This is a genomic window from Actinomyces sp. 2119, assembly GCF_003591215.1.
Taxonomy (GTDB): domain Bacteria; phylum Actinomycetota; class Actinomycetes; order Actinomycetales; family Actinomycetaceae; genus Actinomyces; species Actinomyces lilanjuaniae.
Genome location: NZ_QYRR01000001.1, coordinates 115,343 through 173,013, shown reverse-complemented (window position 1 = coordinate 173,013; position 57,671 = coordinate 115,343). Strand labels below are relative to the sequence as shown.

The 57,671-nt window shown below is 69.2% G+C and carries 45 protein-coding genes (2 of these 45 running past the window's edge); 6 read left to right on the top strand and 39 right to left on the bottom strand.

The features are described 5' to 3' along the window. From gmk to pyrR, 8 genes are all read right to left on the bottom strand, one after another. Positions 1–137: the beginning of a guanylate kinase gene (gene gmk / locus D4740_RS00710; RefSeq protein WP_119835025.1), read on the bottom strand. It extends 463 nt beyond the left edge of the window; only the first 137 of its 600 coding nucleotides appear in the window; it begins with the start codon at positions 135–137; the stop codon falls past the left edge of the window. A 129-nt stretch (positions 138–266) separates the two neighbouring features. Beyond that, entirely contained in the window at positions 267–578 is a 312-nt protein-coding gene (gene mihF, locus D4740_RS00705) for an integration host factor, actinobacterial type (protein WP_119835024.1), read from the bottom strand. Between the two features lie 141 nt (positions 579–719). Then, positions 720–1,613 (bottom strand): orotidine-5'-phosphate decarboxylase, encoded by an 894-nt coding sequence (gene pyrF, locus D4740_RS00700; RefSeq protein WP_119835023.1) that lies wholly within the window; start codon positions 1,611–1,613, stop codon positions 720–722. Next, positions 1,610–4,975 carry a carbamoyl-phosphate synthase large subunit gene (carB, locus tag D4740_RS00695; RefSeq protein WP_119835022.1) on the bottom strand — a complete coding sequence of 1,122 codons (3,366 nt, stop codon included), beginning with the start codon at positions 4,973–4,975 and terminating at the stop codon, positions 1,610–1,612. Before carB ends, pyrF begins: the two co-directional genes overlap by 4 nt. Before the next feature lie 8 nt (positions 4,976–4,983). Continuing rightward, on the bottom strand, positions 4,984–6,198 hold the full coding sequence (carA, locus tag D4740_RS00690) for a glutamine-hydrolyzing carbamoyl-phosphate synthase small subunit (RefSeq protein WP_119835233.1): 1,215 nt from the start codon (positions 6,196–6,198) through the stop codon (positions 4,984–4,986). Between the two features lie 5 nt (positions 6,199–6,203). Further along, positions 6,204–7,520, bottom strand: coding sequence for a dihydroorotase (locus tag D4740_RS00685; protein WP_119835021.1), 1,317 nt, complete (start codon positions 7,518–7,520; stop codon positions 6,204–6,206). After that, complete coding sequence (locus D4740_RS00680; RefSeq protein ID WP_119835020.1) at positions 7,517–8,515, bottom strand: aspartate carbamoyltransferase catalytic subunit; 999 nt, start codon at positions 8,513–8,515, stop codon at positions 7,517–7,519. The genes D4740_RS00685 and D4740_RS00680 overlap by 4 nt, the downstream gene beginning before the upstream one ends. Further along, entirely contained in the window at positions 8,512–9,165 is a 654-nt protein-coding gene (pyrR, locus tag D4740_RS00675) for a bifunctional pyr operon transcriptional regulator/uracil phosphoribosyltransferase PyrR (RefSeq protein ID WP_119835019.1), read from the bottom strand. Before pyrR ends, D4740_RS00680 begins: the two co-directional genes overlap by 4 nt. Before the next feature lie 240 nt (positions 9,166–9,405). On the opposite strand from pyrR, the gene D4740_RS00670 reads away from it, so the two are divergent. Beyond that, entirely contained in the window at positions 9,406–10,113 is a 708-nt protein-coding gene (locus tag D4740_RS00670; RefSeq protein WP_119835018.1) for an FMN-binding negative transcriptional regulator, read from the top strand. A 55-nt stretch (positions 10,114–10,168) separates the two neighbouring features. On the opposite strand, the gene nusB is transcribed toward D4740_RS00670, so the two are convergent. From nusB to D4740_RS00610, 12 genes are all read right to left on the bottom strand, one after another. Then, positions 10,169–10,840, bottom strand: a complete 672-nt coding sequence (gene nusB / locus D4740_RS00665) for a transcription antitermination factor NusB (RefSeq protein ID WP_119835017.1) — start codon at positions 10,838–10,840, stop codon at positions 10,169–10,171. Beyond that, positions 10,840–11,403, bottom strand: coding sequence for an elongation factor P (efp, locus tag D4740_RS00660; RefSeq protein ID WP_119835016.1), 564 nt, complete (start codon positions 11,401–11,403; stop codon positions 10,840–10,842). Before efp ends, nusB begins: the two co-directional genes overlap by 1 nt. 155 nt (positions 11,404–11,558) lie before the next feature. Then, positions 11,559–12,110 (bottom strand): shikimate kinase, encoded by a 552-nt coding sequence (locus tag D4740_RS00655; RefSeq protein WP_119835015.1) that lies wholly within the window; start codon positions 12,108–12,110, stop codon positions 11,559–11,561. After that, positions 12,107–14,044 (bottom strand): 3-dehydroquinate synthase, encoded by a 1,938-nt coding sequence (gene aroB, locus D4740_RS00650; protein ID WP_259390572.1) that lies wholly within the window; start codon positions 14,042–14,044, stop codon positions 12,107–12,109. Before aroB ends, D4740_RS00655 begins: the two co-directional genes overlap by 4 nt. Positions 14,045–14,144: 100 nt before the next feature. Then, positions 14,145–15,365: a chorismate synthase gene (aroC, locus tag D4740_RS00645; protein WP_182911293.1), complete on the bottom strand. Its 1,221-nt coding sequence runs from the start codon at positions 15,363–15,365 to the stop codon at positions 14,145–14,147. 79 nt (positions 15,366–15,444) lie between these two features. Beyond that, on the bottom strand, positions 15,445–16,401 hold the full coding sequence (locus tag D4740_RS00640) for a shikimate dehydrogenase (RefSeq protein WP_396027213.1): 957 nt from the start codon (positions 16,399–16,401) through the stop codon (positions 15,445–15,447). 82 nt (positions 16,402–16,483) lie between these two features. Next, on the bottom strand, positions 16,484–17,737 hold the full coding sequence (gene mltG, locus D4740_RS00635) for an endolytic transglycosylase MltG (protein ID WP_119835012.1): 1,254 nt from the start codon (positions 17,735–17,737) through the stop codon (positions 16,484–16,486). Beyond that, complete coding sequence (ruvX, locus tag D4740_RS00630; RefSeq protein WP_119835231.1) at positions 17,734–18,210, bottom strand: Holliday junction resolvase RuvX; 477 nt, start codon at positions 18,208–18,210, stop codon at positions 17,734–17,736. Before ruvX ends, mltG begins: the two co-directional genes overlap by 4 nt. Before the next feature lie 19 nt (positions 18,211–18,229). Continuing rightward, entirely contained in the window at positions 18,230–20,944 is a 2,715-nt protein-coding gene (gene alaS / locus D4740_RS00625) for an alanine--tRNA ligase (RefSeq protein WP_119835011.1), read from the bottom strand. A gap of 127 nt (positions 20,945–21,071) precedes the next feature. Further along, positions 21,072–21,695, bottom strand: a complete 624-nt coding sequence (gene rpsD, locus D4740_RS00620; RefSeq protein ID WP_119835010.1) for a 30S ribosomal protein S4 — start codon at positions 21,693–21,695, stop codon at positions 21,072–21,074. 293 nt (positions 21,696–21,988) lie between these two features. Beyond that, complete coding sequence (locus tag D4740_RS00615; protein WP_119835230.1) at positions 21,989–22,819, bottom strand: sulfite exporter TauE/SafE family protein; 831 nt, start codon at positions 22,817–22,819, stop codon at positions 21,989–21,991. 18 nt (positions 22,820–22,837) lie between these two features. Then, positions 22,838–24,340 carry a replication-associated recombination protein A gene (locus D4740_RS00610; RefSeq protein ID WP_119835009.1) on the bottom strand — a complete coding sequence of 501 codons (1,503 nt, stop codon included), beginning with the start codon at positions 24,338–24,340 and terminating at the stop codon, positions 22,838–22,840. A gap of 78 nt (positions 24,341–24,418) precedes the next feature. Between D4740_RS00610 and D4740_RS00605 the strand changes: the two genes are divergently transcribed. Then, entirely contained in the window at positions 24,419–27,148 is a 2,730-nt protein-coding gene (locus tag D4740_RS00605; RefSeq protein ID WP_119835008.1) for an MMPL family transporter, read from the top strand. Here D4740_RS00605 and D4740_RS00600 read toward each other — a convergent pair. From D4740_RS00600 to D4740_RS00585, 4 genes are all read right to left on the bottom strand, one after another. After that, a complete protein-coding gene (locus D4740_RS00600) occupies positions 27,135–27,752 on the bottom strand; it encodes an L-threonylcarbamoyladenylate synthase (protein WP_119835007.1) in 618 nt (205 codons plus the stop codon). The genes D4740_RS00605 and D4740_RS00600 overlap by 14 nt on opposite strands. Positions 27,753–27,782: 30 nt before the next feature. Then, entirely contained in the window at positions 27,783–29,582 is a 1,800-nt protein-coding gene (gene aspS / locus D4740_RS00595; RefSeq protein ID WP_119835006.1) for an aspartate--tRNA ligase, read from the bottom strand. Between the two features lie 162 nt (positions 29,583–29,744). After that, complete coding sequence (locus tag D4740_RS00590) at positions 29,745–30,581, bottom strand: DNA-directed RNA polymerase II (protein WP_259390570.1); 837 nt, start codon at positions 30,579–30,581, stop codon at positions 29,745–29,747. Between the two features lie 66 nt (positions 30,582–30,647). Then, the gene (locus D4740_RS00585) at positions 30,648–31,898 is read right to left on the bottom strand and encodes a hypothetical protein (RefSeq protein ID WP_119835005.1); all 1,251 of its coding nucleotides are present in this window, start codon (positions 31,896–31,898) and stop codon (positions 30,648–30,650) included. Positions 31,899–32,735: 837 nt separating this feature from the next. Here D4740_RS00585 and D4740_RS00580 point away from each other — a divergent pair. Further along, positions 32,736–35,192: a DEAD/DEAH box helicase gene (locus D4740_RS00580; RefSeq protein ID WP_119835004.1), complete on the top strand. Its 2,457-nt coding sequence runs from the start codon at positions 32,736–32,738 to the stop codon at positions 35,190–35,192. 182 nt (positions 35,193–35,374) lie between these two features. Beyond that, the gene (locus D4740_RS00575) at positions 35,375–36,988 is read left to right on the top strand and encodes a cation:proton antiporter family protein (RefSeq protein ID WP_243106995.1); all 1,614 of its coding nucleotides are present in this window, start codon (positions 35,375–35,377) and stop codon (positions 36,986–36,988) included. Positions 36,989–37,092: 104 nt separating this feature from the next. Here D4740_RS00575 and D4740_RS00570 read toward each other — a convergent pair whose 3' ends face one another. The 5 genes from D4740_RS00570 to D4740_RS00550 all read right to left on the bottom strand — a co-directional run bounded on the left by D4740_RS00570 (position 37,093) and on the right by D4740_RS00550 (position 44,094). After that, the gene (locus tag D4740_RS00570; protein ID WP_119835003.1) at positions 37,093–38,856 is read right to left on the bottom strand and encodes a GTPase; all 1,764 of its coding nucleotides are present in this window, start codon (positions 38,854–38,856) and stop codon (positions 37,093–37,095) included. Continuing rightward, a complete protein-coding gene (locus tag D4740_RS00565) occupies positions 38,853–40,610 on the bottom strand; it encodes a dynamin family protein (RefSeq protein WP_182911292.1) in 1,758 nt (585 codons plus the stop codon). Before D4740_RS00565 ends, D4740_RS00570 begins: the two co-directional genes overlap by 4 nt. 6 nt (positions 40,611–40,616) lie before the next feature. Then, positions 40,617–42,107, bottom strand: a complete 1,491-nt coding sequence (hisS, locus tag D4740_RS00560; RefSeq protein ID WP_119835002.1) for a histidine--tRNA ligase — start codon at positions 42,105–42,107, stop codon at positions 40,617–40,619. 75 nt (positions 42,108–42,182) lie between these two features. Continuing rightward, complete coding sequence (locus tag D4740_RS00555) at positions 42,183–43,007, bottom strand: MBL fold metallo-hydrolase (protein ID WP_119835001.1); 825 nt, start codon at positions 43,005–43,007, stop codon at positions 42,183–42,185. 82 nt (positions 43,008–43,089) lie between these two features. After that, entirely contained in the window at positions 43,090–44,094 is a 1,005-nt protein-coding gene (locus tag D4740_RS00550) for an aldo/keto reductase (protein WP_119835000.1), read from the bottom strand. A 311-nt stretch (positions 44,095–44,405) separates the two neighbouring features. Here D4740_RS00550 and D4740_RS00545 point away from each other — a divergent pair, with 311 nt between their 5' ends. After that, the gene (locus D4740_RS00545) at positions 44,406–46,124 is read left to right on the top strand and encodes a DUF349 domain-containing protein (protein ID WP_119834999.1); all 1,719 of its coding nucleotides are present in this window, start codon (positions 44,406–44,408) and stop codon (positions 46,122–46,124) included. Positions 46,125–46,135: 11 nt separating this feature from the next. On the opposite strand, the gene D4740_RS00540 is transcribed toward D4740_RS00545, so the two are convergent. Beyond that, entirely contained in the window at positions 46,136–47,053 is a 918-nt protein-coding gene (locus tag D4740_RS00540) for a MerR family transcriptional regulator (RefSeq protein ID WP_259390569.1), read from the bottom strand. A gap of 118 nt (positions 47,054–47,171) precedes the next feature. Between D4740_RS00540 and D4740_RS00535 the strand changes: the two genes are divergently transcribed. Further along, positions 47,172–47,798 carry a hypothetical protein gene (locus tag D4740_RS00535; RefSeq protein ID WP_119834998.1) on the top strand — a complete coding sequence of 209 codons (627 nt, stop codon included), beginning with the start codon at positions 47,172–47,174 and terminating at the stop codon, positions 47,796–47,798. Between the two features lie 57 nt (positions 47,799–47,855). Here D4740_RS00535 and D4740_RS00530 read toward each other — a convergent pair whose 3' ends face one another. From D4740_RS00530 to D4740_RS00490, 9 genes are all read right to left on the bottom strand, one after another. Beyond that, on the bottom strand, positions 47,856–50,201 hold the full coding sequence (locus D4740_RS00530; RefSeq protein ID WP_119834997.1) for a bifunctional (p)ppGpp synthetase/guanosine-3',5'-bis(diphosphate) 3'-pyrophosphohydrolase: 2,346 nt from the start codon (positions 50,199–50,201) through the stop codon (positions 47,856–47,858). A 145-nt stretch (positions 50,202–50,346) separates the two neighbouring features. Continuing rightward, the gene (locus D4740_RS00525) at positions 50,347–50,904 is read right to left on the bottom strand and encodes an adenine phosphoribosyltransferase (protein WP_182911291.1); all 558 of its coding nucleotides are present in this window, start codon (positions 50,902–50,904) and stop codon (positions 50,347–50,349) included. Next, positions 50,901–52,004, bottom strand: coding sequence for a protein translocase subunit SecF (gene secF / locus D4740_RS00520; RefSeq protein ID WP_119834996.1), 1,104 nt, complete (start codon positions 52,002–52,004; stop codon positions 50,901–50,903). Before secF ends, D4740_RS00525 begins: the two co-directional genes overlap by 4 nt. After that, positions 52,001–53,917, bottom strand: a complete 1,917-nt coding sequence (gene secD, locus D4740_RS00515; RefSeq protein ID WP_119834995.1) for a protein translocase subunit SecD — start codon at positions 53,915–53,917, stop codon at positions 52,001–52,003. The genes secF and secD overlap by 4 nt, the downstream gene beginning before the upstream one ends. A 73-nt stretch (positions 53,918–53,990) precedes the next feature. Next, positions 53,991–54,452, bottom strand: a complete 462-nt coding sequence (gene yajC / locus D4740_RS13485; RefSeq protein ID WP_243106993.1) for a preprotein translocase subunit YajC — start codon at positions 54,450–54,452, stop codon at positions 53,991–53,993. 216 nt (positions 54,453–54,668) lie between these two features. After that, positions 54,669–55,712: a Holliday junction branch migration DNA helicase RuvB gene (gene ruvB, locus D4740_RS00505; RefSeq protein WP_119835223.1), complete on the bottom strand. Its 1,044-nt coding sequence runs from the start codon at positions 55,710–55,712 to the stop codon at positions 54,669–54,671. Then, a complete protein-coding gene (gene ruvA / locus D4740_RS00500; protein WP_119834994.1) occupies positions 55,705–56,355 on the bottom strand; it encodes a Holliday junction branch migration protein RuvA in 651 nt (216 codons plus the stop codon). The genes ruvB and ruvA overlap by 8 nt, the downstream gene beginning before the upstream one ends. A gap of 78 nt (positions 56,356–56,433) precedes the next feature. Further along, positions 56,434–57,090: a crossover junction endodeoxyribonuclease RuvC gene (ruvC, locus tag D4740_RS00495; RefSeq protein WP_259390568.1), complete on the bottom strand. Its 657-nt coding sequence runs from the start codon at positions 57,088–57,090 to the stop codon at positions 56,434–56,436. Positions 57,091–57,140: 50 nt separating this feature from the next. Continuing rightward, a protein-coding gene (locus D4740_RS00490; protein WP_119834993.1) for a YebC/PmpR family DNA-binding transcriptional regulator crosses the window boundary here: on the bottom strand, positions 57,141–57,671 show its 3' portion. It continues 234 nt past the right edge of the window; 531 of the gene's 765 nt are visible here — the last part of the coding sequence; its start codon lies off the right edge, out of view; its stop codon occupies positions 57,141–57,143.

Here is a 57,671-nt window from a genome sequence, read left to right as displayed (position 1 = left end):
ACGAACAGGTCGGGATGACGGCGACGCAGCTCAGCCACGACGGTGCCCTTGCCGACTGCTGTCGGCCCCGCCAGGACTGTCAGACGAGCCGGCCTCGGTACGGTGGCAGCGGGTGCCGGGGCGGCAGCATCACTCATGGGCACATCATGGCTCACCGGAGCGGCTCGTACCAGCCTGCACACAGCAGGGGGCTGCCGCACCACCCGGCGGGAGCCGGAGTGGGGCGGCAGACCGTGAGACAGCCCCGGGCGCTCGTCCCTGTCGCCTCAGCCGAAGCGTCTGATCAGCTCGGCACGCTGCTGAGAGCCCAGACCACGCACCCGCCTCGACGATGCGATACCGACCTCCTCCAGAACGGTGTCGGCCGTCGTGTCTCCCACGCGTGGCAGGGACAGCAGCAGCGCCCTGACCTTCATCCGTCCCAGGACCTTGTCGTCCTGGGCCTCCTCCAGGAAGCGTGACAGGCTCAGCCTGCCGCTCTTGAGCACTGACTTGACCTCAGCCCGTCGTGCCCGCGCCGCTGCCGCCTTCTCCAGGGCAGCAGCCCGCTGCTGCGGTGTCAGCTCCGGAAGCACCATAGTCCCCTCCCTCCCCTTTCAGTGACCTGAAACACAAGGATACGATGGACGTGACGTCGGCGCACACGGAACGACCTCATGGGCACGACATCGTGCCTCAGCCGGGGTTACAGGCAGCCACGGGCGCAGGCGCCCAGTGGCTTACCAGGCCAGCGCGGCGGCCACCGCCTCGCGGGTCTGCCCCGCCGCTCGCCGCAGCCCGGACACCTGAGGCCCCGCTTCCAAAACTGCACGGGAGGTCGAGGCCAGGACCCGGTGCCGCACCCCGCTGAAGACGCTCCTCAGCTCTGCGGCCCCCGCTCCTTGAGCCCCCACCCCGGGGGCCAGCAGCGCAGCATTGGCCGAAGCCAGGTCAATTCCCAGGTCCCTCACGGCGCCACCGGTCGTGGCCCCCACCACCAGGCCGACACTGCCCAGGTAGCCCGCCTTGTCAGCGGCAGCGTTCGACCGGGCCACAGCCTCGACGACACCTGCCGCCACTGAGCGCGCGTCACTGCTGCGCGCGTGCTGGACCTCAGCTCCCTCCGGGTTAGAGGTCAGTGCCAGCACAAACACTCCCCTGCCCGTGGCGCAGGCGAGCTCCAGCGCCGGAGCGAGCGACCCGTAGCCCAGATAGGGCGAGACTGTGATCGCGTCAGCCGCAGCAGGAGCGTCCTCACCCAGGTAGGCCTGGGCGTAGGCCCCCATCGTGGAGCCGATGTCGCCCCGCTTGACGTCAAGGATAGACAAGGTCCCGGCGTCCCTCAGCGCTTGCAGGACCTCCTCCAGCACCGCCACCCCCGCGGAGCCGTGCCGCTCAAAGAAGGCAGCCTGCGGCTTGACGGCAGCCACTCGGCCGGAGACGGCCTCCACCACCCGCAGGGAGAAGTCGCGCAGGCCGACAGGGGAGTCCGCCAGTCCCCAGGCCTCCAGGAGGCCTGGGTGCGGGTCGATACCCACGCACACGGGACCGCGCTCTGCCATGGCCTGGGCCAGCCTGGCTCCGAAGGGCGGACGTGCGGTACGGCGACGCGGATCACGAGCTGCTGCGCTCATAGCACCGGGTTCTCCATGGTTGTCACGCTGTCTGTCCCGCTCTGGCAGAAGCCTGCACCACGTCGGCGGAGACGGGCACTCATATGCTCCTGCAGGCTGCGAACTGTGAACGGTCCCCGCAGCTGGGCCTCCAGCGCCTGGACCACGGCCTGAAGCTGCTGGACAGTGGTGATGATAGGACGGTCGGCAGCGGTTGTCGCGGCACGGATAGAGTAGCCGTCAGCACGGGCGCCCTGCCCCCTGGGGGTGTTGACCACCATGTCGACCGCGCCGGACTCGATAAGCCCCACCACTGTCTGCTCCCCGTGCGCCCCCACGCCCTCGCTGACCTTGCGCACAACCGTGGCGCTCACACCGTTACGCCGCAGCACCTGGGCAGTACCTGTCGTGGCCAGCACGGTGAAGCCGAGCTCAGCCAGGCGTGCTACCGGGAGGATGACGGCCCTCTTGTCCCGGTCGGCCACGGAGACAAAGAGAGTCCCCTCGCGAGGCAGGCCGCCGTAGGCACCCGCCTGCGACTTGGCAAAGGCACGAGGAAAGTCCAGGTCATAGCCCATGACCTCTCCGGTGGAACGCATCTCGGGGCCCAGCAGCGAGTCCACCACGTGCCCCTCAGCCGTACGGAAGCGCCGGAAGGGAAGCACCGCCTCCTTGACCGCCACGGAGTCCTCCGGGTCCCAGAAGGCCGCGTCCTGCGCAGGCAGGTCCCCACGGCGCCTGAGCGAGGCGATGCTGGCCCCGGCCATCACCAGGGCGGCAGCCTTGGCCAGAGGCACACCTGAGGCCTTCGAGGCAAAGGGCACCGTCCGAGAGGCACGGGGATTCGCCTCGATGACGTAGAGGACGTCAGAGGCCAGGGCGAACTGAATGTTGAGCAGGCCTCGTACGCCCAGTCCTGACGCGATGGCCTGCGTCGAGCGGCGGATGCGAGAGATCTCGGCATCGGACAGCGTCATAGGGGGGAGCACGCAGGCGGAGTCACCGGAGTGGATACCGGCCTCCTCGATGTGCTCCATGACGCCGCCCAGAAACAGCTCGGTGCCGTCATAGATCGCGTCCACGTCGATCTCGACGGCGTCGTCCAGGAAGCGGTCGACGAGGAGCGGGCCACCGCCGTAGGCACCGCCGGGCTCCTGGCCCGCACGCTCAAGGTAGTCGACCAGACCGTCGGCGTCGTAGACAATCTCCATGCCGCGCCCCCCCAGCACGTAGCTGGGACGTACCAGCACCGGGTAGCCCACGTCGGCCGCCACGGCCCGCGCCTGCTCGTCGCTCAGCGCAGTCCCGTGAGCGGGCACCTCCAGCCCGGCCGCCTCCAGCACCAGCCCGAATACCTCACGGTCCTCTGCGGCGTCAATGGCCTCGGGAGTGGTCCCCAGGACCGGGACCCCGGCGTCGTGGAGGCGCTGCGCCAGGGACAGAGGCGTCTGTCCTCCCAGCTGGACGACCACCCCAGCCACGGGGCCGGCACGGCGCTCGGCCTCGTAGACCTCCATGACGTCCTCGAAGGTCAGCGGCTCGAAGTAGAGCCGGTCGGAGATGTCGTAGTCGGTGGAGACAGTCTCCGGGTTGCAGTTGACCATGACTGTCTCATAGCGCTGCGCCAGCGCCATCGAGGCGTGGACGCAGGAGTAGTCGAACTCGATCCCCTGACCGATCCGGTTGGGGCCGCTTCCCAGGATGATGACGGCCTCACGCTGGCGGGGTGCCACCTCGGTCTCGACCTCGTAGGTGGAGTAGAGGTAGGGGGTACGGGCCGCGAACTCGGCAGCGCAGGTGTCCACCGTCTTGTAGACCGGTCGTAGTCCAAAGGCGTGGCGCACCTCCCGGACTGCTTCCCGGCTGATCCCACGCAGGCTCGCCACCTGGGCGTCGGAGAAGCCGTGCCGCTTGGCCCGCGCCAGGACCTCAGGTGTCAGTGCCGCAGCGTCCTTGACCTCCTGGGCCACCTCCTCCACAAGGAGCACCTGGTCCACGAACCAGGGGTCGATCGCCGTGGCCTCGCTCAGCCGCTCGGGGCTGGCGCCTCCCCGGAGCGCCTGCTGGAGGTCGACCAGACGGTGCTCGCTGGGGGTGCGCACGGACTCCATCAGCCCGGCCACCTCCTGGTCGCCGGGTGCCTGACCCTCCCAGTGAAAGACCGTCCCCGGCTTGTCCAGGGACCGCATGGCCTTCTGGAGGGCCTCGGTGAAGCAGCGGCCGATGGCCATGGCCTCCCCCACTGACTTCATGGTGGTCGTCAGGGTCGGGTCCGCACCCCGGAACTTCTCAAAGGCGAAGCGCGGGACCTTGACCACGACGTAGTCCAGGGTCGGCTCGAAGGACGCCGGGGTGGAGCCGGTGATGTCGTTGGGGATCTCCTCCAGGGTGTAGCCCACCGCCAGGCGGGCGGCGATCTTGGCGATGGGAAAGCCCGTGGCCTTGGAGGCCAGGGCAGAGGAGCGTGACACACGGGGGTTCATCTCGATGACGATGACACGTCCCGTGGCGGGGTCGACCGCAAACTGGATGTTGCAGCCCCCGGTATCGACTCCCACCTCCCGGATGACCGCGATGCCGATGTCACGCAGCCGCTGGAGCTCGCGGTCGGTCAGCGTCAGAGCCGGGGCCACGGTCACGGAGTCTCCCGTGTGGACCCCGACCGGGTCGATATTCTCGATGGAGCACACGACGACGACGTTGTCCGCCGAGTCGCGCATGAGCTCGAGCTCATACTCCTTCCACCCCAGGACGGACTCCTCCAGGAGTACCTCCGTGGTCCGCGACGCCGACAGTCCCTGGCCGCAGATACGCTCCAGGTCCTCAGGCCCGTAGGCCACCCCGGAGCCCAGGCCGCCCATGGTGAAGGAGGGCCGTACCACCACCGGGTAGCCGCCCAGCTCCTCCACGCCGGCACGGCACTCCTCCATAGAGTGGGCGACGAGGCTCCGGGCTACCTGTGCCCCGCACCGCTCGACGACGGCCTTGAACTCGTCGCGGTCCTCCCCCGCCCTGATCGCGGCCGCCGAGGCGCCGACGAGCTCGACGCCGTAACGCTCCAGCACCCCGGACTCAGCCAGGCTCACAGCGGCGTTGAGCGCCGTCTGCCCTCCCAGGGTTGGCAGGAGCGCGTCAGGTCGCTCACGCTCGATGACTGTGGTGAGCACCTCAGGCGTGATCGGCTCGACATAGGTGGCGTCGGCCAGGTCCGGGTCGGTCATGATGGTGGCCGGGTTGGAGTTGACCAGGATGACACGTAGGCCTTCGGAGCGCAGCACCCTGCAGGCCTGGGTACCGGAGTAGTCGAACTCGCAGGCCTGGCCGATGACGATGGGTCCCGAGCCGATGACCAGCACGGAGGAGATGTCAGGACGCAGCGGCACTGGGACCCTTACCTTCCCTGGTTGTCCCGCATGAGACGCATGAAACGGTCAAAGAGGTGCTCGCCGTCATGGGGCCCGGCGGCGGCCTCCGGGTGGTACTGCACAGAGAAGGCAGGCAGGTCCAGGGCGCGCAGCCCCTCAACCACACCGTCGTTGAGTCCCAGGTGTGACACCTCTACCCGTCCGTACCTACCGTTGTCGAAGGGAGCCAGCGAGGCCTCGTCCACGGGCGCGTCGACCGCGAACCCGTGGTTGTGGGCGGTGATCTCCACCTTCCCGGTGGAACGGTCCACGACTGGCTGGTTGGTACCCCGGTGCCCGTAGCCGAGCTTGTAGGTGCCGTAGCCCAGCGCCCGCCCCAGCAGCTGGTTGCCCAGGCAGATCCCGAAGAAGGGGATCCGGGCGTCCAGGACTCCGCGCAGCAGCTCCACCTCGGTGTCCGAGGCACCGGGGTCGCCGGGCCCGTTGGAGAAGAAGACCCCGTCGGGACGGAGTGCGAGCACCTCCGCCAGGGTCGTCGACTGGGGCAGGACGTGGACGCGAGCGCCTCGCTCAGCCAGCTGCCAGGGAGTCCGGGCCTTAATACCCAGGTCCACGGCGGCCACGACAGCCCGTGGCTGGCGGCCCTCGAACTCGCCCGAGGGCTCCACCACGTAGCCACGGCTGGTCGTGACCTCGGCGGCCAGTGCCTGCCCGGTCATGCCGGGCTCGGAGCGCACCGCCTCCAGGCATATCTCCACCGCAGCCGGGCTCGGACCCCCGGCGTCCTCAGCACCTGCAGGAAGAGCCTGCCCGGAGAACACCCCCGCACGCATGGCCCCGGCCTCACGCAGGTGGCGGGTCAGTGCCCGGGTGTCCACCTCGCACAGGCCCACGACCCCGGCCGAGCACAGCTCGTCCTCCAGCTCGCGGCGCGAGCGCCAGCTTGACGCCCGCCGGGCGGGATCACGCACGACGTACCCGGCCACCCAGATGCGTGCGGACTCTGGGTCCTCGTCGTTGACCCCCGTGTTGCCGATGTGGGGAGCCGTCTGGACCACGATCTGACGATGGTAGGACGGGTCCGTCAGCGTCTCCTGGTAGCCGGTCATCGCTGTGCTGAAGACGATCTCCCCCACCGTACGTCCCACCGCCCCGTAGCTGCGGCCGCGCAGAACGTAGCCGTCCTCCAGCACGAGCAGGGCGGTCTGCCGCCCGCGGCCTCCCGTGACCACGGTAGCCACCGTGGTCACGCCCTGCTGCCCGCGGCCACCACCGGTACGCCGTCCAGGACGGTAGGCCGCCCGTGCAGGAAGGTCGCCCGCACCTGGCCAGGCAGCTCCGTGCCCGCGTAGGGGGTGTTGTCCGAGCTGGTCCACTGCGCCGCACCGTCCACGGTACGCCGTACGTCGGGGTCCACCACCGTGACGTTGGCCGCGGCACCAGGCTCCAGGTCCTGGCCCTGGTCACTCAGACGACCGATACGCGCCGGGGTGGCGGACATGACGCGGGCAAGGTCGCGCCAGCCCATGCGACCGGTGGAGACCATGGTCTCGATGAGGACGCTGAGTGCCGTCTCCAGACCTGTCATGCCAAAGGCCCCTGCCGCCCACTCGCAGTCCTTGTCCTCCAGGGGGTGGGGCGCGTGGTCAGTACCGACCACGTCGATGGTGCCGTCGGCCAGGGCCTGGCGCAGTGCCTCGACGTCAGCCGAGGTGCGCAGGGGCGGGTTGACCTTGTACAGCGGAGAGTAGGTACGTGCCATCTCGTCAGTCAGGAGGAGGTGGTGCGGAGTCACCTCTGCGGTGACGCGGATACCACGGGCCTTGGCCCAACGGATGATGTCGACGCTGCCCGCCGTGGACAGGTGGCACACGTGCAGGCGGCTACCCACGTGCTCGGCCAGGAGGACGTCACGGGCGATGACAGACTCCTCCGCCACCGCGGGCCAGCCCTGCAGGCCCAGCTCGGCGGACACGGCGCCCTCGTGCATCTGGGCGCCCTCGGTCAGGCGAGGGTCCTGGGCGTGCTGGGCGATGACGCCGTCGAAGGACTTGACGTACTCCAGGGCACGACGCATGAGGACAGGGTCGGACACGCACCTGCCGTCGTCGGAGAAGACACGGACACGGGCGGCCGAACGGGCCATCGCCCCCATGTCGGACAGGCGGTCACCCTTGAGGCCGGCAGACACCGCCCCCACCGGGTGGACGTCCACCCACCCTGCCTCCCTGCCCAGGCGCAGGACCTGCTCGACCACCCCGGCGCTGTCCTGGACGGGAGTGGTATTGGCCATGGCGAACACAGCGGTGTAGCCGCCGACGGCAGCCGCACGAGTGCCGGTAAAGACCGTCTCCGCCGACTCGCCCCCGGGCTCGCGCAGGTGGGTGTGGATGTCAACGAGGCCAGGCAGGGCCACCAGCCCCTCTAGGTCGTGGCGCACGGTGTCCTGAGACGCCTGGGCCGAGGCCTCAGGGCCGACCGCCGCGATCGCGCCGTCGACCAGGAGGATGTCGGTCGGGTCCTCGCCGTAGGGTCGGACTCCGGTCAGAAGGTGGGAGGTCACAGCTGGTTCCCTTCGTCAGCCAGGAGGAGGTAGAGAGCGGCCATGCGCACGGACACGCCGTTGCCGACCTGCTCGATAATGCGTGAGCGCGGGTCGTCGGCGGCCTCAGCGGTGATCTCCAGACCGCGGTTCATAGGTCCGGGGTGCATGACGATGGCGTGGTCGGGCATGGCCGCGCGTCGGGCCTGGTCCAGGCCGAAGGCGCTGGAGTACTCGGCGGGGCTGGGGAAGAACCCGCCACCCGCGGCGCTCATGCGCTCACGCTGCACCCGCAGCATCATGACGGCGTCGGGCCTGATACGGGCAATAGCCTCGTCCAGGTCGTAGGAGACCTGGCAGGGCCAGTCCTCCATACCAACCGGCAGCAGCGTGGAGGGAGCCACAAGCGTCACCTGTGCCCCCAGCGTGCTCAGCAGGTCCACGTTGGAGCGGGCTACCCGGGAGTGGAGGACGTCCCCGACGATGATGACCCGCGCCCCGTCCAGGTCGCGGCCCTGGGGCGACGGGGAGCCGTCCGCGCCCGTACCCCGCCCCTGAGGACCGGGGGCGTACCAGCGCCGCAGCGTCATGGCGTCCAGGAGCGCCTGGGTCGGGTGCTGGTGGGTGCCGTCCCCGGCGTTGAGCACCGGGACGTTGATCCACCCCGCGTGCGCCAGCAGGTGCGCGGCACCACTGGCCGAGTGGCGCACGACGACCGCGTCGGCGCCCATGGCCATGATGGTCTGGGCGGTGTCCTTGAGGGACTCCCCCTTGGAGAGGCTGGAGCCCTTGGCGGAGAAGTTGATGACGTCGGCGCTGAGCCGCTTGGCAGCGGCCTCGAAGGACAGCCGGGTGCGGGTGGAGTCCTCGAAGAAGAGGTTGACCACTGTCTTGCCCCGCAGGGTCGGCAGCTTCTTGACGGCGTGACGCTGAGTGGCTGCCATGGTCTCGGCCGTGTCGAGGAAGGACACGGCCTCGTCGTGGCTGAGGTCCTTGGCGCTAAGCAGGTGCTTCATCGGCCGTCCCCCTCCCGGGCCTGCACAGTGTCCGGGTCCAGGGAGCCGGAGGAGGGCGCGCGCACGATAGCGACGGAGTCGGAGGGGGCGCCCAGCTCGGTGAGGCTGACCACCACCGTCTCGCTGCGAGAGGTAGGCAGGTTCTTTCCCACGTAGTCCGCCCTGATGGGCAGCTCACGGTGGCCCCGGTCCACCAGGACAGCCAGCTGGACGGCCCGTGGGCGGCCCAGGGCGCCGATCGCGTCCAGGGCGGCACGGATAGTGCGGCCCGAGTAGAGGACGTCGTCAACCAGGACGACAGTCCTGCCGTCGATACCACCCTGGGGGACAGAGGTGGGCTGAGGCACCCGGATAGGGTGGCGGCCCAGGTCGTCACGGTACATGGTGATGTCCAGGGTTCCCACAGGGACCTCCGTGGACACGCCTACCTGGTCCTCTCCCCGGCTGGCCGCCTCCAGCGCGGCCGCCAGTCTCTGCGCCAGCGGCACCCCGCCGCTGGGGATCCCGAGGACGACAATGTCACCCGTTCCGCTGTTGCGCTCCAGCACCTCGTGGGCGATCCGGAACAAGGACCGGGCCACCTCCGCAGGGCCAAGGATCTCCTTGCCCTGTGACGGTGCGCCTGTGGCGCCTGACAAACGTTCGGCCACTGCTGGCCTCCTTCCCCGCCTCGCTGGACGGACTTAAAGGATGTCGGTCGGCCCTACCCTAGGGCACGACTCCTGTCGCTGCACGCGCCTGGACTCCTGTGCACCAGTGAAGAGACCAGCATCACCTCTGAAGTATCACCTCACCACTGCCTGCCGACAGCGGGGCCAACCGTGCCCGCCCGCGCCGTTGCCACCCGGGCGGCAGTGGTGCTCCCACGGCAGCCCCGCTAGCATCTCGGCATGTACGTCCCCCGCCACTTCGAGCTTCCTGAGGGGTACGCCGCCAGCCTGCTCACCCAGGTGCGTGTTGGCAACCTCGTGACCGTCCACGCGGACGGACCTGCTGCCACGCTGGTGCCCTTCTACCTTGATCAGGACCGCGACACGCTAGTGACACACCTGGTACGTAACAACCCCCAGGCCCGCTTACCGGCCCTGGGACCCGCGCTGGTCATCCTGGATGAGGCTGACGCCTACGTCGCTCCTAGGTGGTACGCCACCAACGAGGTCAAGGCGAACGTACCTACCTGGGACTACATCACCGTCCACGTCACCGGGAGGGTCCGGGTCGACCCCAGCCCTGCGGCTGCCCTGAGGGCGGCCCGCGAGCTGACCCTGCGCACGGAGCCTCAGGAGGTCCTGGACCGGGTCGGTGAGGACAGTCTGGAGAGGATGGCCCGCGCGATCGTTGCCGTGGAGGTCCAGGTCGAGCAGGTGACGGGCAAGGCCAAGATGAGCCAGAACCGGCACCCTGACGACATCCGCAGCCTGATCGCCGCCCTGGAGGAGCAGGGGCAGACGAGGCTGGTGAACTTTCTGCGGGAGGTCAGCCTGCCCTACGCTAAGGAGCGCTTTGCCACCATCAGCAGCCTGCGCAGCCGCACCCGCAGCGCGCAGGAGAGGTCCCAACGTCCTGCAGCCCCTCAGGAGCTCCCTGAGCACCCCTGACGAGCCCTACCCTGTCCCGATACGCCCCTTGCGGCGCATCTCTCGGTGCACCCGGTCAGCGCAGCGTGTCCGCCAGGTCACCGATACGGCCTAGCAGGCCGCTCAGGAACCTTGGGGACTCCTCGGTCGACAGCAGGCGCGCCAGAGTCACCGCCTCGTCCACCGCTACGGGGACGTCGACGTCGTCGTTGTAGACAATCTCCCAGGTAGCTGCACGGGCAATTGCCCGGTCCACGGCAGGCATGCGCATGAGCACCCACCCTTGGGCATAGGTCTGAATGGCCTCGTCAATGTCTGCCAGGTGGTCGCAGACCCCCTCGACCACCTGTCGGGCGTAGGCAGGGGCCTCAGTGTGGTTCGCGGAGTGGACCGCCCGCTGCGCGGCAAAGCTCCTCAACCTGCGCGAGGCCTCGCGGTAGGAGGCGTCGTGGTAAGAGGCGTTATGGACGCCCAGATCGGGAGTGTCACCCTCGGTCTCCTGCGCCCCTCTGCTGGTGGGTACCAGCAGCCCACGCTGGTCGGCCTCGAAGAGAATCTCCACGGCGCGACGCCGGGCCTTGGTCCGCGCAGTGACCGTGTGCCTAGCCCGCCTGCCGCGGCGGGAGGACGACGCCGCGGCCCGAGCCCCGCCGCCCGGATCCTCCCCCTGGACGCCAGCACCAGGCCGGTCACTACCTGCCACGGCTTCCGCTGGCGGTGAGGAGCCCTGGACAGCAGGATCTGTCATCAGTCAGTGACGCGGGAGATGTAGGAGCCGGTACGGGTGTCAACCTTGACCCTGTCACCGGTGTTGAGGAACAGGGGCACCTGGATCTCTGCACCGGTCTCAACAGTGGCAGGCTTGGTACCGGCGGAGGAGCGGTCGCCCTGCAGGCCCGGCTCCGTGTGCGAGATCGTGAGGACCACGGAGGGGGGAAGCTCGACGAACAGGACGGCGTCCTCGTGGAAGGCGACCGTGACGTCCTGGCCCTCAAGCATAAAGGTTGCGGCCTCTCCCACGGTCGCCGCAGAGACGTAGACCTGGTCGAAGGTCTTGACGTCCATGAAAACGAAGTCGTCACCGTCCTTGTAGGAGTACTGCATGTCACGGCGGTCGACGGTCGCCGTCTCCACCTTAAGACCGGCGTTGAAGGTCCTGTCCACAGTCTTACCCGACAGCACGTTCTTGATCTTGGTACGTACGAAGGCGGGCCCCTTGCCCGGCTTGACGTGCTGGAACTCCACCACCTGCCACAGCTGCCCCTCCAGGTTGAGCACCATGCCGTTCTTCAAGTCGTTTGTCGTGGCCACGAGCACATCCTCACTGTCTGTTCAAGGTCTGTCTGTTCAGGGTCTGTCTCAGGATCTATGGCGTCTTGGGTGCGGGGACTGCGGAAGGTCCGGGAACGGCGAAAGTGTATCGTGCCCCCGGTCCTCCTGCCCCAGACGGGCTCCTGTCAAGCCGGTCACGAGCCCGCTGCGGCTGCGCAGCGCTGCACCACCTGCTCAGCAGCCTGGCAAGGAGTGGTACCCGTCGTGTCGACGACGACGTCGGCCAGCTCGCGGCAGGCCTGTTCGCGCTGCCGCAGCATGCGCGTGAACTGCCGGTGGACGTCTCCCAGCGCGATGGAGCGTGGTGCGTCCAGGCCGTTGCGAGCTGCCAGGGCCCGCGCGCGAGCCAGCAGTGCCACCACGCAGCCACCCGCGCCCCGTATTCTGCCGACCGCGGCACGGACCTCATCTCGGTCCAGGCAGCCCGAGCCCAGGGCCAGCACGGCTGCCGGGAACTGGTCCTCGGCCTCGCGCAGCGCGGCGCACGCGCAGCGGGCCTCAGCCTCCCGGTACCGCTCCTCCGGCACCTCGACCAGCGCGGTTGACGGGTGGACGCCCAGCTCGCGGGCCACTGTGGTCCGCAGGTCCGTGAGCACCCGGCCCGTGGTCTGGGCCAGGGCGTGACCGACGCTGGAGCACCCGGCTCCCGGCGGTCCCAGGAGCACGACGGGACCACTGGCCCTCACCGTGCCGCCCCGTGCCCACCAGCGGTGACAGCCTCGTGGGCCAGGCGCAGGACAGGCTCCCCGGGAGCGGTCGTGCGCACCGGGGCTGCGACCCGCTCCAGGAGCACCATCCTCAGCACCCCGCCGCGCACCTTCTTGTCACTCAGCATGATCTCGTGAAGCTCCTCCCAGCGTCCGTGTCCCTGCGGGAAAGAGGTCGGCAGGCCGACAGCAGACAGGACACGGTAGTGCACGGCCAGGGTCTCGGCGTCGAGCCTGCCTGCCAGATGAGCCGTGTGGGCAGCGAACAGGCAGCCTACCGCTACCGCCTCTCCGTGCCGCCAGGTGTACCCGGTGGCCCTCTCTACCGCGTGGGCGTAGGTGTGCCCGTAGTTGAGCACCTCCCGCTGCCCGGACTCGGTCAGGTCCTCGCTAACGACGGCGGCCTTGACCGATACCGAACGGGCTACCAGCTCGGCCAGGACCGGGGAGTCCCAGCGGGTGCAGGCCTGCGGGTCCTCCAGGAGCCTCTCCAGGATGACAGGGTCTGCGATGAGCCCGCACTTGACGACCTCACCCAGGCCGGCCCGCAGCTCGGCACCCGGCAGGCTCGCCAGCGTCTGCGTGTCCGCCAGGACCACAGAGGGAGGATGGAACGCCCCCACAAGGTTCTTTCCCGCTGCCGTGTTGATCCCGGTCTTGCCACCCACTGCGGCGTCAACCATGGCAAGCAGGGAGGTGGGGACCTGGACCACGGGCACTCCTCGCAGCCAGCTGGCGGCAGCGAAGCCCGCGAGGTCAGTGACAGCCCCGCCGCCCAGGCCGATCACCACCCCGTCACGCCCCATGCGGAAGACTCCCAGGTCGTGCCACACCTTCTCCAGGACCTTCGCGGTCTTGGCCTCCTCTCCGGCAGGAACCCTGATTCGGGTGGTACGCAGGCCGGCACGACCCAGCTCGGCCTCGTAGGTGGCGGCGACGGCACCAAGGTGCTCGTCATGGACCACCGCCACCCCGCCCCTGCCGCCGCCCGCCACCTGGCGCACCGCTGCCTGCAGCTGGTCCTGAAGCCCTCGGCCCACAAGGACCTCGTAGGCATGCGGCCCTCTCACGCCGATGCGACGCAGCCCGACTGCCTCTGGGACGGGCGGCTCCTCGTACTGCGCCCCGGCACGGGCAGAGCCGGTCACGTCGCCGGAGCCGGGCGCGACGGGGGCCAGCGCCCCGGCGACCCGGTGGGGCCTGGCTCCCAGGGCCACCAGGACCAGGGCCGCGACCTGCTCGGCGCTCAGCCCGTCGGTAGGGACGGTGATCGAGGCGACCTCCTCGTACAGTGCTGCCCTCTGCGCGTACAGGGCCTCCATCCGTTCCAGGACCGGGTCATGGCTGCCGCCTCCCCCGTCCTGCTTCGCGTCCTGCGGGTCCTGGCCCACAGCCGTGTCAGCCGCACCGGGTGAGGACGTGCCCTGCTCCGGCACGGCACCGATCCGCGCAGGGAGGGTGCCAGCACCACCGGGTGCCTCGTCCCCGGTCGTCATGAGTGGTCGGCCGGACCCGTCCCCGACGTGGACGGCAGCGGTGAGGGGGGTGGCTTCGAGGTAGACCACAACGCGACCCTTGAGGAGCTCGCGGTTCTCCTTGCGCACCACCGCGCCACCGCCCAGCGCCACGACGCCGTGCGCCGCCGCCGGGGAGTCAAGGACGGCCCGCACCGCCCGGTGCTCACGGTCGCGGAAGCGCTCCTCCCCCTCGGAGGCGAAGATCTCCGGGATGGTCATCCGGGACCTACGACGTACCTCGGCATCAGTGTCGGTGACCTGAACGCCCAGGGCGTGGGCAAGCAGCCGTGCCACCGTGGTCTTGCCCGCACCAGGAAGCCCGACAAGGACCAGCGGCAGGACCTCGGCGTCAACAGCAGGAGGCAGCCTGTCGTTGTAGCGGCCTGTCGTGCTCACGGGCGGCTCCTCTCTACGTGTCCTTTGTGTCCTTTCCGGGTGTTCTCCTGGCTCACGCTCCCGCGCGTCTGGCTCTGTCTGGCGCTGCCCGCCCTCCCGGTCACCATCGTGTCCGCTCAGCCACGCGGTCCAGGTAGGAGACGAGGCTGCTACGGGCCTGCACCACGGAGTCCCCTCCGGTCTTGTCAGTCAGGGCGTCTGCCAGAACCAGCGCCGTCATGGCCTGGGCGATCACGGCACCCGGGACGACGGCGCAGGTGTCGGAGCGCTGGTGCAGTCCGGTCGCCTCCTCTCCCGTGGCCATGTCCACGGTGCGAAGCGCTCGCGGCACCGTGGAGATCGGCTTGAAGGCGGCACGGACCCGCACCGGGGAACCGTTGGAGATACCGCCCTCCACCCCGCCGGCGCGGTTGGAGGCACGGCTGACACCACCCGAGCGGACCGAGAGGATCTCGTCGTGGGCTGCGGAGCCCCTGAGCTGAGCCTGGGCGAAGCCGTCACCCACCTCCACTCCCTTGACCGCCTGGATGCTCATGAGCGCACCAGCCAGCCGGGCATCTAGGCGCCGGTCGGCCTGAACGTGGGAACCCAGCCCCACCGGGACCCCGGTGGCGACCACCTCAACTACTCCCCCCAGGGTGTCGCCCGCCTTCCTGGCCTCGTCGATGAGCGAGACCATCGCGGCGCTGGTCGCGGGGTCGGTGCAGCGCACCGGGTCGGCGTCCAGGCGTGCGGTGTCCTGCGGCTGCGGCACAGCGACGTCCTCAGGCAGAGCCACTGTCCCGACACGTACGACATGGCTGACCAGCCTGATCCCGGCAACCTGCGCCAGGAGCGCCTCCGCCACCGCACCCAGGGCGACCCGGGCCGCGGTCTCACGTGCCGAGGCGCGTTCCAGGACCGGCCGCGCCTCCGGCAGATCGTACTTGAGCATTCCCGGCAGGTCCGCATGACCAGGACGGGGCCTGGTCAGGGGCCTGTTGCGAGCCAGCTCCCGCTCGTCCCCGGTTCCTGCGTCCACCAGGAGCGCCTCGGCCTCCACCGGGTCGGCGCTCATGACCGTGGACCACCGGGGCCACTCGGAGTTGCCGATCTGCAGGGACACGGGGCTACCGATCGTACGGCCGTGCCTGATCCCTCCTAGGATCCTCAGCTCGTCGCGCTCGAAGGACTGCCGGGCGCCACGGCCGTGACCCAGGCGACGACGTGCCAGGGCCTCCCGGATGTCCTCGCTGGTGATCTCCACGCCCGCCGGGACGCCGTCGACCACGGCGGTCAGGGCCTCGCCGTGGGACTCCCCGGCCGTCATCCAATGAAGCATGGCACCGATCATCCCACACCGTGGCCCATAGCCGGGCACCCGACCTCTCCGGCCCGGGCGTGCGCCCTACAGGGCACGCCTACAGGGCACGCAGCAGTGCGTCTCGCATGGGTGCGACATCAGGGCCGCGGCCCGTCATCAGCCTGACCTGGGGCACCGCCTGGTGCAGCAGCATGAGCCAGCCGGGTGCCACCGCCCCGCCACCGCGCTCCCAGGCGCTGGCCAGAGGTGTCGGCCAGGGCGCGTAGACGACGTCAAGCAGGACCGCTCCTGCCGTAAGTCTCCCCTGGCCCAGGACTCCGGGCAGGGCCTCAGCCAGCGTGTCCGCACCACCTGCGGGCAGGGTGGAGACCGCTAGGTCCGCCTGGGCCAGAACCTCGGCCACGGCAGAGTCAGAACGTACCTCGCCCGGGGTCCAGGTGAGGGCCTCCACCTCCAGACCCATACGATGTGCTGCACTCAGGGCGCGGCCAGGGCCGGCATGGCGGCGGGCGGCTACGACGATCCGTGTCGCGCCCAGCTCGGTGAGCGCGGCCAGGGCTGAGCACGCCGTGGCCCCAGAGCCCAGGACGACGGCTGTTGCCCCAGAGACTCCCCACCCGTCGGCCCTGCCCGGTGCACAGGTCGGCAAGGCTGGCAGCGCCTGGGCGGACCACGCCGCAGCAGTCTCCCGTACCGCCTCGACGATCCCAGTCACGTCGGTGTTGAACCCCGCCAGCAGGGCCGGTCCCGTGCCCGAGCGCTGGGCCACCACGGTGTTGACCGAGCCCACCGCCTGGGCCAGAGGGTCGACCACGTCCAGCATGGGCACCAGGGCCTGCTTGTGCGGCATCGTCACGCTCAGCCCCGACCAGGCCCAGCCATCGCTGACCGGCGCGGCCAGCTGGGACACCAGGCCCGGCAGCCGCGTGACAGGCAGGTCGATCCTGGTGTAGTGCCATGTGCCCAGGCCGAGCTGGGCGTAGGCGGCACGGTGCAGGACCGGTGACAGGGAGTGGGAGACCGGGTGCCCGACGACCGCGGCCCGGTGGCCCAGTACCTCCCCCTGCTGACTGGCGCTACCCTCCCCGGCAGCACCAGTCCCGGAACCTGCCACAGGCCTCACCGGGCTGGCAGGCCTACGACCCGCCATCAGGGGTAGCCGTGGCCGGATCAGGCGCAGCCGTGGCGGTCGCAGTGGCGCCCTGGCAGACCTCCTGGTTCTCACGGCAGTAGGCGTTGAGCTTCTCCGTGTTGGCCTCCTGCTCCTCCAGCGTCGCGGCAAAGAGCGTCTCACCCGTGGTCAGGTCAACTGTCACGAAGTACAGCCAGTCGCCCTCGGGCGGGTCCAGCACGGCCGCGATAACCTCCTGACCGGGGCTCCCGATCGGGGTTGGCGGCAGGCCGGGGTGCTGGTAGGTGTTGTAGGCGTTGGATGCGTCGGCCGTGTCCTCCGGGGAGGGGATGCCCCCCACTCGGCCCAGGCCGTACAGGACGGTGGAGTCCATCTGGAGCATGCCCTGGGTCTCACCCTCGGTATCCGCGATGCGGTTGTCGATGACCCGGGCCACCTGACCGTAGTACTGGGCCTGGGAGACCTCGCGCTCCACGATAGAGGCCTTGGTCAGGACCTCCTGGTAGTCCTCCTCCTCTACGCCGGCGGAGCGTAGGTTGGCGACTGTGGTGGAGACCATCTGCGCCACCACGTCCGTGGCGGTGTCGTCCTCGCCGATGTCGTAGGTAGACGGTGCCAGCCAGCCCTCGACGTCACCACCTGCCTGCTCAGGTAGGCCGATGGCTTCAGTATCCGCGTAGGCCTCGTCAACCTCCTTCGCGGTGAAGTCTCCCACGCTCATAAGCCGTTCCTTGACCTGGTTCTTGGTGAAGCCCTCGGCGACGGTCAGGCTGTGCTCGGCCTTGGACGCCGGATCCAGGAGCGTGGCTACGGCGTTGGCCGCGGACATGTGCGTCTTGAGCGTATAGGTCCCCGGCTGGATGGTGCCCGACTTCTCGTTGGCCTTGTAGGCCTCGACGAAGGCGGCGGCGGAGGCGACCACGTCGGCCTCCTCCAGGAGCGCGCCGATATCACGTCCGGAGGCTCCCTCAGGAACCGTGATGACCACCTCCTCCTCACCGGCTCCCTCGTAGTCCTGGGCCGCCGAGGTCGCGGAGGGGGTGTCGCGCATGACGCCTAACGCCCGGTAGGCCACCACGCCTACGGCGATCAGGACCACAACAAGGACCACGGAGGTCAGCCAGCGACGACGGCGCCTGCGCCGACGACGCTCCTTCTTCTCCGCACGCCGTGCCCGGCGGCCCCTGGGCCCGTGGTCGGCATCCGCCCCGTCCTGACGCTGGATACCAAGCTCAGCAAAGAAGTCGTCCTGACTCACGCGCTGCCTCTCTTGCTCGGGGGGACTCGCTCGCCGGGCGGCTGCCCGGTGAGCCGCTCGGTCTCAAGAGCCTGCTCCAGTATGACGACCGCCGCCGCCTCGTCGACGACGCCGCGAAAGGTCCTCTCCCGCAGGCCTGCCTCGTGCAGGCGGCGGTGGGCCGTCACCGTCGTGAGGCGCTCGTCGACCAGCCGTACGGGCACCGGCGCGACGGTACCGGCGAGACTGCGGGCCCAGCGGCGAGAGTCCTGCGCTGAGGAGGAGCTGCCGCCCGCCATGCTCCGAGGAAGACCGACAAGAACCTCGACAGCAGCGTACTCCCCGACAAGGTCGGCTGCCTCGTCAAGATCGCTACCGTAGCGGTCACGTCTGAGAGTGAGTGCCGGGACGGCAAGAATTCCCTCCTGGTCGCAGCGGGCGACACCAATACGCGAGGTGCCTACGTCAAAGGCCAGACGTACCCCGGGGCGCACAGCAGACACGGAGCCTGCCTCAGGACCGAAGAGCCGCCACGATGGCCCGCAGGGCCTCGGGAAGCGCCTCGGCGCTACGTCCACCGCCCTGGGCCAGGTCGTCCTTGCCCCCGCCCCCGCCGCCCAGCACCTGGGCGGCGACCCGGACAAGGGCGCCAGCCCTGACCCTGTGCTGGCGGGCCGGGGCATTGGTCGCCACGACGACGACAGGCCGTCCGGAGACGACACCGCCCACGACGACCACTGTCGGCTCGCTGTCACCCAGCCGCTGCCGTACGTCCAGGACCAGGGGCCGCAGGACATCGGCTGAGGACACCTCCCCCAGGCTCAGGGCTGCCAGCCGCACCTGGCCGACTCTGCGCGTCCCCGCGACAATATCTGCGGCCCGCGCTGCCGTAGCCAGCTGCTCGGCTGCTGCCAGCTTCTTCTCCGCCTCCTTGAGCCGCCTCATGAGGGAGTCCACGCGCTCAGGCAGGTCCTCAGGACGACCGCCGACCATTCCTGACAGCTGGGAGACCAGCGCGTGCTCCCTGGCCTGGAAGTCGTAGGCCCCCTCGCCGACAAGCGCGTCGATACGACGCACTCCCGACCCGATGGAGGCCTCTCCCAGCACAGCCACCCGGCCGATCGTGCCGGTGGTGGGAACGTGTGTGCCAGCGCACAGCTCGCGGGACCAGTCCCCCCCGATGGAGACCACGCGGACGTTGCGGCCGTACTTCTCCCCGAACAGCGCGATGGCGCCACTGGCCCGGGCGGCCTCGATATCCATGACCTCGTCGGTCACGGCCAGGTCCTCAGCGAGCTTGGTGTTGACCAGCTCCTCGATACCCGCAACCTGCTCCTCGGCCAGGGCGGAGCCGTGGCGGAAGTCAAAGCGCAGCCGCGAGGGAGAGTTCTCGCTTCCCGCCTGGGTGGCACTGGCGGAGACGACCTCGTGAAGGGCGCGGTGGACCATGTGCGTCGAGGTGTGCGCCCGCGCGATGGCCAGGCGACGGTCCGTGTCGATCTGGGCGAAGGCCTTCTCCCCGACCCGGACCGTCCCCTCGGTGAGGGTGCCGTGGTGCACGGACAGGCCCGTGACCGGGGCTTGGACGTCGTTGACCTCAACCACACCGCCGTCAGCAAGACGGATCACGCCCTGGTCCGCCAGCTGGCCGCCCATCTCCGCCCAGAAGGGGGTCCGGTCCAAGATCAGCTCGACCTCGGCGGGAGCAGCCACAGCCGTCTGAGGGGTCCCGTGAACCAGGAGCCCGGTGACGGTGCCCTCGGCCGCGCTGTCCGTGTACCCCAGGAAGGTGGAGCCGCCCCCCATCTCCTTCTCCAGCGCCTGGAGGACGCGCAGGTCGGCGTGGCCGGTCTTCTTGGCCCGGGCGTCGGCGCGAGCCCGCTGCTTCTGCTGCTCCATGAGGCTGCGGAAGGAGGCCTCGTCGACGGCCACTCCCTGCTCGGCCGCCATCTCCAGGGTCAGGTCGATGGGGAAGCCGTAGGTGTCGTGGAGCTCAAACGCACTGTCCCCGGTGACGGTGGGGCGCCCTGAGGTCCCGGCACGCTTTCTCGCGGCCACGACGGCGGTATCCAGGATCGTGGTCCCAGCAGCCAGGGTGCGGCGGAAGGCCTCCTCCTCGCCGCAGGCGACGTCGCGGATGGTGTCCCAGTTCTCCTCCAGCTCAGGGTAGGAGGCCCTCATGACGTCCTTCGAGGTGGTCAGCAGCGTCGGCATCGTCGCCTCCTCCACCCCCAGCAGGCGCATCGAGCGCACGGCCCGGCGGATCAGACGGCGCAGGACGTAGCCCCGGCCGTCGTTGCCGGGCCTCACCCCGTCCCCGATCAGCATGAGCGCGCTGCGCACGTGGTCGGCGACGACCCGCATGTTGACGTCGTCGGAGTAGGTGGCTCGCGTCGAGGAGGTCGCGGAGGCTGAGGAGCCGTAAGTCTTCCCGCTCATCTCCTCCACCGCAGTGATGACGGGAAGGACCTCGTCGATCTCGTACATGTTGGGCTTGTCCTGCAGCAGGAAGGCCAGCCGCTCCATCCCGAGCCCGGTGTCGATCGCAGTGCGGTCAAGCTCGCCCACCAGCTCGAAGTCGTGGCCCTCGCCCTCACCGCGCACGAACTCGTCGAACACCAGGTTCCACACCTCCAGGAACCGGTCCCCACGGGCGTCCCCGGCCGGCCCTCCATCAGGGCCGAAGGCAGGACCGCGGTCGTAGTGGATCTCGCAGCACGACCCAGCAGGTCCCGGCTGGCCCGTGGACCAGGAGATCTCCTCGAAGGGAAGGGTCTGGATCCGGTCGGCGGACACGCCGACAGCTCTGGTCCAGTGGTCGTAGGAGACCTTGTCCTCCTCCCAGATGGTCATCCACAGGCGGTCCCCGTCCAGGCCGTAGCCGCCCTCCTGCCGGGACCCGGTCAGCAGCCCCCAGGCAAGGTCGATGGCCCCCTCCTTGAAGTAGTCCCCAAAAGAGAAGTTGCCGCCCATCTGGAAGAACGTCCCGTGACGAGTGGTCCTGCCGACGTTGTCGATGTCGTTGGTACGGATGCACTTCTGCACCGAGGCAGCCCTGGGCCACGGCGGCTCCTCGGTACCCAGGATATAGGGGATGAAGGGAACCACGCCGGCGATGGTGAACAGGATCGAGGGCTCGGGGGACACCAGCGGCACCGAGGGTCGGATCTCGTGGCCGTTGGCAGCAAAGTAGTCCAGCCAGCGTCGGCGGATCTCGGAGGTTCTCATGAGCTCCTCATCTGGTTGTCGGTGTCACGCTCGGCACGGGCCCGGTGCCCACGCAGACGCTGGGAGCCGACCGGTAACCAGCGCGGGCGCTGCCGCCCGGCAGACTGGTCCACCGGCCACCCTCAGGTCATCGTGAGTAGTACTCAACCACCATCTGCACGTCGCAGGTGACCGGGACCTCGTCACGCTTGGGGCGACGCACCAGCGTCGCAGACAGCTTCTCCAGGTCCACCGTCAGGTAGTCGGGGACAGCAGGCAGCACGTCACGGTGCGTGCCAGCAGCAGCGACCTGGAAGGGGACCATGACCTGGGAGCGGGGGCGTACCTGGATCGTCTGGCCGGGCCTGACCCGGAAGGAGGGGCGGTCGACCACCCTTCCGTCCACGAGGATGTGGCGGTGCACGACGTTCTGGCGGGCCTGGGCGATGGTGCGGGCGATGCCGGAGCGCAGGACCAGGGCGTCCAGCCGCATCTCCAGCAGCTCGACAAGCGACTCACCCGTGAGTCCCCTCTCACGACGGGCCTCCTCGAAGACGCGCTGGAGCTGGGCCTCACGGATGCCGTACTGGGCGCGCAGCCGCTGCTTCTCCTTCAGGCGCACGGCGTAGTCGGACTCGGTGCGCCGACGCGCGCGACCGTGCTCGCCAGGACCGTAGGGGCGCTTCTCGAAGTAGCGCACCGCCTTGGGCGTCAGCGGGATGCCCAGCGCACGGGACAGACGGACCTGGCGGCGGGAACGTGATGAGCTCATGCTTGCTTCTTCCTGTCGGAGTAGTGTTCGCACGTCACAGGCAGCGCCCTGCGACGCGGGGCCAGCCGCGGTACGGGCCAGGACCCCAGGAGGCCTGCATTTCGGGAGCGGGGCTCGCCCCAGTCGTGCGGCTGCTGAACTCTAGCGCGAACCAGTTGGCGCACGCACCTTCCCGGTCCGGCTGTGAGCCGATCCTCACACCTGCGCGTACCCAGTCCCTGCAGGTGAGCCGTCTGCGGGCCGTCGGACGGGAGCCGGGGCAGCCGAGGGACACTGCGCCAGTCCAGCGGGCGTCAGCGGGAAGCGGTACTGCGACCCGGCGAGCGCCGCAGCACCAGGACCGCCACCACCACGAGAAAGGCGCTGAACATCCAGGAGGTCGGCCCGGGAGGGACATGGGCCGCCAGGAGCGCCCCCACGGGAGAGGCCGCGGAGGAGGCCAGGCCGGTCACCACTGCGGTGGCCAGGTCCGCGTGCCCGCGCCGCAGGTGGGCTACTGCCCCGGACACGGCAGTGGGGACCATGACGGCCAGAGAGGTACCACGGGCCAGCAGGTCCCCCAGCCCGACGACCGCCTCCAGGCCCGGCACCACCACGACGCCCCCTCCAACCCCCACCAGGCCGGACAGGACACCCGCCGCCAGTCCCACCACGACCAGCGCCACCACCCTCACCGGGTCCAGGGTCAGGTCCGCGTGCCGCACCGGGGGCACGACCTGCTGGGACACCAGAACGAGCACGACAAAGGAGGCAAAGGTCCACGGGAGCACCCTTGCGGGCAGCCGGTGGAGCAGCCAGGCGCCTACCTGGGCACCCACCAGGGTCCCGGCCAGGAGGATGACGGCCGCTACCAGGGAGACCTGACCCCGCAGGCCGTAGGTCAGCGCACCGACGACAGAGGTAGGCAGGATCGCCACCAGGGAGGTCGCCGCAGCCCGCCTGTGGTCCAGGCCCAGGACTGCCACCAGGGCGGGCACCAGCAGCACTCCCCCGCCCACGCCGAAGAGCCCGGAGAGCAGGCCCGCCGCCAGGCCGACAAGTACCATTGGCAGCCTTCCTGGCACGGCTACGCCTCCCCTGCCTTCGTTGCGCCCTGTCTCCGTCGTCCCCGTCCCGCCCCGCATGCTGCTCACCGAGACAGCCTACGACTGTCCAGTGCCCGGGGAGTCCTTCCGGGAGCGCGCGGGCGCGGGAGCCTGGGGCCAGGTAGCCCCTGGCGCGCCACCAGGACCGTCACCGGGGCTCTCACCGGAGCTCAGGATGGACCGTACCCGGGCCAGTCTCTGGGAGACGCGGTCCTCGTGCCCGTTGGTGGTCGGCTGGTAGTACTGGGTGCCGTCCAGGTCCTCAGGCAGGTAGGTCTGGGCTACTACCGAGTGCGCGAAGTCGTGGGGGTAGAGGTAGCCCCGCCCGTGCCCCAGCGCCTGGGCACCGGCGTAGTGGGCGTCCCGCAGGTGGGAGGGCACTGTGCCGCCGCGTCCTGCCCTCACGTCCTCCAGAGCCCGGCTCAGGGCCGTGGCTACCGCGTTGGACTTCGGTGCCGTCGCCACGGCCAGCGCGGCCTGGGCCAGCACGAGACCGGACTCAGGCATCCCGATCGCCGCCACCGCCTGCTGGGCAGCAACCGCGGTTGACAGCACCCAGGGGTCCGCCAGCCCCACGTCCTCGGAGGCGTGGACGACGATCCTCCTGGCGATGTAGCGGGGGTCCTCGCCTGCGGCGATCATCCGTGCCAGGTAGTGGATCGTGGCATCAGGGTCGGAGCCCCGCATCGACTTGATGAAGGCGCTGACGACGTCGTAGTGCTGGTCTCCCTGGCGGTCGTAGCGCACCGCCGAGGTGTCGGCAGCGCGCTCCACGTCCTTGACCGTGATGCTGGGGACGATTCTGGGAGTGGCAGGGACACCGTCGTGCCCGCTACCGCGCGCACCCTCCGCCAGGACGGCTCCCGCGGCCGCCTCCAGGACGGTCAGCGCCCTGCGCGCGTCGGAGCCTGCCATACGCACCACCTGGTCACGAGCCTCCTCCTCAAGAGCGACCGCCCCGGCCAGCCCGCGCTCGTCGGTGAGGGCACGCTCCAGCAGGAGCCTCAGGTCCTGAGGGCCCAGGGAGCGCAGGGTCAGCAGGAGGGAACGTGACAGCAGAGGTGAGACCACGGAGAAGGAGGGGTTCTCCGTGGTCGCCGCTACCAGGGTCACCCACCGGTTCTCCACGCTGGGCAGCAGGGCGTCCTGCTGCGAGCGTGAGAAGCGGTGGACCTCGTCCACGAAGAGCACCGTCTCCTGCCCCGACGCCGCCAGCTGACGGCGGGCGTCGCTGACGACGGAGCGTACATCCCTGACCCCGGCGGTCACTGCGGACAGCTCGACAAAACGGCGCCCGCTAGCCCGGGCTACCAGGTAGGCCAGCGTCGTCTTGCCGGTCCCCGGCGGCCCCCACAGGATGACCGAGGACACCCCCGCACCCCGGTCGTCACCTGCCCCTGACGGCTCCACAAGGCGTCGCAGCGGCGCCCCCGGCCCCAGAAGGTGGTCCTGCCCCTGGACCTCCTCCAGGGTGCGCGGACGCATGCGCACCGCCAGCGGCGCGTGGCGGTGGGTCGGCAACCCGGCGTCGTCGGTACCCACAGATTCGAACAGGTCCATGGGTCCTGACCATAGCCTTCTCAGCCTCGGTGCCGCCGGTTGGCTCGCAGGGGACGCGGCGCATCCCTCGTCCTGCCCATGAGCGTCGGCACATGGTGCGACAATGCCGTCATGCTCGGCTGGCTCTCCTACCGTGTCTTCAAGGACGCCTGGCTCGTCGTCGCGACCTGGCTCGTCCTGTCGGCGGTCCTGGTAGTCGCGGCGCTGACCGGCCTGGGAGGACAGAACCTGTTCTCCCGCCTCCACAGCGTGACAGCTGACACGCCAGGGACCCAGAGCGCTGAGGGCGGCTATGTCCTGGACTCCTTGTCCGGTGACGCCGTCACCGTGACCCTCCTGGTCTCGGACGTGGACCTGACCACGACCCAGCAGCAGGAGGAGGTGGCCCAGGCCCTGTCCACCACCCACGCCGACCTGGGGCAGCTCGTGGGCACACACAACGTCCTGGACCCCTTTGTGGTCCCGGGGATGCTGACCTCGGACGCGGCCCGGTCGATGGCGGCCGACAGCATGGACGGCTTCGTCGTCGTCGTCACGGTCAACCCCAACGGCTCCGCGGTCGCCGACCCTGAGGACACCCGCTACGCCCAGGAGGTAGCCGCCCTGGTGGACCAGGTGAGTAACCGCCTGGAAGAGGTGCCTGCAGAGCTCGCCGCAACCGCTCCGGGCGCCCGAGGCACCGTCTCCCACGACGGCTCCGTCGAGGAGGCGATCAGCAGTGAGGCAGGCCGGGACCTGCTGCGATCCGGACTCCTGCTCCTTCCTGTGGCCCTGCTGGTGACGGCGCTGGCCGTCAGCAGGCTCCTGCAGGTCGGCGCCTGCCTCCTGGCTACCGTGGTCTCAGCAGCCAGCACCCTGGGCGCCGTCTACGGGCTGTCCCTCGTCGTCGAGGTCCCCTACGTGGCAGCTGTTGTCTTCTGGGTCCTGGGAGCATCCCTGACTCTGGGCTACGCGCTGCTGCTCACCTCCCGCTACCAGGAGACGCTCGGCTCGGGCACACCGAGCGCGAGCGCGACAGAGCCAGAAGGACCGCCGGAGGACGGCCCAGCAGGCAGCGCGCCAGGTGACACGCACACGCAGGACCCTGGCTCGGGTACCACCCCGGACAGGCCTGCTCCCGTGCGGGGTACGCACCGGTACCGACGCGACGCCGAGGCCCCTCCCGCTGCCCGCCTGCTGTCAGCGACGATGCGGACAGCAGGCCGCACAGTCGTCTTCTCAGCCCTGGCGGTAGCGGTCAGCCTCTGCGGTCTCTACCTGGCAGCCGAGGGTACGCTGAGAGCCTCAGCACTGACAGGGGCTGTTGTCCTCCTCGTGTCCGTCAGCGTCTCCTTGACGCTGGTCCCAGCACTCCTGGCGCTGACGGGACAGGAGGTGCTGCGCCCCTCGTCCCGGCCTGTCTCCCCGGTCCTCCTCCCCATCCGCCCCACGCTCTCGTCCGCGCTGAGACGCCTGTCAGGCATAAGGAGGGACGGCCGGGGGACGACACCAGCAGGTGCCCGCATTCGTCGTAGCAGCGTCTACCCCTGGGCTGTCCTGGCAGGATGCCTGCTGGTGCTGACCGGTCTGGCTGTCCCGCTGGGCAGCCTGCACACGCTCACCTCGACTGCCTCGGACCAGCTCCCGGTCGGCTCCGACCAGAGGGCCTACGCAGCGGTGCTGGAGCAGGAGTACCCCTCAACGGTGGACCAGGACGCCACGCTCATCCTCGCCGGGACCGGGGAGAGCGTCACCGAGTTCATCAACGACCACGTCGCCTCAGTCCCCGGGGTTGAGGCAGTTGTGAGCCCCTCGACCGCTGGCGACTACACGGTGGTCTACCTGGACCTGACCGGAGAGCGCTGGTCAGGCACCGCCGAGGAGGCCGTCACCGCCCTTCGCGCCCTCGATCCCCCGGTAGAGACGTGGGTGACGGGGCAGGCGGCAAGCCAGGTCGACATGCGCGGCTCGCTGCTCGGAAGCGCCCCGGTGGTGGCGGCGGCAGTAGTCCTGGCAACTGTCGTCCTCCTGCTTCTCCTGACGGACTCCCTGCTCCTGCCGCTCGTAGCGGTTCCCGTCACCGGCCTGTCACTGTCCGCCTCCCTGGGAGTGCTGACCTGGGTGGTCCAGGAGGGCCACGGCCGCAGCCTGCTGGGACTGGCCCCGGCCGGAGGTGTCGGTGTGGACACCACCGCTGTCGTCACGGCAGTGCTCCTCGGGCTGGGCCTGGCGATGAGCCACGAGGTCGTCCTGATGAGCCGTGTCGCCCGGCACCGCAGCGCTGGCACGGACCACCGGACCGCGCTGCACCTGGGACTGCGCCAGTCACGAGGCCCCGTTCTCGCAGCAGCCGTCGTCACGGTGGCTGCCTGTACGAGCCTTCTGGTCAGCAGGCTTCCGCTCGTCCAGGAGACCGGGCTGGCGCTCGCCCTCGTCGTCGCAGTGGACCTCCTGCTGGTCCGGCTGCTGCTGCTGCCCTCCGTCATGAGGATCCTGGGACGCTGGAGCTGGTGGGCACCACGCTGGCTCCGACCCTCCGGAGCGTCCGCGGCACAGGGCCGTGCTGACCGCCAGGAGGTGGACCAGGAGACGGAGCAGGACCCGAACGGAGAGGCTAGAGAGCCTGCCGAGACCTCCGAGGTCCCCGAGACACTGGAGACTGCCAGGTCCGCTGCGCCCGATGAGGAGGTCATGGCGGCCGGTGGCATGCCGACTGGTAGACAACCGGCTGGTGAGGAGGAGGCCCTTCCCGACAGGACGGCATCCTCCGTGGAGTCAGCGGAGTCAGCACAGTCAGCGGTGGAGTCGGCGTCGCCTACAGCAGGCTGACGTCCCCGGCCCCTTCCCGCACGACCTCGGGGTAGTCATCAGTCAGGTCCACCACCGTCGTCGGCTCTCCACGGCCAACCGGTCCCTCTATGACGATGTCAATAAGGTGGCCCAGGGACTCCTCAACCTCCCACCCGCTGGTCTCCGGCTCGTCCTGGCCGGGGCGGATAAACGTGGAGGACAGCAGGGGCTCCCCGAACTCGGCCACCAGGGCCTGCGTCAGGGCGTGCTGCGGGATACGGACCCCCAGGGTGTGCTTCCTGGGGTTGAGCGTCATCCTCGGGACCTCCTTAGTTCCCTTGAGGATGAAGGTCCACGGCCCCGGAGTCAGCCGCTTGACCAGGCGGAAGGCGTTGTTGCCCAGGATCGCCATCGGACCGACCTGCGCAAAGCTGGCACACACGAAGGTGAAGTTGTGCCTGCTGTCCAGCTGCCGGATAGAGCGGATACGGTCCAGTCCCTCCTTGTTACCCGGGGCGCAGGCCAGGGCGTACCCGGAGTCGGTAGGGTAGGCGACCAGCCCCCCTTCCCGCACGGTGTCCACGACTTTTCTGACCAGACGGGTCTGTGGGTTGACGGGGTGGATCTCGGTGTAGCGCGCCATGGGCCTATTGTGCCTCAGGCTCGCACGTACCTACTGGCTGGCAGGGGGCCGGGGTGAGTCCCGGCGGGCGGGTACGGCGTCCACCCCCGCCTCCTTGCGCTGCTGGGCCGTGATGGGCGCCGGCGCCTCCGTCAGCGGGTCGTAGCCACCTCCCGACTTCGGGAAGGCAATAACGTCACGGATCGAGTCCGCGCGCGTCAGCAGCGCGATGATCCGGTCCCACCCGAAGGCGATACCCCCGTGTGGCGGCGCCCCGTAGGAGAAGGCCTCCAGGAGGAAGCCAAACTTCTCCTGGGCCTCCTGCGGCTCGATTCCCATGACCTTGAAGACGCGCTCCTGCACGTCACGGCGGTGGATGCGGATCGATCCGCCACCGATCTCGTTGCCGTTGCACACGATGTCATAGGCGTAGGCCAAGGCAGAGCCTGGGTCGGTGTCAAAGGTCCCCAGGCACTCCGGCCTGGGGGCGGTGAAGGCGTGGTGGACCGCAGTCCACGCGGAGGCACCCAGGGTGACGTCCCCGTCTGCCCGAGCCTCAGCGGCGGCCTTGAACAGGGGGGCGTCCACCACCCACACGAAGCTCCAGTCCTCCTCGTCCACCAGTCCGCAACGGCGCGCCACCTCCACACGAGCGGCCCCGAGCAGGGCGCGCGCCTGCTCGACCTGCCCGGCAGCAAAGAATATGCAGTCACCTGCGGCAGCACCACAGGCCTGCGCCAGGCCCGCACGCTCCGCCTCAGTGATGTTCTTGGCCACAGGCCCGCCGAGCGTCCCGTCCTGGGCCACAGTGACGTAGGCCAGGCCCTTGGCGCCACGTTGCCTGGCCCACTCCTGCCAGGCGTCGAAGGTCCTCCTCGACTGCGAGGCGCCCCCAGGCATTACGACCGCACCGACATAGGGCTGACGAAATACCCGGAACGTTGTGGCCGCAAAGTACTCGGTGAGGTCCACCAGCTCGCACCCGAAACGCAGGTCCGGCTTGTCCGTTCCGTAGCGCCTCATCGCCTCGGCATAGGTCACCCGCGGGATCGGTGTGGTCACCTCGTGGCCGACCAGCGCCCAGACCTCACGGATCACCTCCTCCGCCACCTTGATGACGTCCTCCTGGTCCACAAAGCTCATTTCTACGTCAAGCTGGGTGAACTCCGGCTGCCGGTCCGCCCGGAAGTCCTCGTCGCGGTAGCAGCGAGCGATCTGGTAGTAGCGCTCCATGCCAGCCACCATGAGCAGCTGCTTGAACAGCTGGGGGCTCTGCGGCAAGGCATACCACGACCCGGGAGCCAGGCGGGCGGGCACAAGGAAGTCGCGGGCGCCCTCGGGTGTCGACCGGGTCAGGGTGGGGGTCTCGACCTCAACGAAGTCGTGGGAGTCCAGCACCCGACGGGCGGCGCGGGAGGCTTGCGAGCGCAGCCGGATGGCACGCTGCATCGGTGAGCGGCGAAGGTCCAGGTAGCGGTACCTCAGGCGGGCCTCCTCACCTGCCTGACCAGAGTCCTCGGCGTGGTCGGAGACCTGGAAGGGCAGAGCGGCAGAGGGGTTAAGGATCTCGAGGTCACGGACCACCACCTCGACGTCCCCGGTCGGCAGGCTCGGGTTCTCGTTGCCCTCGGGACGAGCGCTGACCTCGCCGACTACCCTCAGCACGTACTCCGAGCGCAGGTCGTGGGCAACCTCCTCGCGAATGACGACCTGGGCGACCCCCGAGGCATCACGCAGGTCGACAAAAGCCACCCCGCCGTGGTCACGCCGACGGTCCACCCACCCGGCCAGCGTAACGGTCTGTCCGATGTCGCCGGTGCGCAGGGAGCCTGCTGCTCGCGTTCTCAGCACGGTGCCGAGTCCTTCCATCAGGGAGACGATTCAGGTACCTGCCGCGACGCCGGCAGCGGGCACCGGGTGAAGTCTACGGCCTGGCCGGGACCGGTGGTGCACGCACCACCGGCTGGCTGGTGCGGTCCAGGCGCCCGACGATGTGGCACGGCCCGGTGCTGATCAGGACCGGCGACCCTCCAGGCCAGCAAGTCGCCGCCGGTTGACGATGACGATGCCAGCAAGGATGAAGACCACCAGCGAGACGGCCAGGACCGCTGTCCCGACAAGGAGGAAGTCCTTGGACGGCCCCCGCTCAGCTTCCGCAAGGGCCACTGCAGGGGTGGGTCTGTGGCTGGCACTGACAGACTCCGTGGCCGTGTCCGAGGATGACGCGAGCGCACCGTCATCCTCCGTGGGCACCGGAGAGGCCTGATCGGCGCCCCCGATCACAGTAACTCCCGCAACGGTGAAGTAGGGGCTCTTGTTGGTGTACTCCGTCGTCCGCAGGTCCGAGGTGGCCACATCCGGTCCCGCGACAGCACGGAAACGCAGCCAGTGCTCCCCCAGGCCGACGTAGGCAGGCAGCTCGAATGCCCCGGAGGCGGTGCCGTCCTCGTCGATGTGGAGCGTGGTGACCACTCCTGCGTCCGGGCCGGTCGACGCTGCCAGCGCCCCGTCGTCTACGAGCACCTGAACTGTCGCCCCGCGGGGAAACCCTGAGACCGTGTAGACCACCGTACCTCCTACCGCGACAGTAGAGGGACTGACGGTAGAGGCTGTTCCGGTGGTAGAGGACCCCGTCGTCGTGTCTGCGCTGGCCTGGACGGGCATCACAAGTGAGGCCAGAAGCAGGAGCAGGAGCACAGCCACGGCGGTGGTGCAAGGCATGAGCACAGCCGCCCGGAGCCGCCGCACAGTACTCGCAGCCACGTCACCAGCGGCGTTGCCACCGGCCACGGTACAGGCGGCAGCCGAGGCGGCTGGCAGGACCCCAGGTACCGTGTGTACTGGCGACACGTCTCCTCCTCTGCCTTGCCTTTCCTGACTCTGCCTGGCTCCGCCTGCGACGACCACATAGCCTCCCTAGCGCCTGCGGCCGAGTTCCGAGGCGGCACGCGCCACTGACCTAAGGACACCCGGGCGTGCGACCACGAGGAATCCTGCCGTCCCCAGGACGAGCAGCATCCCGGCTCCCAGGAGCATCCAGTCCTCGGGCCCAACACGTAACGTCTGGCCAACGGCGGCCTCCCCCGGGATGACGTAGGCGACTTCGCTGCCGTCACTGCCGGAGGAGCCCGCCTGTATCTCCAGCTGCGCCCATCCAAGCAGATTGTTGCCGCTGTCAGCGACAACCAGCCTGTAGGTACCAGTCCTCAGGCCGGATATATCGACAGTGACGCTGTTGGACGAGTCGATCTGGATCCAGCCTGACGACGTGTTGTCGGAAACGCTTAGGGACCGCGTGCTGTCGGAGAGGACAAAGACGGACACCCATTCTCCGGCCGAGGCCCGGTCTCTGGGAATCATCAGCACCACGGCATCTCCCCGACGGGTTCCTGACAGTGCTCCTGCGTTGTCCGCACTGAGCTGGGAGGTGTCCGAGACGGGTGGGACAGGGTCAAAGGACGGACGCTCACGGGCATCGACGGAGGCCTCAGGCGAGTCCGAGGAGGGACCGGAGCCGTCCCGCACCTGCGAGCTGTCCTCACCACCGCCGCGGCCTGACTGGTCAAGGTCGCTTTCGCTCCCGCTGTCTGGCAGCCCTGTCGCCGTCGGAGGGGCTGTCAGGACAGGTGTGCCTGACTCCGCACCCGTACCCGCATCCTCTGCTACACCTCTGCTGACCTCGTCCACGCCATCGTCCGCGCCATCACCTTGACTCTCGTCGCTCCTGGTGCGTTCCTCAGCAGCCGGGGCTGGTACAGAAGGGTCAGAGGACTCAGGCTGCGCGCCAGCCCCCACCTCCTCGGAGGCCGAAGGCTGCCCGGGGCCTGCGGCCTCAGGCTCTTCGGGACCGGGCGGATCGGTCGGCCCCGCCTGCGCCGTGTCGGCGGCCTCAGCGAGAGCGGCGGGCTCCCTCGGCGTGGCGGAGTCCGCGGGGTCATCGGGGCCGAGCGAGCCAGCCGGAGAGTCAGCAGGCAGGGGGGACTGCGGGGACTGCACCTCCTGGTCGGGCTGAGCAGGTTCGGCAGCCTCCTCGTCCTCAGTAGGCGGCACAGGCTCGGCAGGCTCTCCGGTGGGTGTCGGCTCCGCGGCCCGCTCCATGGTGCCCTCAATGGAAAAGGACCTGGCGTCGGTGTTCCCGTCACCATCGGCTTCTTCCTGCAGCCGCACACAGGCTCCTAGGGCAGCGTCAGCACATGACCAGGACACCTCTGGGGCATCAGATGGGCCCTGCTCCTGCCCTCCCGCCGGAGACGCCAAAAGCATGACGAGCGTCACCGGCAGCACGACTCCCGCGTGCCACGACAGCCCTGACGCGTGGCTCGCCGCAGGCGGCTGCAACGGGTGTCGCATGAGATGGCCTCGTTCACTGTGGGGGACCTGTAGGGACGTTGGGACGGCAGGCCGCAGGCACGTGCCCCGCAAGGAAAGGGGTTGAGAACACCTGCGCGCCCCACCGGCATCAAAGTGATGATATATCCCACGAATCTTGTGGCGTCACCAGCCTAGGCCACAGTGAGGTCACGAGACGACGACCAGAAATGCCCGGAGCCCAGCAGAAATAAGAGAAGTCACCTACCAGGATCTGGACACGCAAGTAGAATCAAGGAGACGAAAGCACTGCAAAATAGGATATTACTTTTGCGTCACCAACATCTCTCTTGCATTACCTCTCACACGAACCCGGACGAACCGCCCTGGCCCGAGACCCACCTCACCTGTGACATGGCTCCAGGTGGTGGAACCCCCTCCCTGGGCTGCCGTAACCTCATCACTGGAGCGATCCGCGCTGGTGCCCCGTCCGGAGGACCACGGCGCCGCCTGGTGGCGTCGGTGACCCCGAGAGCCTGTGCGTAGAACCGTCAGCCGTCCTGGACCCGCTTGCGGGCAGGCAGCGGCGGCGGGAGCAGTGGGTCAGGTGCGGCAAGAGCGGAGGACACACGGTCCTCCCCCACTCTCCACAGAGCAGTCCCCGTCTCACTCACGGGGACAGAACGGGATAACTTCATGACAACCAGCAACGGGCCACTGAGCCTCGACGCTATGTTCGCCGCCGAGGCCTCCGGCCACGGCATCGCCACTCCTCAGGGCCATGACCCCCATGCCACCTCGCCGGACGACTTCGCCACCCCCGCCTCCTCCGACTCGCCTGAGGACCCTGTCGACGTAGAGCACGAGGACGAGGAGGACGACATCGAGCGAGACGTCCCCGAGCGCGACCCCGAGAACCCCGAGGACAGGGATTCCCATGACGACGACCTTCACGACGACCGGCCCGATGACCAGGAGGATGGTCAGCACAGAGGTCCCAGGGACTCCGAGGAGCCGGGAACCGGGAGAAGCACTGCTCCTGCTCCTCAGGAGCACCGTGGGGACCGCGGGGAGGGCTCCGAGAGCACCGAGGCCGCAGACCCAGGGGAGCTCACCTTCGCTGACCTAGGACTTCCGGGCGACCTGCTCAAGGCTGTCACCGACATGGGCTATACCACTCCTACCGCCATCCAGAGGGAGGCGATCCCGGTGCTGCTGGGCGGCCGCGACGTCGTCGGCGTGGCTCAGACCGGTACCGGGAAGACGGCAGCCTTCGGGCTGCCCCTGCTGGACACCGTCGAGGCCCGTGACGCCAGGGTCCAGGCCCTGGTGCTGGCTCCCACCCGGGAACTGGCCCTGCAAAGTGCCGAAGCCCTCACCGACATGGCCGCCCGCTCCCGGGGCCTGGACGTTGTCGCGGTCTACGGGGGCGCGCCCTACGGCCCCCAGATCGGCGCGCTCAAGGACGGTGCCCAGGTCGTGGTCGGCACCCCGGGACGGGTGATCGACCTCATTGAAAAGGGAGCGCTGCTCCTGGAGGACGTACGCTACTTCGTCCTGGACGAGGCCGACGAGATGCTGCGCATGGGCTTTGCTGAGGACGTGGAGACCATCGCCTCCTCCCTGCCCTCGCAGCGCCGTACCGCCCTGTTCTCCGCGACGATGCCGCCCGCCATTCAGGAGGTGGCTCGTCAGCACCTTCACGAGCCCGTCCAGGTGGAGGTCTCACGCCCCGCCTCCACCGTCGCCACCGTCCGCCAGACCTACGCCGTCGTCCCCTTCCGTCACAAGATCGGTGCCGTCTCCCGTGTCCTGGCGGTCACGGAGGCCCAGGCGGCGATCGTCTTCGTACGTACCAAGTCCACTGCAGAGGACGTCGCCATCGAGCTGGCGGGCCGAGGTATCCAGGCTGCCGCCATCTCCGGGGACGTACCCCAGCGGGAGCGGGAGCGCCTAGTCGAGCGGCTGCGCTCAGGCACCCTGGACGTGCTTGTCGCCACTGACGTCGCCGCTCGAGGCCTTGACGTGGACCGCATCGGGCTCGTAGTCAACTTTGACGTCCCCCGAGAGGCCGAGGCCTACGTGCACCGCATCGGTCGTACCGGCAGGGCGGGACGCCACGGAGAGGCGGTCACCTTCCTGACGCCGAAGGAGAAGCGCAAGCTGCGTCAGATCGAGCGGCTGACCGGGACGCGTCTAGAGGAGATCACCCTGCCCTCCCCGGCCGACGTCTCCGAGCACCGTGCCCGCACCCTGCTGGAGCGGGCACGCTCCCGTCACCAGCGAGGACGTCTGGACGCCTACCTGCCCCTGGTAGCCTCCACGGCCGAGGACCTGGGCACCACCACCCAGGAGCTGGCAGCCACCCTGGTCGCGCTGGCCGTCGGTGACGAGGGACCCGCTCGCCGTGACGACGGGGACCGCGGCTCCCCCAGCCACCGTGCGACACGGGGCTCCCGGGAGGAGAGCCTCGACTCCGACGGCGCCTTCGTGTCAGCCTCCTTCGAGGGCGGACGCGACGACCGCCACCGCAGGGACCGGTCCGATACCAGGCGTGGCGCGACCAGAGGCGGGCGTCGCGAGCCTGAGGGACCGGGCACGGTCTACCGTCTCGAGGTCGGTCACCGTGACCGCGTCATGCCAGGCGCCATTGTGGGGGCACTAGCCAACGAGGGCGGCATTGACGGATCCGCCATCGGCAAGATCGACATCCTCCAGTCCTTCTCCCTGGTTACGGTCCACACCGAGCTGACACCTGACCAGCTTGACGTCATCGGCCGGGCGACCGTGAGCGGACGCGAGCTGAGGATCCGCCCTGACGAGGGTCCGGGGCACGGGTGGTCAGGACCCGGCAGCCGTGAGGGGCGCCGGGGCTTTGGCCGCGACGGCCAGTCAGGTAGAGGCTCACGAGGCTGGGACCGCGACGAGCGACCCCGCCGCCGCTGGGAGGACCGCGACCGTGAGGGACGCCGGGGCTTTGGCCGCGACGGCCAGTCAGGTAGAGGCTCACGAGGCTGGGACCGCGACGAGCGACCCCGCCGCCGCTGGGAGGACCGCGACAGGGGGTACCGCTCCGGACGCGACGACCGCGGCTCCAGTCGCTTCGGCGGCAACCGGGGTGGAGGCTACCGGGGAAACCGCGACGCGCGCTGAGCCCTGCTGCGCTGCCGCCCCGGGGCCGCTCAGGGCAGACGGCCTGCGAGCACCTCCGAGCCCGGTACTAGTCACTTCCGTACCCGGGGTAGACTGGCTCCAGCTTGTCTTCCTTGTCTTCACTGCTTCCCCAACCGGGATGCACCGGAGGAGACACCGGTACGGAACCGGGAAAGGTGATCGTGACCCCAGACACTGCGCTGTCCATTGTTCCTGCCATCTACCTGCTCGCCGTCGTCCTCCTGGGATTCACGGCGACGCTCCTGCGCCTGCCGCCCCTGGTCGGCTTCCTGGCCGCCGGATTCGTGCTGGGTGCCTCGGGTACGCCCCACCTGGAGGCCATCGAGGTGCTCGGAGACGTCGGGGTGGCGGTGCTGCTGTTCATGATCGGCCTGAAGGTAGACCTGCGCGCTCTGGCTAGGCGGGAGGTGGTGGGCACTGCCGTAGCCACGATCCTGATCCTGTCTCTCCTGGGAACCGCGCTCGTCTACAGCCTGGTCCTCCTGGGGCTGCAGATCGGGGTAGTCACGCCCGGTGGTGTCGTGGCCCTGGGCTTCGCCCTGTCCTTCTCTTCCACGGTCGTCGTCGTCAAGCTTCTTGAGGACCGCGACGACCTGGGCGCACTGTACGGCCGCATCGCCATCGGTGTGCTTGTCGTCCAGGACATCGCCGCAGTCCTGTACATGACGGTGGCCTCGGGCCAGCGGCCCTCGCCCTGGGCACTGTGCCTGGTGCTGCTGTGGCCGGGAGCCAGGATCCTGGGCAGCGTGCTCGACCACATCGACCACCGGGAGATGCGCACGCTCTTCGGCATCTCCACGGCCCTTCTTCCCGGGTACCTGCTCTTCTCCATCCTGGGTGTCGACGGCGACCTGGGGGCACTCATCATGGGAGTGCTTCTTGCCTCCCACCCTGCGGCCAAGGAGCTCTCCAGCGCCCTGTTCACCATCAAGGAGCTCCTCCTGGTGGGATTCTTCCTATCCATCGGCATGGAGGGCCTGCCCGGCCCGGGCGCCGTCGTCCTGGCCGTTGCCCTCCTGCTGCTCATGCCGGTCAGAGCCATGGTCTACACCGTGGTCGTGCGGCTGGAACGGATGCGCCGACGCACCGCCGTGGTCACCGGCCTGGCCATGACCGCCTACTCCGAGTTCGCTCTCATCGTCGTGGCTGTCGCCGTTGACCACTCGCTCCTGGGCGAGGAGTGGACGGCTGCAGTCAGCCTGACACTGGCCCTGTCCTTTGTCGTCTCGGGAGTCGTCAACCACAACCCGGCCAGGCTGGTGCGCTGGATGACCCAGGCCCTGCCCCACCGGCCGCCCTCCTTCCTCCACCCCTCAGAGCGCCCGCTGGACCTTACCGGCGTGCGTACGGTTATCTTCGGAATGGGCCGTGTGGGACGAGCCACCTACGCGCGTCTGACCCAGGACGGCCAGGTCGGCGTGCTCGGCATCGACAACGACGCCGCCAAGGTCGCCGGGCTGGCCGCCCAGGGCCTCAACGTCCTGGAGGCCGACGCGACGGACCAGGACTTCTGGGACAAGCTCGACGCGGTCCATGCCTCCACGGCGGTCCTGGCCATGCCGGAGCCGGGCGCCAACCTCCACGTCCTGGACTGGCTGGAGCGGTCCAGCTTCGAGGGCCAGGTACTGGCGGTCGCCGGGTACGACGACGAGGCCGAGGCCATGCGCCAACGTGGCGTGAACACCGTCGTCAACATCTACGACGGCCTGGGCACGGCCCTGGCCGAGGCAGTCGAGTCCACAGAGACGGTCGCCCCGGAGGAACAGCCTGCATGACCGTCGCTATCTCCCTTGGGCGCCAGGAGTAACTTCAGGGCACGTCCCTGGGCACTCACGCTGTCCTTCGACGTCGCCTAGCCGGTCATGGCCCCGAGGCCACGTCAGGACAGGTCCTCAAGCAGTGCCCTCAGCTCTTCCCAGCGGGCACGCTCCTGGCGCAGGGGCAGAACCAGTCGCTGCCGTACCACGGAGCTAGTAGCCCGGTGCAGCCGTGCGAGGACTCTGCGACCACGCCGTCGGGCCTGCCACGAGGCTGCGAACCCAGCCAGCAGGGCCAGCAGCACCCCCAGTCCTAGACCACCCAGCAGCAGGACGACGGGCCAGGGCACCTGCCCCCAGCGGGGCGGGTCAAGAACCACGGGCAGGTTGGTCTCAACAAGGTGGCCAACCACCAGCCACAGACCCCCGACCAGAGCAGCAGACCCCAGCAACCACTGAAGCATCCTAGCCAGGGACCACCAGAAGGGCAGGTGGCGCTGCTCCAGGTCGGTGGAAGCTACCGCCTGGTCCAGGGCGGGGGCAAGCGCTGCCGCCCTCTGGTCGCTGCGCTCGACGATGTCAGCCTTCACCTCCCCGGGAAGAGCGGCGCAGGACGCCAGGCACCAGGAGTGCGCGGCGGTCTGCAGGGCGGCCAGTGCGGCTGGTCCTGCCTGAGGCAGGGACGTACGTGGCACAGGTAGGGCGGTCTGTCCTACCCGAGGACTACCGGTGGTGCTGGCAGTAGTGACAGACCCGGAGGAGGTACCAGAACGGACAGCGACCCTCCCAGCGACCCTCCCTAGGTGCAGCGCTGTCAGTGGGTCATGACGTAGCCGCTCCAACCAGCCCAGGGGCGGCCACCCCACCCTGGCGCGAGCCTGGTGCACATAGGAGCCCCGGACCGCCTCAGCCACGGCGTCCACGCCAGCAGCCACGGCTGCAGCCTGGCGCAGGTCGGCCTCGGCTCTTATCTGCCGCTCCCTCACGTTATCCCCGGAACCGGCTGCACCACCAGTACTGTCCGCCCCGGTACCTCCGCTGCCGAACAGCCGCTCACGGAGCCCGGCTGCCAGGGCCCGTGTGTCAGCAGCCAGGCGCAGGGTCGCCGCAGTGTGCCCAGCCGCCGCCTGCCGCACCCAGCTGCCCAGCGCCTCGACACCCGCACCGGTGAGCGCGCTGAGTGGCAGCACCTCAGCACTGTCCAGGCCCTCCTGGTCAAGCAGACGGCGCAGGTCGGCCAGGACCGGCTCGACAGACTGGGCGTCCAGCCGATCCACCTGGTTGAGAGCGACCAGCGTGACCTCGGCGTGGGCCGCCATCGGAGCCAGGAACTCGTGGTGGATGACCCCGTCGGCGTACTTCTGCGGGTCCAGGACCCACACCAGCACGTCTACCATGCCCGCCAGGTGCTCGGCGACACGGCGGTGGGCCGGCTCGTCAGAATCGATATCGGGCAGGTCCAGCAGCACGGTGTGCGGACCCAGCCTGTCAACTGCCTCCCTGGACGCCTGGACACGCTGACCCACGCTCAGCCAGTCCATGAGCTCTGTGATCTCCTCCACCCGTACCCCTCCGGTCTCCTGGGCGGGCAGGAGGGCAAGAGGCTCAGTGGTTGTGGGCCTGGTCACCGCCGTAGAGGCGACCGCGGCTCCTGCCAGGGCGTTGAGGACGCAGGACTTGCCTGAGCCGGTGGGACCCATGAGGGCGACGACAGTGGTCTCGGCTGCCAGACGGCGGCGCTGGTCTACGCGCTCCAGCAGTGCGCGGACCTCAGCCGTCTCTGCCTCCAGCCCCAGTTCCTGGCTCAGGACAGCCACGCGTTCCAGTCCTGCCAGCGCAGTATCCAGACTGGCGCCCAGGCTGCCTGCCGTCACGGAGGTGCTCATGCCTGCTCCAGAAGGGCGGCGCTAGCGCGGCAGGTCTCGACACTACCGTGCAGCAGGGCGCTTCCCGGGCTGGGAGGCGCCAGCGTCCCGGTAAAGACCTGCTCCTGGGCACCGAGCAGCTCCTCGCAGCGCCGAGCCAGGTCAGCACGAGCCCGCACCGTCATAGTCCGCAGAGCCTGGTCGCCGAAGACGGCCTCCAGGAGCCGCTGTGCCACCAGGGCCGTTCCTCCGGCAATACCCACCTCCGCCCCGGTGAGCCCGCCAGTGTGGGCCAGGACCACGATCATGAGCGCCACGCCGACGCCGTTGACCCCCAGGGAGACCAGCCGAGCCGTGACACGGCGGTCGGAGCCCTCCGAGCGAACAAGCGCCAAGACGTCACCCTGCCACTGGCGGACCACCTCTGCGGCACGCAGCGCCAGATCCTCCTCGGCCTCCAGCTGCTCCAGGGCACGGACACGCTGGCGACAGGCGCAGTCCTGCCTGAGCCAGTCCTGCTCGACCTCCAAGGCAGCACGTCGGCTCTCAGCGATGAGAAGGGCCGTCAGGGAGGACTCAACGGCCTCCTCGACCCGGTCTGCCGACACAGGCCGCCCGCGTAGCAGGGCGGAGACTCGGTCCCGCAGGCGCCCCACCCTCCCCTCCAGGGACCGCAGGAGGTCACCGGTGCCGACAAGGTCCTGCCAGCGGGCCAGGACCTCCCCGCGCAGCATCGACCCGTCCGCGGTAACCCGCTCCACCCGCTCCAGGGCCTCACGGTGGCGCGAGACAGCCACGTGGACGAGGGCGTCGTGCTGGCGCTCCTGGACCTCCAGGTGCGCGCACAGCCGGTCGCACTCCCCCAGGGCGTGGCCCAGCGCGCCCACGACGGTCCTGCGGGCCAGGTTCCTCCTGATCTGCTCGTCGGCTGCGAGTGCCTCCAGCCAGCGGCGCACCGGCAGCACTACCTCACCGGGCAGGAGGCCCTCGGCATCCCTGGCAGTCTCGGGGAGGGTAAAGACGGGAGCGCCTCCTAGCCCTGCCGCCTCCAGCCGGTGCCGCAGGTCCGTCTCCACCTGCTCACCGGCCCCGGGCGGGACCCGGTCGAGCACGACGGCAGCCGTGATCTGCCGTAGGGCCGCCTCGCGCAGGTGCTCCCAGGGGACGGCGTCAGCATAGCGGGAGGCCGTGGTGACAAAGACCCATAGGTCGGCGGCGGACAGGAGCGTGGCGGCAAGGTCCCGGTTGTCCTCGACCAGGGAGTCCACGTCCGGCGCGTCCACCAGCGCCAGGCCCTCGGGCAGGGCCTCGCAGGAGCGCAGCTCCAGCTCGCGGGGCGTGTGCCCGCCGGGCGGAGTGGCAGGAGCGTGTGGATCGACCCGCAGTCGGGCCAGGGACCCCAGGACGCGTCCGCCCTCGAACCACGCGGCGTCGTCGGGGGCGTGCAGGAGCATGGGGCGGCGCGTCGTGGGACGGATCGGCGAGGAGGCGGCGACGGGCTGACGCACCAGGGAGGACACTAGCGTGGACTTGCCCGCACCTGTCGACCCGCCGACGACGGCCAGGAGCGGGGCGTCGGCACTGGCCAGGCGGGGCAGGACGTAGTCACCGAGCTGGTCGCGGACCCGGTCGCGACACCTGAGTGCCCCGGCCGTGCCAGCCAGGTCGTAGGGAAGGTACAGACCACCCAGCTCCTCCCGCAGGACGCGGACTGCCTCCCTGGCCTGCTGGACCACGCCCTCCGAGGACGGCCCCGGGGCGGCAGCGGCGGACACCGGGCCTCACCGTCCAGAGCCCGTGCACCCGTCCTGGTACCTGTCCCGGTACCCGGCCTGGAGTACCGTGGCACGCACCTGGGGGCGCAGGTCATCCTCAGGGGGAGTCCAGGTGCGCGCGTCAGCCTGGACCTGCTCCCCGCTGCGGATGTCCTTGACCGAGTCGGAGCCGCCCGGGTCGTCAGCACCGTCCGCCCGGGGGGCGTCGTCGGCACTGTCGGCTCCGGTGGCCGGGAACCAGACGAAGGGGATGCCGCGCCTGTCGGCAAAACGGATCTGCTTGCCGAACCGCGCCGCCGAGGGCGACACGTCGGCACTGATACCGCGCGCGCGCAGGGTGTCGGCGATCTCCTCGGAGCGGGAGCGGTGCTCCTCGTCAGTAACAGCCACCAGGACGCAGGTGGGTACGGGGCGGCTGACTTCCAGCAGGCCTGCCGAGACGACCCGGGACAGCAGGCGGGACAGGCCGATCGATATGCCGACCCCGGGGTAGGTCCGTCCTGAGCCTGCGGCCAGGGAGTCGTAGCGCCCGCCGGAGCACACCGACCCGAGGTCCTCGTGCCCCTCCATGAAGGACTCGTAGACGGTGCCGGTGTAGTAGTCCAGGCCACGGGCGATCCGCAGGTCAGCCAGGAGCGCTCCCGGACGTCGGCGCCCGGCCGAGTCCAGGACGGCCGCAAGCTCGCCCAGCCCCTCCTGGAGGAGCTCGGTGGGCTGAGCACCGTCCAGGGCACGGTGGACCTGGTCGGAGACGTCGCGGGGATCGGTACCGCTGACGCGGGCCAGCGCCAGCGCGCGCTGGGCCTGCTGTGGCGTGGTGCCGACGGCGTCCACGAGCTCGGCAGCCACCGCCTGCTCCCCGATCTTGTCCAGCTTGTCGACCACGCGCAGGACCTCGATCACCTGGTCCTGGCTGATGCCCACAGCCTGGTAGAAGCCCTGGGCCACCTTCCGGTTAGACACGTGGATGGTCACCCTGGGTACCGGTAGGGCGGTGAGGGCCTCGTGCATGACCAGCGGCAGCTCGGCGTCGTAGTGCAGCGGCAGGGTGCCGTCGGCCACGACGTCGATGTCGGCCTGGACAAACTCCCTGAAGCGTCCCTCCTGGGGCCGCTCGCCACGCCAGACCTTCTGCACCTGGTAGCGCTTGAAAGGGAAGGACAGCGCCCCCGCGTTGTCCACCACGTAGCGGGCAAAGGGGACAGTGAGGTCGAAGTGGAGCCCAAGCTGGTGGCGGGGGTCGAGGTCCCCACCGGGCTGGGGGTACCCGGCCTGGAGACGGGAGAGCAGGTAGACCTCCTTGGAGGTCTCCCCCTTCATCGTCAGTGCCGACAGGGGCTCAACGGCCCGGGTCTCGATACCGGTGAAGCCGTGGAGCTCGAAGACGGTGCGCAACGTGTCCAGGAAGGACTGCTCCACAAGGCGGCCCGTAGGGAGCCACTCGGGAAAGCCGGAGAGGGAGGATACTGCCTGTTGCACCTGAGCCATAGGGCACATTGTGTCATGGCGGTCCGTCAGGAGTCCGTCAGGGGCGCCTCTTAGGAGGACAGGGGTCATACCGGTTCATACCGGTCATCGTCCGGTCTCGCCGCCGCGGACCCTGGCCTCGGCCAGGTAGGGGTTGGCACGCAGCTCGTGGGCCATGGTGGTGGCCGCACCGTGCCCGGGCAGGATGAGCGTGCCCGGGGACACCGCAGTGGCCAGCAGGCGCAGGGTGGCCAGCATCTGGTACTGGTCCCCGCCCGGGAGGTCCGTGCGCCCCACGGAGCCCTTGAAGATGACGTCACCGCCCAGGGCGACCAGGTAGCCGCGGAGCTGGTCGGCCTGCGCGGGGTCTGCGTTGACGACCTCAGGAACTTCCGCCTCGTGCAGCAGCGGGTGGTCACCCAGGGCGGCGTTGAGGAAGAACATCGCCGAGCCCTCGGTGTGGCCCGGCGCGGGCACGGCCTGGACGGCGATGCCAGGGACGGGCTCGACAGCCCGGGAGTAGCCCTCCTCGGGAAAGGCACGCAGGTCCGTGGGCCGCACCCAGGGAGTGCCAGCCATGTCGGCGAAGCCCGCGGCCCGGGAGCGGATACCGGTGGTGGCGTCAGGGTCCTCCATACGGTACAGGTCCGGTTGGGGGAGGTAGGCGGGGACGTCCACGGCGTCGTCGCGGGCGAGCAGGCCCTGGGCGTGGGCGGTGGCGACCAGGGCGCTGGTGTCCCACACGTGGTCGGCGTGGCCGTGGGTGAGCAGCACCGCACCCAAGGTGAGCCGGTGGGCGCGTAGGAGGGCGAGTGCCCCGGCAGCCGCCCCCGCACCGGGGTCCACGACCAGGGCGGGCGCACCTGGGGCGGGGGCCAGGACGTAGCAGTTGGCGGCGAAGACGGGGGCGACGGTGCGCTCGATGATCATACGATCAGACTACGCGTGTTCCGTCCTGCCCCGGCCAGGGCCGGGGCAGGACGGAACACGCGGGAGACGGGGCCGTAGCGGGTCAGCCGGCGGTGTTGAGGGCCGTCAGCGCTTCCTCGGGCAGGCTCAGGCGCGCGGCCTCCACGGCGTCACGCACCTGGGCGACGCTGCTGACCCCCACGATGGGCCTGATGGAGGGCTCCTGCGCTATCAGCAGCGCGATGACGAGCTGGCTGGGCCTGACGCCCAGCTCACGGGACCAGGTGCGCAGCGCCTCCAGCCTGGCGTAGGTCCCGGGGTGGTCGTAGGCGGTGGGCAGGGGGCGGTCAGGGTGCTCGTAGAGACCGGTGAGCAGCGGTGTGTAGGCCCACAGGTCGACCCCGTTCCTGGCGGCGAAGTCCTTGCTCCCGATAGTCATCATGCCGTGCGGGTGGTTCTCACCCTCGACCTCGACGTCGGGCCTGTGGTGGAGGTAGGACTCCCGCAGCTGGAGGGCGGTGAACGCGGCAGCACCCTTGGACTCGGCGTGGACCTTGGCCGCCGCCGCGAACCACGTGGGGTGGTTGGACAGCCCGATGCGGGAGGTCAGGCCCTGCGCGACGAGGTCGGCGAAGGTGTCGGCCACCTCGGGGACGGGGCGGCTGCGGTCCTCCATGTGTGCCCAGTACAGGTCCACGCGGTCGGTGCGTAGCCGTTGGAGGCTGCTCCGGAGACGGTCGCGCACGACCTCGGGCGCCAGCCCCTCGGCGTGGGCGGGGAACCCTCCCGGGCGGGTCGGCTCCGCCCCGACCTTCGTGCTGAGCAGGACCTTGTCGCGCGCGCCACGACGGGCGAGCCAGTCGCCGATCACGGTCTCGCTCTGACCTCCCAGGCCGGTGTCTGACAACCAGAAGGCGTAGCAGTTGGCCGTGTCCAGCCACTGCCCGCCCAGGTCCAGGTAGGCGTCAAGAATGTCGTAGGCCCGATCAGCCGGGACCCGCGTCCCCAACTGCATCGTCCCCAGCGCGATACCCACAGGTGGGCTCGGTTCACGGCTCGCATCCAGGGCACCCGCAGCCGCGAGCTCGGCAGGTACAGACGCGCTCATGGGTATCCCTCCGTACTCCCGTTCCGGTAACAAAACACACAGGCCGGGACACCCGCGTCTGCCGGGCTCCGGCCGGGGCTGCCTCCCGGACCTGGCTCCGTCAGGTTACCAGGGACACCTCCGCCTAGGTCCGGCCAGTCCAGGCTCCCGATGCTTGCTCCAAGCCCTGGCCCCCCACAGGACAACGACGTAGACTTCCTGGCACTGCCGCCTTCCGGTGGCTGGGTCACCAGCCGACCCTGCCTCCGGTCGCGTACGGAAGCGAGGCCCGCCCGGGCCTCCACCCCGTCAACTGATGAAGGAGCACCCCCGTGTCCGAGCAGACACAGCCCATCACCGGGCTCCAGCCCGATACCGCACCGAGCGAGGCACCACAGGAGCCGACCTCCGAGGCCGCCCAGGTCGCCGACTCCACCGAGAGCACCGAACACACTGAGAGCACTGAGACAGTCGGCACCCGCACAGGAACGGACAGCCTCGCTGCCCCCGACACAACAGCACAGGCGGCGCAGGACGGCAGTGATCAGGACAGCGACGAGGCGTCCCAGACGCAGGAGGCGAGCGCCCCCGGCGCTTCTGAGACTCCGGAGCCCTCCAGCTCCCTGTCGCCCAGGTCCCCTGAGCCTGCCGAGGCGTCCCCAGCACCTCCGGCACAGCCCGAGGGGCCGGACGGCGCCAAGGGCGAGGAGAGCAAGGGTGAGGAGAGTCTGACCCCGCCTGCTGCCCAGGCCACCCAGGCTCAGTCGGCCCCAGCGGCCCCCTCAGAGCCGACAGTGGACCCGCAGGAGGCGATGGACGCCGCCAAGTGGGGCCGGGTGGACGGAGAGGGACGGGTCTATGTCCAGGACGGCGGTACCGAGCGCGAGGTCGGCCAGTTCCCCGATGTCCCCGTCGCCGAGGCGATGGCCTTCTACGTGCGCCGGTTCCTGGACCTGAAGTCGACGGTAGACCTGTTCGCCACCCGCCTGCCCCAGCTCAGCGTCCGGGAGATCGACTCCACCTTGAAGTCTGTGGAGGACTCCCTCAAGGAGCCTGCGGCTGTCGGCGACCTCGACGGGCTGCGCTCCCGCTTCGCCGCGCTCAAGACTGTCGCCACTGAGCGCCGTGAGGCGGTAGCCGCGGAACGGGCTGCCGCCAAGGAGCAGGCGCTCAAGGAGCGTACGGCCATCGTGGAGCGGGCCGAGGCCATCGCGGCCCAGGACCCTGCTCGTACCCAGTGGAAGAGCTCCGGCACCGAGCTGCGCGAGCTTCTGGAGTCCTGGAAGCAGGCACAGCGCCGCGGCCCCCGGCTGGACCGTCCCACTGAGGACGGCTTGTGGAAGCGCTTCTCCCACGCCCGCACGACCTTTGACCGCCACCGCCGCCAGTTCTTCAGCGAGCTGGACGCCAGGCAGGCCAAGGTCCGTGCGGCCAAGGAGGCCCTCATCAAGAAGGCGGAGGAGCTCCAGAACTCCACGGACTGGGCCGGGACCTCAGCCAAGTACCGAGACCTCCTGGAGGAGTGGAAGAAGGCTGGACGCGCCTCCCGCAAGGAGGACGACGCCCTGTGGGCACGTTTCCGCGCCGCCCAGCAGGTCTTCTTCGACGCCCGTCGAGCCAAGGACGCGGCTGCCGACGCCGAGCTCGCCGAAAACCTCAAGGTCAAGGAGGCGCTCCTGGCCAAGGCGGAGGCGCTGGTGCCGGTTACCGACGTCAAGGCAGCCAGAAGGGCGCTGCGCCCCATCCAGGATGCCTGGGATGAAGCCGGCAAGGTCCCACGCGGTGCCGTTCGCCGGGTCGAGGGACGGATGCGTGCTGTCGAGGACGCCGTGCGTGAGGCGGAGAACGCCGAGTGGCGTCGTAGCGACCCTGAGACCAAGGCGCGCGCCGAAGGCCTGGCTGGCCAGCTCCAGGACGCCATTGCCGCCCTGGAGACGGACCTCGCTGCTGCCCGGACTGCGGGCGACTCCAAGAAGGTGGCCGAGGCGGAGGCAGCCCTGACCGCGCGGCGCGCCTGGCTGGAGCAGGTGCGCCGCTCAGCCCGAGCCTAGCGGCCACACCCCTACGACCACCGTGCCGTCTGCGGGTCGAGGCCCTGGATCCTGGCGCAGGCCTCAACAACCTCCCGGAGCCAGGCCGCCAGCCCTGGGGCACGGTGGTCGTAGTGACGGCGAAGACGCTCGTCCTTCTCGTAGAGGCGCGTGATGAGCACCTGCTGGGACACCGAGACGTCGAACCAGCGGCTGAGGTCGCTGCGGTGGCGCTCGGCCAAGATGCAGGCCTGCGGGCTCCCCGGGACCACGCCACGACGCATCGCCTCGACCAGCTCGCTCTCCAGCGCCTCAGACTCCTGGCAGGCCTGCTCCCAGTCTCCCCAGGTCATGGAAGCCTGTCGATGGCCAGCCTGCGCCCACTGCTCGGTACGTCCCCACCGCTGCTCAGCCTCCTGCGCGTAGGCAGGGTCCCAGGTGGCTCCCCAGAAGTGTCCCCAGAGCCCGGCCAAGGCGGTTCTGGTGTCTTCCGGTAGCTGTTGCGGTCCCTCCTCTGTCTTCCTCTCCTTCTTCATCGCTTCCTTCATCGCTTCTGTCCTTTCCACCATGGAGTCGATAACACCTAGGGCCCGCGTCAGTTGGCAGACACGTTCCTCCAGCAGCTCACGCTGGCGCACCAGGTGGGTCAGCACCTCCATGTGCGGGGCATCCAGGAGTCGACCGATGAGCGCCAGCGGTACTCCTGCCTCGCGGTAGGCAAGGACCTGCTCCAGGCGCTGACAGTCTCCTGAGGAGTACAGCCGGTACCCCACCCGACTGCGCCGAGAGGGCCGAACCACGCCGACGTCGTCCCAGTGGTGCAACGTACGGACACTGACTCCCAGCAGTGCAGCGACCTCCCCCACCGTCATCATGACAGGCCCGGGTGCCGACCCAGACCCGTCCCCGTCCGCTCTCCCGACATGGTCGGCCTCATAACGCTGTGCCATAGTCCTATGCTCCTGCCTCACCCTGCGTCAGGGTCAAGCCAGGCACAGGCGACACGGCTGTCCACAGGTGCCTTTCTGCGAGCTGGCCCAGGCTCCGGGACGGACCCATCATGGGACCATGGCACGTCCCATCCCCGTCCGCGGCCACGCCGCCCTGGCCTACCTTGCCGCCTCCCCCCAGCGGCCGGCCCTGGACGCGCTAGAGGAGGAGGAACTGGGCGTACTGCGCTGCCACCACCTGGACAGCCAGGTCCTGGTCCGGACCCTGGGCCACTACTACCCGGTGGACACCCTGGCTTCGCCCGAGGGGAGGATGCGTGCCGTCAGCTCGCAGGTCCCCAAGGGCGCGACTGTGATCGGAGCCACCGCTCTGTGGGTACACACCGGTGGCGAGTGTCCTCGACGGCTCACGGTTGCCGCCACGGGTCACGCCAGGGGCAGGTGGCGTACCCTCGACATCAGCCGCACCCGTCTACCTCCAGCAGACACGCAGACGGTCGCCGGACTGCGGTGTGCCACGCTGGAACGGGCCTGTGTCGACGTCGCCCGCCTGGCACCCCCGGTAGAGGCAGTACGCGCGGTGATGCGGGCACGTGACGCAGGAGCCAGCCGGGCTCGGCTGCTCCTGGCGCTGACGCACTGCCAGGGCGCAGGCGCTGTTGGCCGCCCCCGGGCCCAGCGCATCATCGACGCCGTCATGCCACCGGGACAAGCCCAGGCCACACCCTCACGGGGCCGACAGTAGGAGCGCCATGAGCACACTGGAGGCAGGCAGACAGCACACCACACCAGCCAGGCGGTGTCACGCCTGTGCTACCTTCCGCGCCGCAGACGCTGACGGTGCTGCCCGGCGTGCCTCAAACACCCCGTCAATACGCCGCAGCGCGGACAGAGTGTGGTCAAGGTGCCCAGCCTCAGCCAGCTCCACCACGAACCGGCCGGTGACAACCCGGTCCCGGCTGGTGCCGATATGGGCACTGATAAGGTTCACGTGGCCGTCAGCCAGGACACGGGTGATGTCAGCCAGGAGGCCGCCACGGTCGAGGGCCTCGATCTCCACCTGGACAAGGTAGGCGGAGTGGGCATGGTCCGCCCAGGAGACGCCGATCATCCTCTCCGGCTCGTGCTGGAGCTGGTCCACGTTCTGACAGTCCGCACGGTGCACCGAGACCCCCGACCCGCGAGTGATAAAGCCGACGATCGGGTCTCCGGGCATAGGGGTGCAGCACCGTGCCAGCTTGACATAGACGTCGCCTGCCTCCATCCCGGCGACCACCACACCGGCGTCACCGCCTCGGGAGCGGTGACGTGCGCTGGCAGCCCGTGTGGGCAGCACCCCCTCAGCCAGGGTCTCCTCCGCACCGGCCTCACCCCCCATGGTGGTGACCAGGGTGTCCACGACGTGGTGGGCGGAGACATGGCCTTCCCCGACCGCAGCGTAGAGGCCGTCGATGTCCCCCTTGTCGAGGGTCTTGGCCACGCCCATGAGCGAGTCGTGGTTCATCAGTCGCTGGATAGGCAGGTTCTGCTTGCGCATGGCCCGCGCAATCGCAGCCTTGCCCTCCTCAATAGCCTCCTCGCGACGTTCCTTGGAGAACCAGGAGCGGATCTTGTTGCGCGCCTTGTTCGAGCCGACGAAGGACAGCCAGTCCCGCGACGGGCCCGCGTTGACGGCCTTGGAGGTAAAGACCTCGACGGAGTCCCCGTTGTCCAGGCGCGTGTCCAGCGGAACCAGGCGCCCGTTGACACGTGCACCGACGGTACGGTGACCGACTTCGGTGTGGATGGCGTAAGCGAAGTCCACCGGGGTGGCCCCCGACGGCAGTGAGAGCACGTCACCCTTAGGGGTGAAGACGTAGACCTGCCCTCCCGCCATCTCGTAGCGCAGGGCATCAAGGAACTCAGCAGGGTCCTGGGTCTCCTTCTGCCAGTCCACCAGCTGGCGCAGCCACCCCATCTCCGCCTGGTCAGAGCCGACGCCCCGGCTCCTGGCTGACCCCGCGCCTGAGGCATGAGGGTCCTGCTTGTACTTCCAGTGCGCCGCGACCCCGTACTCCGCCATCCGGTGCATCTCATGGGTCCGGATCTGGATCTCCACGGGGTTGCCCCCGGGCCCGAGCACCGTGGTGTGGAGAGACTGGTAGAGATTGAACTTGGGGACCGCGATGTAGTCCTTGAAGCGTCCGCTCATCGGGGTCCAGCGGGAGTGCAGCGCTCCCAGGACCGCGTAGCAGTCCTGGACGGAGTCGACGATGACGCGCACGGCTACCAGGTCGTAGATGTCGTCAAAGTCTTTACCGCGCACAATCATCTTCTGGTAGATCGAGTAGTAGTGCTTAGGCCTTCCCGTGACCACGCCCTTGATCTTGTTGACCCTCAGGTCCTCCTCGATCTGGAGACGAACCTTGCGCAGGTACTCCTCCCGCGCCGGAGCCCGCTCGGCCACCATGTGCTCGATCTCCTCATACACCCCCGGGTAGAGAGCCCGGAAGGATCGGTCCTCCAGCTCCCACTTGATCGTGTTCATACCCAGACGGTGGGCCAGCGGTGCGTAGATCTCCAGGGTCTCCCTGGCCTTGCGGGCGGCGTTGTCGGCGGAGACGTACTTCCATGTCCGGGCGTTGTGGAGCCGGTCGCCCAGCTTGATGACCAGGACGCGGATATCACGCGACATGGCGACAATCATCTTGCGCACGGTCTCAGCCTGGGCTGCCTCCCCGTACTGGAGCTTGTCGAGCTTGGTGACGCCATCCACAAGCAGCGCGATCTCGTCACCAAAGTCCCCACGCAGGCGCTCCAGGGTGTAGTCGGTGTCCTCGACGGTGTCGTGGAGCACGGCCGCCGCCAGGGTCTGAGGGGTCATCCCCAACTCGGCCAGGATGGTCGCGACCGCGACCGGGTGCGTGATGTAGGGCTCTCCAGACTTGCGACGCTGCCCCGAGTGCGCCCTCTCCGCCACCTCGTAGGCCCGCACGATGAGATCGGTGTCCGCCTTAGGGTGGTTGGCCCGCACAGCCCGCAGCAGCGGCTCAATGGCAGCAGGCGTGGAGTGCCCCCGGCCCCCGAACCAGGCCAGACGGCTGCGCACGCGCGAGCCCGGGACGACGCTGTCGCCTCCCGTGTCCGGGGTCGTTTTGGTCTCGGTCATTAGGGCATGGTATATGTGAAACCGCCTTCATCACCGTACGGCGCCCCATGATGAGACGTATACGACCGCACCACGGACCACGTCAGGACCGGTACCGCCGGGGCTGCACCCGGGCCTCTCGCCGCTGCCTCACACCGCCTCTGCCTCACACAGTCAGGACCGAGTCGATGTGCCGTCCCTCAAGCACGGAGCGTCCCCCCAGGTCCTGGAGCTCCAGGAGCATGCACACCGCCTCCACCCGGGCACCCGCCTGCTCGATAAGGGCGATAGAGGCCGCGGCGGTACCTCCGGTGGCCAGGACGTCGTCGATGACAAGGACCCGTGAGCCATTGACGACGCTGTCCGGTCGCAGCTCCATACGGGCCGTCCCGTACTCCAGCTCATAGTCCACCCCGATCACAGGCCCGGGAAGCTTGCCGCTCTTGCGCACCGTCACCATGCCGGTGCCCAGCCGTACAGCCAGCGGTGCGGCCAGGATGAACCCGCGGGACTCCAGGCCGGCCACGGCGTCCACACGGCCCCGGTAGTGGTCCGCTAGCCCCTCGACAAGCTCGGCGAAGGCCACGCCGTCAGCAAGCAGCGGGGTGATGTCGCGGAAGAGGACCCCGGGCTCAGGAAAGTCGGGGACGACTCGCAGGTGGTCACTGACCAGCTGCGACAGCGAGGCGGGGACGCTGTCGGCGCGGGTCTCGGCGATAGTCACGACTTCCTTCTCCTCTTCTTGGGCTGGGCGGAGACACCGCGGTGGTGGCCTGGCCTCAGGGGCGAGGCGGCGGGCAGAGCCGCCAGGGCGGCAAGAGCCTCGGGGTCGTCGCCAGCCTCCTCAGCACGCCGCTGACGGGCAGCAGCGACCCGTTCGGCCTGGGACCTGACGGCCTTCTCGCGTGAGCGCAGGTCCACCAGGAGCGGTGTGGCCAGGAAGAGCGAGGACAGCGTCCCCGCGATCATGCCGATAAACAAGGTCAGAGCGATGTCGCTGAGAGTCCCCGCTCCCAGAAGGAGCGTGCCGACCACGAGCAGGGACGCCACGGGCAGCACACCGACGACTGAGGTGTTGAGCGAGCGGACGAAGCTCTGGTTGACGGCCAGGTTCGCGAGCTCAGCATAGGTCGAGCGGCTCTGGGACTCGAACCCTTCCGTGTTCTCCCGAACCTTGTCGAAGACCACGACGGTGTCGTACAGGGAGTAGCCCAGGATGGTGAGGACACCGATAATGGTGGCAGGAGTGACCTCAAAGCGGGACAGTGCGTACACGCCGACGGTGACAACGACGTCGTGCGCCAGGGCCACCAGTGCCGCCAGGGCCATCTTCCAGGTCCGGAAATAGGCCCATATCAGCAGGGCCACCAGACCGAAGAACAGGAGGAGGCCCCTGACAGCCCTGGTGGTGACGTCGGAGGACCAGGTGGGTCCGATCGTCGTGGCGGCTACATCGGCGGGCTCCACCCCGTAGGCGCTGGCCAGGTCGGCGGAGACCTCGTCCAGCTGGTTCTTGCTCAGCTCAGCGGTCTGGACGCGCACCGAGGAGGATCCCATTGTCGTCACCGACGTCCCAGTGGTCAGGCCGTTGTCGCTCATGACTGTGTCAGCAGGGCCCACCTGCGGGTTGGACAGGCCGGTGACGGTCAGCTCCGAGCCGCCCCTGAAGTCGATCCCGGGGGTCAGGCCCACGGTAGCCAGCAGGACCGCTGAACCTAGGACGATGAGCGCGGCAACGCTGTACCAGGTCCGCCGCCTGCCGACGAAGGGGATGGAGGTCCTGCCGGAGTAGAGGTCGTTACCGAGACTGGCTAGAGACATCATTTGGCCTCACCGTCCTTTGTCCCTGCGAGAGCGTCATGGGCCTCGCCATCGGCCTCGTCATCGGTGTCGGCACCCGCGTTATCAGCCACGGCCCGGTGTGCGGTGCTGCGGGCCTCGGCCTTGCGCCGTGCCAGGGACATCGTGACGCCCTGGGCCAGGGCCTCACGCCCCCGGCCGTAGGTCGAGACCGCGCTTCCCCCCAGTCGCTCGGGGTCGAGCCCGGACAGCCGGTGGCCCTCGTTGAAGAAGCGGAACCGCAGGAGCCACTCCATGAGGGGGTGAGTGAACAGGATGATGACCGCCAGGTCCACCACCGTGGTCACCCCCAGGGTGAAGGCGAATCCCTGGACCCCGCCCACGGCCAGGAAGTACAGCACCACCGCGGCCAGGATGTTGACAGTGTCGGAGATGACGATCGTGCGCCGGGCGTGCTTCCACCCCTCGTCGACGGCCGTGGACAGGGTACGGCCCTGGCGCGCCTCATCACGGACTCGCTCAAAATAGATGATAAAAGAGTCCACCGTGACGCCGATGGCAATGATCAGCCCGGCCACGCCCGCCAAGGAGAGCCGGTACCCCATCCCCCAGCTCAGCAGCGCGATAACCAGGTAGGTGACGGCTGCCGCTACCAGCAGGGAGGAGACGGCAACGACCATGAGACCTCGGTACTGCCAGGCCAGGTAGATGATGATGAGGACGAAGCCGATAAGCCCGGCGATAAGGCCGTTGCGCAGCTGTTCCGTCCCCAGTGTCGCCGAGACCTGCTGCTCGGACTGGACGGTGAAGCTCAGTGGCAGGGAGCCGAAGGACAGCTGGTTGGCCAGCGTGGCTGCCTCGTCCTGGGTGAAGTCGCCGGTGATCTGGACCCTGCCGTCAGTGATCGCGGAGGTGACCTCCTCGTTGAATCCTGAGGCCATGATGGTCAGGCCGTCAAGGACGATCGCGAACTGGGCTTTCTCCGCGTCGGTACTTGGTGAGGCGCCTGCGGACGCCGATGCGGTGTCACGGTAGCCGACGAGCCGTCCTGACAGGTCGGCGAAGGCCTGGGTCCCCTCGGAGTTGAACTCCAGGGACACCACCCAGTTGCTCGTGGTCGAGCCCTGGCTAGTGGTCTCCAGGCCAGAGACGGCATTGGACAGCTCGGTACCCGCAATCTCAGCCGGCCCCAGGACATAGGCCCCGGGGGATCCGTCCCTGGAGCAGGAGACCACGGCGACGGAGGGGTCCTGCGTATCTCCGGTGAGGTTGTCCGCCTGGGTGCAGTCTGTCATGTACGCCTCATAGAGCAGCTGCTCGCTGATCCAGGAGTCCGAGGAGGCGTCCTGCGAGGTCTCGGGAAGAGGGTCCGAGGAGATCATGCCGTCGCCGTCCACGTCGGCATAGCTCGTGGCGATCTCCTCGGGTGTCACGGTGGTAGCCGCCTCCTCGTCCCCGGCAGTGGCGTCCGTCTCGGCACCAGCGGTGGCGCCGTCGCTAGCAGTAGCCTGCTGGTTCTGTGCCTGGGCCATCAGGTGGGCGTTGTACTGGATGGCCCTGATTACCGGGCGAAAGTACATAACCGCAGATGTGCGGACGAGCTCGAGGGCCTGCTCGTCAGGCTCACCAGGTAGGGAGACCACGATGTTTTGCCCGCCTTGACGGGAGATCTGGGCCTCCGAGACCCCGGAGGCGTCCACCCTCTGGCGGATGACGTCAATCGCCTGGTCCACGTCGGAGTCCGTGACCTGTGAGCCGTCGGTCGTCGTGGGGGTCAGGATGATCTGAGTACCTCCCTCAAGGTCGAGGGCCAGGCCCGGGGTCATGGAAGTCCATCCCCTCATCGTCCCCACCGCCAGCACTGCGAAGCCGACGGCAATGACGAGGACAACCATAAGAAGACGACGTCCTGGACGCCTGCGCTGCTTTCTGGACACCTGGTCCCTTCCTGGTGAAGTACTCAGTCCCGCCGACACCTGTCAGCCGGGTAGTCACGTCTCAGGTGCGGTCTCAGGACCGTGGCTGGCGCAGGTCCTCGGCCGTGTCGGCCTCCTCACCAGTGTCGCCACCGTCGTCAGCCTCCTCATGGGCCTCCGCGTCGCTGTCGGAGTCGATGTCACCGACCCCGCCTGCGTCCTGGTCCGGCTCGCCCTCGGGGTCATCATCCTCAGGCTCGTCATCCTCGTCGGCCTCGCCCGTGACAGCGAAGGGAGGCTCCTCAGCACCGACGATGGAGCGCTTGGCCCACAGCGTCTCGTCGCCCAGGGGTGTGGCGAGGGTGACGACGTCTCCGTCGGCCTCGACAACCTTGCCGTAGAAGCCGGCCGTCGTGCGCACCCAGGTCCCGGGGACGAGGGCCTCCTCAGTGCGCCGCGCCTGCTCCTCGGCCATTCTCTGCTGCTGCCTGCGGCCAAGCACAGAGAACAGCCAGAAGACCCCCATCATCACAACGAGCATGAAGATCAGTTCCACGGAAGCCTCCCCGTATCGCGATCAGGACCTGTCCCTGGCACAGGCCAACGGGGGCGAGTCTAGGACACCTCGTCCCGGACGCCAGTGCCTTCGGGCGAGGACTTGGGCACATCACGGCTGCTCCCGCCCCGATTCAGAGCCAGGCCGCACCCAGGCCCGCAGAGACCGACGCCCACACAGGCTGCTCTCCCCCATGCTTCTGAGCCGCGCAGCACTCTAGCCGAACAACGTCCCCTCGGCAGGGGGCACTAGCCCCAGGTGCTCGTAGGCGGCAGAGGTCGCCGCACGGCCACGAGGGGTGCGCACCATCAGACCCTCCCGCACCAGGTAGGGCTCCGCGACGGTCTCGACCGTCTCCGGCTCCTCCCCCACGGTGACCGCCAGGGTGGCCAGCCCGACGGGACCGCCGCCAAAACGGGTGCACAAGGCGTGCAGCACCTGACGGTCCAGGCGGTCCAGGCCCAAGGCGTCAACCTCGAAGACCTCCAGGGCGCTGCGAGCCGCAGGCAGGTCCAGCCGACCGGGAGCGCCGTGGACCTCCGCCCAGTCCTGAACCCGCCGCAGAAGTCGGTTGGCCACCCGTGGCGTGCCCCGGGAGCGACGGGCCAGCTCGTCTGCAGCCTCCTCCTCCAGGTGGACACCCAGCAGGCCGGCACTGCGCCGCAGGATGCGGGTCAGGTCGCCCGGCCCGTAGAAGTCCAGGTGGCCGGTGAAGCCGAAGCGGTCACGCAGGGGAGCAGGAAGCAGCCCTGCCCGCGTGGTCGCCCCGACCACAGTAAAAGGAGGCAGCGACAGGGGGATAGAGGTGGCACCAGGGCCCTTGCCCACCACGATATCGACCCGGAAGTCCTCCATAGCCAGGTAGAGCATCTCCTCGGCGGTCCGCGCCAGACGGTGGATCTCGTCAATGAAGAGGACGTCGCCCTCCTCCAGGGAGGACAGGACCGCCGCCAGGTCGCCAGCGTGCTGGATCGCTGGTCCCGACGTCAGCCGCAGGGCACCGTCGACCTCGTTGGCGATGATCATGGCCAGGGTCGTCTTCCCCAGACCAGGGGGACCCGACAGCAGCACGTGGTCAGCCGCGACGCCGCGGGCCAGCGCCGAGCGCAGCACCACGGAGAGCTGGCCGCGCACCACCTCCTGGCCCGTGAAGTCCTCCAGCCTTCGCGGCCTCAGTGCCGCCTCGGCGGCACGCTCGACCTCGTCAGCCGCCCCCGTCACCAGGCGCTGGTCGCCACTGACCGCACCGCCGTCACCCACGTCGTGCACCTCCCAGCCACCTCAGGCTCGCCCGGAGAAGGGCAGCCACGTCAGCAGCCTGCCCGGGCACGGTGGTAGCGGCCCCCGCCTCCCCCGCCTCCACGGTACTGACCGCCTCACGAGCGGTGGCCTCATTCCAGCCCAGCTGGACTAGGGCGGCCACGACGTCGGGGTTGGGCTCTCCGGAGACCGCGGCCACCTGGTCGTGCGGGCCGCCGCCGGACCCAGAGGCCTCCCCGGCGGCAGGACCCAGCCTGTCACCGACGTCGATGATGACCCGCTGCGCCCCCTTGGGTCCCAGGCCGGGGACCCTCCTAAGAGCAGCCACGTCCTGGTCTGCCACAGCCTTGCGCAGTGCGTCAGGGGTGTGGACAGCCAGCATCGCCAGGGCCAGCCTGGGGCCGACCCCGCGCACCCCCATGAGCACACGGAAGCAGTCGCGCTCGTCGGCGTCGATAAAGGCGTAGAGGGTCAGGGAGTCCTCCCGTACCACCAGCTCGGTGTGAACCAGGACCTCCCTGCCCACTCTGAGTGAGGACAGGGTAGTGGGCGTGGCCTGCACGCTCATCCCCACGCCACCGGTCTCGATCACGGCACCCGTCAGAGAGACGTCAAGGACGGCACCGCGCAGTGAGGCAATCATGTGTGAGCCCAACTCCTGTCCACGAGGATCTCGAACACCTGTTCGGAGAATAGCAGGCCGCGCCCGGCAGCAGCAGGATCACCGCCGCACCCGGCGCGGATCGACCGCACCCGTACGCCGGGCGGCCGCCTGCGCCGCAGCCCACTGACGCTGCGCCGGGGTGCGGGCCGACGCCCGCACCGCTCCCCCTGCCGAGACCATCTCTCCGACGTCGTCCGCTCCACTGCCACCACCGCGCCAGCCGTGGCAGATCGCCTGGGCCAAGGCGTCGGCGGCGTCCGCTGGCTGCGGCGGGGAGTCCAGTCTGAGGATACGCGTCACCATGCGCTGAACCTGGACCTTGTCCGCCCTACCTGACCCGGTGACAGCCGCCTTCGCCTCGCTAGGAGTGTGCTGGGCCACGTCAAGACCGGACCGAGCACCTGCGACCATGGCCACGCCGATGACCTGGGCCACCCCGATGACGGACCGCAGGTTCTCCTGGGCGAAGACGCGCTCGATGGAGACGACCGAAGGCCCCAGGCGGGCGATCCAGTCCTCAATGGCCTCGGCGACAGCCAGCAGACGCTGCTCCGGACTGCTGCCCGGCGAGGTACGGACAACCCCTACCTCCACCAGCCGTGCCCGGCGACGAGGATCGATATCGACACAGCCCAGGCCGCAGCGCGTCAGCCCGGGATCGATGCCGAGGACCCTCTGCTGACTCACCAGGGCGCGCCTGGAGGCCGGGCTCACCGGGTGCTCCTGCTGCGTGCCGTGCGCTCCTCGCCCTCCTGCACGAGTCCCTACTCCTCACCGGAGTCGAGCTTGGCAGCGACCTCCGCAGAGATATCGACGGAGGTAAAGACGTTCTGGACGTCATCGGAGTCCTCCAGGGCATCGACGAGCCGGAGCACCTTGCGGGCGGCCTCCAGGTCCACCTCAACCTTGGTCCCGGCCACGAACTGGACCTCTGCGGAGTCGTAGTCCATCCCGGCCTGCGTCAGAGCCGTGCGCACGGCGACGATGTCACCCGGATCGGAGTAGACCTCGAAGGAGTCGCCCGCGTCCTCGACCTCCTCTGCCCCCGCGTCCAGGACGGCCGCCAGGATGGAGTCCTCATCCACCCCGTCAGCCTTGGCCACCTCGACCACACCTTTGCGGGCGAAGTTGTAGGCCACGGACCCCGGGTCAGCCAGGCTTCCGCCGTTGCGGGAGAATGCGACACGGACGTCGGAGGCGGCACGGTTGCGGTTGTCGGTGAGGCACTCCACCAGGAAGGCGACACCGGCGGGGCCGTAGCCCTCGTACATGATGGTCTGCCAGTCCGCTCCTCC

Bases quoted from the DNA above. Each gene is read 5' to 3' on its own strand.
- D4740_RS00580 (WP_119835004.1), top strand. From the start codon at position 32,736: ATGACAACCAGCAACGGGCCACTGAGCCTCGACGCTATGTTCGCCGCC.
- D4740_RS00615 (WP_119835230.1), bottom strand. From the start codon at position 22,819: ATGCGGGGCGGGACGGGGACGACGGAGACAGGGCGCAACGAAGGCAGG.
- pyrF (WP_119835023.1), bottom strand. From the start codon at position 1,613: ATGAGCGCAGCAGCTCGTGATCCGCGTCGCCGTACCGCACGTCCGCCC.
- D4740_RS00540 (WP_259390569.1), bottom strand. From the start codon at position 47,053: ATGGCACAGCGTTATGAGGCCGACCATGTCGGGAGAGCGGACGGGGAC.
- alaS (WP_119835011.1), bottom strand. From the start codon at position 20,944: ATGAGAACCTCCGAGATCCGCCGACGCTGGCTGGACTACTTTGCTGCC.
- hisS (WP_119835002.1), bottom strand. From the start codon at position 42,107: ATGTGCCCTATGGCTCAGGTGCAACAGGCAGTATCCTCCCTCTCCGGC.
- rpsD (WP_119835010.1), bottom strand. From the start codon at position 21,695: ATGAGCTCATCACGTTCCCGCCGCCAGGTCCGTCTGTCCCGTGCGCTG.
- D4740_RS00555 (WP_119835001.1), bottom strand. From the start codon at position 43,007: ATGATCATCGAGCGCACCGTCGCCCCCGTCTTCGCCGCCAACTGCTAC.
- aroC (WP_182911293.1), bottom strand. From the start codon at position 15,365: ATGCTTCATTGGATGACGGCCGGGGAGTCCCACGGCGAGGCCCTGACC.
- D4740_RS00570 (WP_119835003.1), bottom strand. From the start codon at position 38,856: ATGAGCACCTCCGTGACGGCAGGCAGCCTGGGCGCCAGTCTGGATACT.
- D4740_RS00600 (WP_119835007.1), bottom strand. From the start codon at position 27,752: ATGGCGCGCTACACCGAGATCCACCCCGTCAACCCACAGACCCGTCTG.
- nusB (WP_119835017.1), bottom strand. From the start codon at position 10,840: ATGACAGATCCTGCTGTCCAGGGCTCCTCACCGCCAGCGGAAGCCGTG.
- D4740_RS00530 (WP_119834997.1), bottom strand. From the start codon at position 50,201: ATGACCGAGACCAAAACGACCCCGGACACGGGAGGCGACAGCGTCGTC.
- D4740_RS00605 (WP_119835008.1), top strand. From the start codon at position 24,419: ATGAGCGTCGGCACATGGTGCGACAATGCCGTCATGCTCGGCTGGCTC.
- secF (WP_119834996.1), bottom strand. From the start codon at position 52,004: ATGATGTCTCTAGCCAGTCTCGGTAACGACCTCTACTCCGGCAGGACC.
- D4740_RS00610 (WP_119835009.1), bottom strand. From the start codon at position 24,340: ATGGACCTGTTCGAATCTGTGGGTACCGACGACGCCGGGTTGCCGACC.
- D4740_RS00670 (WP_119835018.1), top strand. From the start codon at position 9,406: ATGTACGTCCCCCGCCACTTCGAGCTTCCTGAGGGGTACGCCGCCAGC.
- D4740_RS00680 (WP_119835020.1), bottom strand. From the start codon at position 8,515: ATGAAGCACCTGCTTAGCGCCAAGGACCTCAGCCACGACGAGGCCGTG.
- ruvA (WP_119834994.1), bottom strand. From the start codon at position 56,355: ATGATTGCCTCACTGCGCGGTGCCGTCCTTGACGTCTCTCTGACGGGT.
- D4740_RS00535 (WP_119834998.1), top strand. From the start codon at position 47,172: ATGGCACGTCCCATCCCCGTCCGCGGCCACGCCGCCCTGGCCTACCTT.
- D4740_RS00550 (WP_119835000.1), bottom strand. From the start codon at position 44,094: ATGAGCGCGTCTGTACCTGCCGAGCTCGCGGCTGCGGGTGCCCTGGAT.
- mihF (WP_119835024.1), bottom strand. From the start codon at position 578: ATGGTGCTTCCGGAGCTGACACCGCAGCAGCGGGCTGCTGCCCTGGAG.